Origin of the sequence: Agromyces sp. NPDC058484 (genome assembly GCF_042720415.1) — a bacterium.
In the GTDB taxonomy this organism is placed as follows: Bacteria; Actinomycetota; Actinomycetes; order Actinomycetales; family Microbacteriaceae; genus Agromyces.
Window position 1 is genome coordinate 1 of the sequence record NZ_JBHXMP010000021.1, and the last position, 55,266, is coordinate 55,266.

Sequence of the window (55,266 nt, forward strand, 5' to 3'; positions counted from 1 at the left end):
GATGCCGCGGCATCCGCTCGCCCGCGCGCACGCACGCGCAGCGGCGCGCCCTCCCCGCGCAGCGGCGCCCTACGCGCGCAACCAGGCCGTGGTATCGGCGGGCAGGCTCCGATCCGAGAGCGCCGAGCTGGCGAGCAGCACCTCGCCCGCGGGCAGCTCCACGGTCGCGAGCCCCGTGTTGGCCACCACGACCACGTCGCCGTTGCGGAACGCCACGACCGACTCGTCGAATCCGTCCAGCCACGACAGCGATCCGGCCGCCATCGCGTGCGCGCGCCGCGAGCGGAGCGCCTCCTGGTACATCGAGAGCGTCGAGCCCTCCACGCCCCGCTGCGCGTCCCGCGCGAGCGCGGCCCACTGCTCGGGCTGCGGCAGCCACGACGCGGCGGACGGGCCGAACCCGTACGATGGCTCGGAGCCCTCCCACGGCAGCGGCACGCGGCATCCATCGCGTCCGTAGCGCTCGCCATCGGTGCGGAACCAGGTGGGATCCTGCCGCGCTTCGTCGGGGAGGTGGATGACCTCGGGCAGGCCGAGCTCCTCACCCTGGTACAGGTACGACGATCCGGGCAGCCCGAGCATGAGCGCCGTCGCCGCGCGGGCGCGCCGCAGCCCCGGCTCATACGACGGGAGCCCGGCGGAGCGCGGCCCGAGACCGTGGCCCTGGGGGTTCTCCGCGGTCACCGAGAGGCGCGTCGCGTGGCGCACGACATCGTGGTTCGACAGCACCCAGGTCGAGGGCGCGCCGACGGCGGCGAACGCCTCGAGCGACGCGTCGATGACCCGGCGGAGGGCCGCGGCATCCCACGGCGTCTCGAGGTACGCGAAGTTGAACGCCTGGTGCATCTCGTCGGGGCGCACCCACTTCGCGATGCGCGGCAGTGGGTCGACCCACGCTTCGGCCGCGAGGATGCGCTCGCCGGGGTACTCCTCGAGCAGCGCGCGCCAGTCGCGGTAGATCTCGTGCACGCCGTCCTGGCCCCAGTAGGGCGCGCCGTCGCCGTTCTCGTCGCTGATGCCGGGCTCGAGCGGCACACCGGATGCCGCGGCATCCGTGGTGAGACCTCCGGCGCCGCCCATGCTGCCCGCGTCGGCGGGCGGCGTGTAGTCGGGCAGGCCCTCGGCCTTGACGAGGCCGTGCGCCACATCGACCCGGAACCCGTCGACGCCGCGGTCGAGCCAGAACCGCAGGATGCGCCGGAACTCCTCGCGCACGTCCTCGTTCGTCCAGTCGAAGTCGGGCTGCGAGCTGTCGAAGAGGTGGAGGTACCACTGGCCCGGCGTGCCGTCGGACTCGAGCACTCGGGTCCAGGCGGGTCCGCCGAACACGGACTCCCAGTTGTTCGGCGGCTCGTCGCCGTCGGGTCCGCCGCCGTCGCGGAAGAGGTAGCGGGCGCGTTCGGCGCTGCCGGCGGGTGCCGCGAGCGCCGCCTGGAACCACTCGTGCTCGTCGGACGAGTGGTTGGGCACGAGGTCGACGATGACTCGGATGCCGCGGTCGTGCGCTTCGGCGAGCATGACGTCGAAGTCGGCGAGCGTGCCGAAGCGGGGGTCGACGTCGCAGTAGTCGGCGACGTCGTAGCCGGCGTCACGCTGGGGGGAGGTGTAGAACGGGGAGAGCCAGATCGCATCGATGCCGAGCTCCTGCAGGGCGCCGAGGCGCGCGGTGATGCCGGCGAGATCGCCCATGCCGTCGCCGTTCGCATCGGCGAAGGACCGGGGATAGATCTGGTAGATCGCGGCAGTGCGCCACCACTCGGAAGTCATGACGGAAACTGTACGATAATTCGTCATCGATTGAAAGCGCTTGCATTTCATGCACGGCGACCGCCATTGTCACGAACCGGCGTCGATGCGAGCGAAGTGTTGCCATCCGGACCCGCGCAGGGTATACCTGTAATCGCTTGCACACGCGAGCATCTCCACACGGAAGAACGGCCTTTCGGGCTCGGTGCAACGTTTCCACGGGAACCGGATCGGGATCACAGCTCCCTCACCAGGCGAAGGCGCCGAACTCAAGGACACTGAGAAGGGCACACCTAATGAGGGTGAACACGAAGAGTCTCCTGGCAGCCGGAGCCGTCGCCGTTGTCGCGACACTCGGTCTTGCGAGCTGCGCTGCGGGCGACAGCGGCTCGAGCGGCGACGACGCATCGGCGGCCGGAACGCTGACCGTCTGGGTCGATTCCGAGCGGGTCGACGCGCTGAAGGGCGCGGCGGCGGACTACACCGAGAAGACCGGTGTCGAGGTCGAGCTCGTCGGCAAGAGCGTCGACGACATCAAGGACGACTTCATCCAGCAGGTGCCGACCGGCAAGGGCCCCGACATCACCATGGGCGCCCACGACTGGCTCGGCGAACTCTCGACGAACGGCGTCGTCGCGCCGATCGAGCTCGGCGACTCCGCCGGGGACTACCTCCCGGTCGCGATCGACGCGTCGACCTACGAGGGCACCGTCTACATGCTCCCGTACGCGGTCGAGAACATCGCGGTGCTCCGCAACGCCGACCTCGTTCCCGAGCCCGCAACGAGCTTCGACGACATGATCGCCAGGGGCAAGGCCGCCGGCCTGACCCAGCCGTTCGTGGTCGAGCAGGGCGCCGAGGGCAACCCGTACCACCTCTACCCGTTCCAGACCGCGTTCGGTGCACCCGTCTTCGGCACGAACGACCAGGGCTACGACCCGACCGATCTCCAGCTCGGCAGCGCCGGCGGCGAGCAGTTCGCCACGTGGCTGGGCGGCCAGGGCAAGAACGGGACCGGCGTCTTCAACACCGACATCGACGGTGAGATCGCCAAGCAGGCGTTCCTCGACGGCACGGCCGCGTTCTGGCTGACCGGCCCCTGGAACGTGGGCGCCGCGATCGACGGCGGCATCAACGTCGCGATCGACCCCGTGCCCAGCCCCACCGCCGACGTCGCTTCGCCGTTCGCCGGCGTCAAGGGATTCTTCGTCTCCTCGGAGTCGAAGAACAAGGTCGCCGCGAACGACTTCCTGGTGAACTACCTCGGCACCGAGGACGTGCAGCTCGAGCTCTTCGAAGCGGGCAACATCCTCCCGGCGCTCTCCGCCGCCGCCGAGACCGCCTCGAGCGACCCGATCATCGAGGGCTTCGCGGCCGTCGGTGAAGAAGCCGTGCCGATGCCCGCCATCCCCGCCATGGGTTCGGTGTGGACGTACTGGGGCATCGCCGAGGCCGACATCATCAACGGTGCCGACCCCGTCGCGACCTGGCAGAAGATGGTGGCCGACGTGCAGGCCGCGATCGACGCCGGATAACGATGAGCGTCTCCGGGTCGGATGCCGCCACGGCATCCGACCCGGAGCACCGATGTTCGACGAGGCGAGCGAGACGAGCGAGCGAGAAGAGTACGCAGGCATGAGCACCACCATCGACGACGAAGTCACGGCGGCAACGCCCAACAAGCCGACGAAGCGACAGCGGCAGGCCGCAGGCATCGCGGATGCGGCATCCGGCGGCATCGTCATGCTTCTCGTCAAGCTGCTCGCACTCGGCATCGTCGATGCGATCGCGCTCTACGCGCTGTTCATCCTCGCGACCGCCGGCCAGTGGGTGATCGCCGCGGTCGTCGTGACCGTCGCCGTGGCCGTCAACTGGATCTATTTCTCACGCCGCAAACTCCCGGCGAAATACCTGACGCCGGGCGTGATCTTCCTCGCGGTGTTCCAGGTGTTCATCCTCGTCTACACGGGCTACATCGCCTTCACCAACTACGGCACCGGCCACAACGGGTCGAAGGAACAGGCGGTGTCGTCGCTCATGGCGTCGTCGCTGCAGCGGGTCGAGGACTCTCCGACGTACCCGGTGACCGTCGTCGACCGCCTCGGCACGCTCGGCCTGCTCGTCACCGATCCCGACGGCGACGCGCTCGTCGGCACGAACGACGAGCCGCTCCAGGCGGTCGACGCCGAGTTCGACGGCGACAAGGCCGTCGCGGCCGACGGCTGGACGACCCTGCAGTTCGCCGATGTGCTGGCCCGCACCGACGAGATCACCGAGCTCGCGGTGCCGTTCTCCGACGACCCGAACGACGGCGCCATCCGCACGCCCGATGGGTCGAGCGGATACCTCTACGTCTCGACCCTCGAGTACGACGCGGCGGCCGGCACGATGACGGATGCCACGACGGGCACCGTGTACTCCGATATCGGCACCGGTGCATTCACCTCGGCGGATGGCGAGGAACTGCTGCCCGGGTGGCAGATCACCGTCGGCTTCGACAACTTCGTGCGCGCGGTCACCGATACGCGCCTCGCTCAGCCGCTCGTGTACGTCACGCTCTGGACGTTCGCCTTCGCGCTCATCTCGGTGGCAACGACGTTCTTCCTCGGGCTGTTCCTCGCGATCGTGTTCAACGACATGCGCATGCGTGGCCGCAGGTACTACCGGGTCGCGATGATCCTGCCGTACGCGATCCCGTCGTTCCTGTCGGCGCTCATCTGGGCGGGCATGATGAACGAGAGCTTCGGGTTCATCAACCAGGTCATCTTCGGCGGGGCATCCATACCCTGGCTCACCGACCCATGGCTGGCCAAGGTCTCGGTGCTCATCGTGAACCTGTGGCTCGGGTTCCCCTACATGTTCCTCGTGTGCATGGGGGCGCTGCAGGCGATTCCCGACGACATCCAGGAGGCGGCGACGGTCGACGGCGCCAAGCCGTGGGCCATCTTCCGGCTGATCAAGCTCCCACTGCTGCTCGTGACGGTGGCACCGTTGCTCATCGCCTCGTTCGCGTTCAACTTCAACAACTTCAACACGATCTACATGCTCACCGACGGCGGCCCGCGCGACTCGGACGCGCCGATCCCCGTCGGGTTCACCGACATCCTGATCACCATGGTCTACAAGATCGCGTTCACCGGGCAGTCGCGTGACTACGGGTTGGCGAGCGCCTACTCGATCATCATCTTCATCGTGGTCGCGGTGATCTCGATCATCGCGTTCCGCCGCACCAAGTCGCTCGAGGAGCTGAACTGATGGCTGAGAAGGAGACGAAGGCGCACCGCTCCTGGATCGAGGCGCCGGCAGTCGAGGCCGAAGTCATGGCGGCAGCCCTCGACACCGAGGCCGGGCGCGGCGGGCGTCCCCCGGCGCGCATGGCCGGAACGCGGCGGCCGTTCAGCTTCGGCCGCTGGTTCAAGGCCACCGGATGGCGCCATCTCGTCGCCGTCGTCATGCTCGTGTTCGCGCTGTTCCCGATCGTCTTCGTGATCTCGTCGTCGCTGAACCCGCACGGCACCCTCACCGGCTCGAATGCGCTGTTCTCGCAGATCGGGCTCGAGAGCTACGTGCGCATCCTCACCGATCCGCAGGTGCCGTACACGCAGTGGTTCGCCAACACGCTTCTCATCGCGGGAGTGAACGCCGTGGCGTCGGTGTTCCTGGGTGCCCTCGCGGCATATTCGTTCTCGCGGATGCGCTTCACAGGCCGGCGGTTCGGCCTGGTCACGATCGTCGTGGTGCAGATGTTCCCGCAGATGCTCGCCGTCGTCGCGATCTTCCTGCTGATGTCGTCGATCAGCGACTGGTTCCCGGCGATCGGCCTGAACACGCAGATCGGCCTGATGATCGTGTACCTCGGCGGCGCGCTCGGGGTGAACACGTTCCTGATGTACGGGTTCTTCAACACGATCCCCGCGTCGATCGACGAGGCCGCGAAGATCGACGGCGCCGGTCACGCCCGCATCTTCTTCACGATCATCCTGCGGCTCGCCGCGCCGATCCTCGCCGTGGTTGCACTGCTCTCGTTCATCTTCACGGTGAACGAGTTCGCGGTGGCATCCGTGATCCTCATCGACAGCGACAAGCAGACCCTCGCGGTCGGCCTCTACAAGCTGGTCTCGAACCCGCGGTATGCCGACTGGAGCGCGTTCTCGGCCGGTGCGGTGATGGCGGCGCTGCCGGTGGTGGCGCTGTTCCTCTGGTTGCAGAAGTACATCGTCGGCGGGCTGACGGCGGGTGCCGTCAAGTAGCGATCGCGGGGCCGGGCACACGGAACACGTGCATCTCGCGGCCTGAGAATCGCAGCGCACCCTCGGTGGCGGAAGCGTCGGTCCAGACGTTGCGTGCGCCGTCACCGAGCCGAGCAAGGCGGTTGCCCCGCGCCGTCGTGATCCATCCGTCGTGGATGAGCGCGGTGGCCGGCCGCGACCGCCGGTTCAGCACGCCGACGGCGGTGCCGTCGGCGAGTTCGCGACGCCACACGTCGTAAGTCGGGTCACGTGCCGTGCGTGCGCCTTGGCGGCCGAGTGCGTCTTGCGAGATCGCGAGGACACCGGGGTGAGTCAGCAGCCGGCGCGTCGACTCCTCCATCGTGCGCAGATCGTTGCCGGCCATGAGCGGAGCCGCGAGCATCGCCCACAGCATGAAATGGCTGCGAGACTCGATGTCGCTCAGTCCGTCGTTGCCGACCTCCAACATGTCTGGGTCGTTCCAGCTGCCAGGGCCTGCATACGCGGCGAGGCCGTGCTGCTGGTCGGCGATGCGCATGACTGAGCGCCAATCGGGGGAGATGTCGCCGGTGGTGCGCCAGAGGTGCGCGATCGGGGGCGCCCAGGTCCACGGCCGGGTTCTGCCGTACTCCGAGATGCTGTAGACGATCGGCCGGTCGATGCGCTCGATCGCCGCAGACATGCGTGCGAACGCATCGCCCTCGGCGAGCCCCGTTCCGCCTCGATTCGCGCGGCACCAGTCGTACTTGAGGTAGTCGATGCCCCAGCCCGCGAGCGTCTCGAGATCCTGTCGCTCACGGCCGAAGGAGCCGAGTTCCTCACCCGGGTACCGGTCGTAGATCATCGCGCACGTCTTGCGGCCCGGCGCCAGGTACATGCCGAACTTCAGGCCTCTGGCGTGGACCTCGTCGGCGAGCGCGGCCATGCCGCTGGGGAACCGCCCCGGGTGGGCTCGGAGACGGCCGGCCGGATCGCGCCGGAACGCCTGCCAGCAGTCGTCGACCACGACATACTCGTAGCCGGCGTCTCGCATGCCCGAGGCGACCAACGCGTCGGCCGTCCGCATCACGACCTCTTCGGTCAGTTCGTAGCATCGGAACCGATTCCAGCTGTTCCATCCCATCGGGGGCGTTGCGGCGAGCACGGCTTCGCCCGCTCGTGGGCCGTTCGCGTCATCCATCGGCCCTCCCTCATCTTGCGCGGCGCCCTCGGCCACACTGTACCTCAAGTGGGACACTTGACCCACTGCCCGCGGTTGGCCAAGATGGGTGCACCGACGTGTCCGCGCCGGACTCACGTGATGAAGCGCGAGGAGATGCCGTGTCTCGTCCGGTCGGTTCCGAAGGTGCCGGCGTGCCCGCGGCGGCGAAGCCGACGCCCGCGGCGCAGCCTCTCGCGCCGAGGCATCCGAGTCGACCCGCCGCCCGCTCGTGGATCACGAAGCTCAGCCTCGCCTACCTCGGGATCAACATCGCCTGGGCGGGCCCCGGCCAGGTGCTCATGTCGCCGCAGGTCGAGTGGCTGACGACGAATGCGCCGCTCTGGTTCTTCACGTCGGTCAAGGAATCGAACCTCTCGATCATCGGGTTCGTCGCCGGCATCTTCGCGCTCGTGAGCACCCCCCTGTGGGGTGCTCTCTCGGATCGAACCCGATCGAGATGGGGCCGGCGCACCCCGTGGATCGCGATCGGGCTCGTCGTCGTGGCGGTCACGATGGCGCTGTCGGGCTTCGCCCAGTCGCTGCCGGCGCTCCTGCTCACCTGGGTGGCCATGCAGACCGCGATCAACGCCGTGATCTCGCCGATGTCGGCGGCCATCCCCGACCACGTGCCGGCCGCCCAACGCGGGCTCGTGTCAGGGTGGTACGGCTTCGCGTACACCCTGGCCGTCGTCGCGGGCACCGCGATCGGCACGATCGCGACGGCCGTGTGGCCGTCGATGCTGGGCATCGGCATGGGCTACGTGCTGTGCGCCGCGGCCTGCGTCATGGCCGGGATCCCGTTCGTGCTGGATCGATGGGAGCGATCGACACCGCGACCCCCGCGGGCGTCGCGATTCGGGTGGCGCGACTTCATTGCCTGCTATTGGATCGACCTGCGGGTGCACCGGGACTTCGGATGGGCGTGGATCACCCGCTTCCTGGTGACCCTCAGCAGTGCGATCGCGCTGTTCTACCTCTACTACTACCTGCAAGACAGGGTCGGTCTGGTGCGTGACGGCTCGGATGCCCCGGGGCTTCGGGTCAGCGACGGCGTGCTCATCCTCACCGCCGTCTACGCCGCCTCGGTGTTCCTCACCGTTGTCGCCGCGGGGGTCGTTTCAGACCGAGTCGCTCGCCGCCGGCCCTTCGTCGCGGTGTCGGCGATCTTCCTGTCGGGCGCCACGCTGATCATGGCCTTCGTGCCGGATTTCGGCTTCACCGTCGTTGCCGCCGCCATCCTCGGGCTCGGCACGGGCGTGTTCACCGCCGTCGACTTCGCACTCGTCACCGAGGTGCTGCCCGCGGCATCCGACAATGGCAAGGACGTCGGCATCATCAACCTGGCGATCGGCCTGCCCAACGTGCTCGCACCCGTCATCGCGGCGATCGCGGTGCAGCAGCTCGGCGGGTATGTCGGGCTGTACCTGCTCTCGGGCGTGCTCGCGCTCACCGGGGGCGTGCTGGTCTACCGCATTCGCGGCGTGCGCTGAGGCGAGCGGCTGCCTCACGGCGAGTGCCGAAGCAGGCGACCGGTTGGGCGACGAGTTCGGGCTCACCGGCGTCGACGGCGAGCCATCCCGCCCAGCTCGCGGCATCCGACGGTCTCGTGCACTTCATCGCCTACGGCCCGAGCTTCGCAGCGTGGCTGCTGCCGGGTGTGGATGCGCACGCTCGTGAGAGCCCGCGCCGCGTGCGTGCGTGACACTCAGGGACCCATGCCCGGCCCGCGTTCCCCGCGTTCCCCGCGTCCCCCGCGTTCGAAGCGGACGCGGCGAGGTGATATCCTCGTACGGTTGCCGATTGCGGCACACGCCCCGATAGCTCAGTGGTAGAGCACTTCCATGGTAAGGAAGGGGTCGTCAGTTCAATCCTGACTCGGGGCTCTGGTTGGTTCGGGCGTAGGCTCGAAGAACCTTCCCGGCGGGGTAGCTCAGGTGGTTAGAGCACACGGCTCATAATCGTGGTGTCGCGGGTTCGAGTCCCGCCCTCGCTACTGGAAATCATCGGTTGACCAGGGGTTTCTTGTCCTAGACAAAGGACAGGACTCGATGAGTTCAACGTTTATTCAACGCTTATTCGTCAGCGACCGCGTTTCGCGGGCTTCTGCGGCGAAGGTGTTCGACCCGTCCCGGGTCGCTTGGAGTGACCTGGGGGCATTCCGGGAGCGGGCGTTGAATGCCTCTCCGGACTCAGCTGTCGGGTACGTACTCATGGGAGGACATATCGGGCTCCGCGGCGGTCGCCGACCATTGCGAGCAAACCCTTGTCCCGCATCCTTCGAAGCAGCAGCTTGGCTGCGTCGGAGGAGACTGCGCAGAGTTCGGCGGCGTCGCGCCGGCGAATCGAACCGTGCGAGTTCACGTAGGTCAGCACCATCTGCTCCTGCTGGACGTCGTCGAACGATCGAACCCGGACGTAGCCGGACGGTGTCGAGAGCGCGCGGTACGTAGCTGCGGTCAAGGTGTACCGTCGCCCGCGGCCGTTGCCGCGCATCTCTACGACTCCACCTTCGACGAGGCGAGTGAGGGTGTTGCGAGTGGCGAGCTCACTCGCCTGGGTCACCTGTGCGAGTTCGCCGGCGGTCAGTCGCGGGTCATCGAGAAGCGCGTGAACGATCTGCAGTTCCGCGAGTGAGAACGCCCGTCCGCTTCGATCATCGTGCTCGACGACGAACCTCACCACCGCGAGGTCGGCCCCTCCGGTGGGGAGTGAGACCACCACCTGTGCCGCGTCGGTGCGCGAGAAGTCCGGCGCTGAGCGTCCGGTCCGCAACGTCCACTCGAAGACGCGATTGATGCCGCGCCCGGTTCTCTCGACAAGGCCCGCCCGGAAGAACGCCTCTGAGAGGATCCGACTGCGGGGGCGGGATGTCGTAAGGAAGTTGCTGAGTGTGACGCCGCGGGGGAAGCCGCCGGGGTTCGACACGATCAGCTCCTCGTCATCGAGTCGAACGGCCACCGGCCCCAGCAATGTGTAGTCGCGATGCACGAGTGCGTTGGCGATGAGTTCGCGTGCGGCGACCGGTGGGATCCGTGGCACGGCGACGCGGGTGAGACCGATATCGATCTCTTCTTCATCGTTGTAGCGCTGGAGTAGCCCGAAGAGGTCCTCGGCGGACTTGAGAAGTGGGTCGTGCGCGAAGATGTTCTGTCGAACGGATGTTCCCTCGAACACTTGGAATGCCGTCTCATGTGTCGGCACGAACCGTCGAAGAGACTCCGGCCGGCCGAACAGCAGTAGCGCGCCGCGGCGCACGATCGGTGCATCCTCGCGTCCATCGAGGACGCCCAGGGCACGGCCGAGTTCGAAGTCCCCCAACGCGGTAAGGGCGCTCGACTCGCCGGAGCTCAGCGCGGCAAGCCGACGCATTCGATCGAACTCGAGCGGGTCCAGGTCATCTACTTCAGCCTGGGGCTCGATGATCCCGGCATAGTCGATCTCTGCCCGGTCGATCCGGTCGGCAAGCATCTCGTGCGAGAGCAGGGGCATGCATTCCGGCTTCCCGTCCGGTCGGAGGCCGCGGCGTACGTAGAGGCCGCGGGTCGTTCCCGTCACGGTTGCGGCCCGTGGTACGACGACCACGATGACTGAGAGACCATCGACGTCGACGACTTCGACGTCGGTCACTACCGGCGGAACGGTCTTGTTCGAGATGACCGCTTGCAGGCGAAGCGGATCCGTCGACGCACCGTGTCGTGAGCGAGCGCCTGTAATGGACCCATCATCTTCGACGCCGAGAAGAAGAGTCCCCCCTTGGCCGTTCGCAAGGCATGCGACCGCCTCGGCGAGCCTGTCGTCGCCGAACTTTTCGCGCCGATCCGACTTGAACTCGACGGTGAGCGTCTCGCCGCCAGCGGCCACCTCGCGGATCTTGTTTGGGTTCACACCCATACGTTCCCATATCTTTTGGGTCAATGTGAAATGATATTGGAGCGGTCCAAACATGTGGGCCATCCAGAAGAACCAGATCACGCCGCACTCAGGGGCCGATCTCGCCATACCGGGCCCGTGTGCCTCCTCCGTGAGCGCGGACCCTGGATCGGGCCATGGACCATCGCTGTGGTCTCCGGAGCGGGCGGCGTACTTCCACTCACCACCGCCGGCCCGAAGCGAGTCGCGGATCTCGCGCGTGGCGGACGATGTACAGCTGCGGGAGCAGAAGGCGAACCGGGCTCCGGCATGTGCCAGTCGTCGGTGTATACGTTGAGAAGCCGTCGAGGCTCGATGTGCTAGCGAGCCTGAGATTTATGTATACAATAACGGCACCGAACGAGGAAAGGGCCAGCTATGCGGGCAAGTGATCGTGCATACTTGTCGCTCCTCGAGGAGATCCAGTCGGGAGCGCTCGCACCCGGCACCGTGCTTGCCGAGGTCGAGCAGTCGACGCGCCTCGGGGTGAGTCGCACGCCGCTCCGCGAAGCGCTCGGAAGGCTCGCCGCCGACGGGCTCGTCGTGCAGCAGTCGCCGCGCGTCACGGTGGTCAGCGACATCGACGCCGGCGACATCCGCGAACTGTTCGAGGTCCGCCGCGCCCTCGAGGAGACGGCGGCGCGTCTCGCGGCCGGAAGAGCGGATGCCGCGACCTTCGCCGCGCTGGCCGACGAGTTCGACCACGCGAACCTCTCGGGCGCTGAGGGACTCGACGCGTACTACGCCCTCATCGCGCGGTTCGACGCGCAGCTCGACGCATCCGTCGCCAACGACTACCTGACCGCGGCCCTTCGTACGATTCGCACCCACCTGGTGCGGGTGCGCAGGCTTGCGCGTGACAATCCCGATCGGCTCGCGGCATCCGTCGCCGAACACCGCTTCATCGCGTCGGCGATCGCCGCACGCGACGCCGAACTCGCCGCCCACGCGACGCACGTGCACCTGCACAACGCGCTGACGAGTATCCTCGCGTCGCTCGACGCATCGACCGGCTCGGCGACCGGCCACGGCGCTTCGACAAGCTCAGCGACCGATACGAAGACCCACACCGAACAGGGAGCCGCATGACCATCACCCACGACCTCCGCGTCCACCGCAGCGAGGAAGACCTGCAACGCAGCGGCCAGCTGGCCTGGCGCATCGCCGAGGTCGCGGCCGACCCGGTCGAGGTCGAGCCCGAGGTGGTCGACATGATCATCAACCGCGTCATCGACAACGCGGCGGTGGCCGCGGCATCCCTCACGCGAGCGCCCGTGAGCGCCGCGCGCAAGCAAGCCCTCGATCACGCGGTCTCGGTCGGCGGCGCCGGAGCGACGATCCTCGGCGTCTCGCTCGAGCGGCGCAGCAGCCCCGAGTGGGCGGCGTGGGCGAACGGTGTGGCGGTGCGCGAGCTCGACTACCACGACACGTTCCTCGCGGCCGACTACTCGCACCCGGGCGACAACATCCCGCCGATCCTCGCGGTCGCCCAGCACGTCGGCGCCGACGGGAGGGCGCTCGTGCGGGGCATCGCGACCGGGTACGAGATCCAGATCGATCTCGTGCGTGCGATCTGCCTGCACAAGCACAAGATCGACCATGTCGCACACCTCGGTCCGAGCGCGGCGGCCGGCATCGGCACCCTGCTCGGACTCGACGTCGAGACGATCTACCAGGCCGTCGGCCAGGCCCTCCACACGACCACCGCCACGCGCCAGAGCCGCAAGGGCGAGATCTCGACGTGGAAGGCGCACGCCCCGGCCTTCGCGGGCAAGATGGCGGTCGAGGCCGTAGACCGTGCGATGCGCGGTGAGACGAGCCCGTCGCCGATCTACGAGGGCGAAGACGGGTTCATCGCGTGGCTGCTCGACGGGCCGGATGCCTCGTACGCGGTGCCGCTGCCGGCTCCGGGCGAGCCCAAGCGCGGCATCCTCGACTCGTACACCAAGGAGCACTCGGCCGAGTACCAGGCGCAGGCGTGGATCGATCTGGCCCGCAAGCTGCACAACGAGCGACCGGCCCTTCGACAGGCTCAGGGACCGGAGGGGGAACCGAACATCGAATCGATCGTGTTGCACACGAGCCACCACACGCACTACGTGATCGGGTCGGGCGCGAACGATCCGCAGAAGTACGACCCCGCGGCATCCCGCGAGACGCTCGACCACTCGATCCCGTACATCTTCGCGGTCGCGCTGCAGGACGGCGGGTGGCACCACGTGGCCTCGTACGCGCCCGAGCGCGCCGCGCGGCCCGACACCGTGGAGCTGTGGCAGAAGGTCACGACCGCCGAGGACGGCGAGTGGACGCGCCGCTACCACTCGGACGACCCGGCCGAGAAGGCGTTCGGCGGGCGCGTGGTGATCACGTTCACCGACGGCTCGGAGCTCGTCGACGAGATCGCCGTCGCCGACGCGCACCCGCTCGGGGCGCGGCCGTTCGCGCGCGAGGACTACGTGCGCAAGTTCCGGATCCTCGCCGAGCCGGTGCTGACGTCCGAGGAGATCGAGCGGTTCCTCGGGCTCGCCGAGCGGCTGCCCGAGCTCACCGCCGATGAGGTGCGCGAGCTCTCGATCGTCGCGCAACCCGGTGTGCTCACGAGCGCGCCCGCACGAAAGGGACTGTTCTGATGCTGTACGCCCAGACTCCGGCCGCCGAGAAGCGGCGCCTGTTCCGTGAGCGGCTCGCGACGGGGGAGCTGCTGCGGTTCCCCGGCGCGTTCAACCCGCTGTCGGCGCGGTTGATCGAACGAAAGGGCTTCGAGGGGGTGTACATCTCGGGTGCGGTGCTGAGCGCCGACCTGGGTCTGCCCGACATCGGCCTGACGACCCTCACCGAGGTCGCCGGTCGCGGTCAGCAGATCGCGCGGATGACCGAGCTGCCGGCGATCATCGACGCCGACACCGGGTTCGGTGAGCCGATGAACGTGGCCCGCACGATCCAGACGCTCGAGGACGCCGGGCTGGCCGGCACCCACATCGAGGACCAGATCAACCCGAAGCGGTGCGGTCACCTCGACGGCAAGGCCGTGGTCGACGAGAACACGGCGATCAAACGCATCCGGGCCGCGGTCGACGCCCGCCGTGACCCGAACTTCCTCGTCATGGCACGCACCGACATCGCCGCGGTCGATGGGCTGGCGGCCGCGATCGACCGGGCGAAGGCGTTGGTGGATGCCGGTGCCGACGCGATCTTCCCCGAGGCGATGCGTTCGCTCGAGGAGTTCGCCGCGATCCGGGCGGCGGTCGACGTGCCCCTGCTCGCGAACATGACCGAGTTCGGCAAGAGCGAGCTGTTCACCGCGCGCCAGCTCGCGGATGTGGGCATGAACATCGTCATCTGGCCGGTGTCGTTGCTGCGGATCGCGATGGGCGCCGCGGGCCGGGCGCTCGACACGCTGAACGACGAGGGGCACCTCACGGGCAAGCTCGACGAAATGCAGCACCGCGCCGACCTCTACGACCTCATCGACTACGAGAGCTACAACCACTTCGACACGAGCGTCTTCAACTTCGAGATCGCGCGCTGACGCGGCATCCGACCCGTTCCCTGAGCTTGGACTCCCCTGAGCTCGCCGAAGGGTCGAAGGGAACCCCACCCCAGACGCGGCATCCGAAACCGAACTGCAAAGGAGCACACGATGACCGACACGATCGAGATCAGGAAGGGCCTTGCCGGCGTCACCGTCGATGTCACGGCGGTGTCGAAGGTCAACCCCGACACCAACTCGCTGCTGTACCGCGGCTACCCGGTGCAGGAGCTCGCCGCGACGCAGTCGTTCGAGGCGGTGGCGTACCTGCTGTGGCACGGCGAGCTGCCGGATGCCTCGCAACTCGCGGAGCTTCGAGAGGCCGAACGGGCGCATCGTGCTCTCGATCCCGAAATACGGGCCGCGATCGACCTGGTGCCGCTCGACGCGCACCCGATGGACGAGATCCGCACCGCCGTGAGCCACCTCGGCGCGGCAGACCTCGCCGGCAGCGGGTCGGTGCTCGACGCGAGCGGAAGCGCCGAGGAGAACCTCGCACGAAGCATCCGACTGTTCGCCGCCCTGCCCGCGATCGTCGCGTACGGGCAGCGCCGCCGCCGCGGGCTCGAGCCGGTCGAGCCGCGCGACGACCTCGACTACTCGGCCAACTTCCTCTGGATGACCTTCGGCGACGAGGCCGACCCGGTCGTCGTCGACGCGTTCAACCGGTCGATGATCCTGTACGCCGAGCACTCGTTCAACGCCTCGACGTTCACCGCCCGGGTCATCACGTCGACGCTGAGCGACCTGTACTCCGCCGTCGTCGGCGCGATCGGTGCGCTGAAGGGGCCGCTGCACGGCGGCGCCAACGAGGCGGTGCTGCACATCTTCGACGAGATCGGCTCGGCCTCGAATGTGGTGCCGTGGCTGGATGCCGCCCTCGCCTCGAAGCGCAAGATCATGGGCTTCGGCCACCGCGTCTACAAGCGCGGCGACTCGCGCGTGCCCACCATGAAGGCGGCACTCGACACCCTGGTCGAGCACTACGACCGGCCAGACGTGCTCGCGCTCTATGATGCCCTCGAGACCGAGTTCGTGGCGCGCAAGGGCATCTACCCGAACCTCGACTACCCGTCGGGTCCGGCGTACAACCTGATCGGGTTCGACACGCCGACGTTCACGCCGCTGTTCGTGGCGTCGCGGGTCACGGGCTGGACGGCGCACATCATGGAGCAGGCCGCATCGAACGCGCTGATCCGTCCGCTGTCGGCGTATGACGGGCCCGATGAGCGGCACATCGAGGGGTATGTTCCGGATGCCGCGGAGCTGGCGGCTGCGGAACGCGCCGAGGAGTCGGCGGCATGAGCGCCGCGGCACGCGCGGTCGCTGACCGCGAGAAGGTCGTCATCGTCGCGGGAGCGCGCACGCCCGTCGGCAGCTTCGGTGGCGTGTTCCGGGACACGGCGGCGCACGAGCTCGGTGCTGCCGCGTCGCGCGCAGCGCTGGAACGGGCCGGTATCGCCGGTGCCGAGGTCGGCGAGGTCGTGATGGGCTGCATCGGTCAGGTCGCCGGTGACGCGTACAACGCGCGCCGGGTCGCGCTGGCGGCCGGGCTGCCGGTGCGCACGCCCGCGTTCACCGTGAACCGGCTCTGCGGGTCGGGGCTGCAGGCCATCTGGTCGGGCGCGCAGGAGCTGCTCTGGGGCGGCGTCGACGTCGTGCTCGCCGGCGGCGACGAGAACATGACCCGTATGCCGTTCTACGACTTCAACGCCCGCTTCAACGACCGCCTCGGTAACCGCACCCTCGTCGACGGCACGGTCGCCATGCTGACCGACCCGTTCTCGAACGCCCACATGGGCGTGACGGCCGAGAACGTCGCCGCGAAGTACGGCGTCTCCCGGGCCGAGCAGGACGAGTTCGCGCTCGAGAGCCAGCGACGGGCCGCGTCGGATGCCGCGAAGGCGGCGTTCGCCGAGGAAATCGTGCCGGTCACCACCGGCGCCCGCAAGCCCGTCGAGGTGTCGGTGGACGAGCATCCGAAGCCGGGCACGACCGCGGAAGTGCTCGCCGGACTCCGGCCCGCGTTCCAGCAGGGCGGCACCGTGACCGCGGGCAACGCGTCGGGCATCAACGACGGCGCCGGGGCAACCGTGCTGATGCGCGAGAGCGACGTGCGCGAGCGGGGGCTTACGGGGCTGGTCACGATCGAGGCCGTCGCGACGGCCGGGAACGAGCCCGAACTGATGGGCTACGCACCGGTGTACGCGCTCGAGCGTCTCTGGAAGCGGACCGGCCTGACGGCCGCCGACGTCGACGTGATCGAGTTGAACGAGGCATTCGCAGCCCAGGCGGTCGCCGTGATCCGCGATGCCGGCCTCGACCCGGAGAAGACGAACCCCTACGGCGGTGCGATCGCGTTGGGGCATCCGGTCGGTGCGACGGGCGCGATCCTCACGGTGCGTGCTGCGCTCGACCTGCACCGCCGCGACCTCGAATACGCCGTCGTCACGATGTGCATCGGCGGGGGCCAGGCGCTCGCCGCACTGCTCAAGCGCTGGGAGGGCTGACGCCATGTTCGCCGACCTCGCGTTCTTCTCGTTCATCGAGCTACAGGACCCGTCGCAGCGACAGGCCTACAACACGTGGCACCAGCTCGACCACCGCCCCGAAAACCTCGCTCTGCCGGGCGTCGCTTGGGGCGACCGTTGGGAGCTGCCCGCGGAGTACGCGCCGCTCGTCGAGAGCAACGCCGAATTCGGCGCCGTCGACTACGTCGCGATGTACTGGTTCCGGCCTCCGGTCGCCGAGTCGGTCGCGGCATGGGACGCGCTCGGCGAGGCGTCGTTCCAGTGGGGTCGTGGACCGATCATTCCCGGCATCCGTCGACCGATGCTCGCCTTCTTCCGGCCGGTCAAGGGCTACGCGGCCCAATCGGCGCTGGTCTCGCCCGAGGTGCTGCCGTACCGGCCGAACCGCGGCATCCACCTCAGCGTCACCCGCTTCGCGGAACCGCACGCCGGGGTCGTGCACGACGCGCATCAGCAGGCCGACCGTGAGACGATGCCCGCACTGCTCGGTCTCGACGGGGTCAGTGGCGGGTGGACGTTCTCGTACAGCCACCCGCAACAGCACCGCACGCTGCCGCTGGATGGCTCAGTAGCAGATGCACCGGGAAGCATCCGGATCCGGCTGCTCTACCTCGAGGACGATCCGGCCGAAGTCGCGAAGCGCGTCCGTGACATCGACGAGGCGCACGAAACGGATGTCGCGGGGGAGACGCTGCTGCGTGCGCCGTTGAAGACGATCATCCCCTGGCAGGATTGGTGACCGAGTCATCCCTCGAGGCTCGGCTCGCGGCCGTCGAGGCACGGGTCGCGGAGCTCGAAGCGCTGGAGGCGATCCGTGACCTGATCTCGCGGTACGGCCCGGCAGCCGATGCGTGCGACGCGTCCGCGATCGCGGCACTCTGGACGAGCGACGGCGCGTACGCGTTCGACGACACGGTGCTCACCGGCGAACAACTCGCCGGTCTCGTCGAACTCGACACGCACCGCGAACTCGTCGATGCGGGTTGCGCGCACGTGCTCACCGCGCCGCGCATCGACCTCGACGGCGACCGTGCCGTGGCGGTGTGCCACTCGATCGTGTTCAAGCGGTCCGATGACGCGTGGCTGCCCGCTCGCGTGAGTGCGAACCGCTGGGAGCTCGTGCACACCCGATCGGGATGGCTCGTCGAACGACGGGTCAACCGTCTGTTGAACGGCGCCGAAGCGGCGCGGGCCCTGCTCGCGTCGTCGGTCAGGTGAACCGGCTGAGCGGCGTCTCACCCGAGTCCGCGAGTCGCGCGAGCGTCTTCGCGCGCGGTTGAAGGGCACTGCCGTATCTCACGTTCCAGTGCGCGAACTCGTCGGCGTCGAGTGCGCGACGGGCGTGCAGCGCCCAGTTCGGATCGTCGAGCATCTCCCGACCGAGGAGCACGAGGTCAGCATCGCCGTGTTGGATGAGGAGTCGGGCCTGGGCGGGGTCGACGACGAAGCCCACGGTGGCCACCGGGATGTCGACGACCTCGCGCAGCCGGTGAGAGAAGTCGGCGTGGAACGCGAAACCCCGTCGTACGCGTGTGTCGACCGAGCGGTCGGTGGTGATGCCGCCCGATGACGTGTCGATGAGATCGACACCCGCGGCGGCGAGGTGGGTTGCGAACGCCGCGGTGTCGTCGATCGTGAGCCCGTCCGCGATCCCGTCGACCGCCGACATCCGATAGGCGAGTGCGACGTTCGCCGGGATCGAGTTGCGAATCGCCTGAACGACCGCAAGGGGGTACCGCATGCGGCGGTCGGCATCCCCGCCGAACGCGTCGTCGCGCCGATTGGATACGGGGGAGAGGAACGAGTGCAGGAGATAGCCGTGCGCGCCGTGCAGCTCGATCCACCGGAATCCGGCCGCGACCGCCCGGGCCGCGGCATCCCGCCACTGCTCGATCGAGCGATCGATCTCATCGAGGGTGAGTGCATGCGACACCGGCCAGCCGGGGCCGGCAGGCACGGCGGATGGTGCGACGGTCTGCCACGGCGGCGTTCCCGCCGCAGCATCCTGATCGGTGAGCGGCACACCGCCCGCCCACGGTTCGTTCACCGATGCCCTGCGGCCCGCGTGTCCCAGCTGGATACCCGGCACGGCACCGTGCGCGGCGAGAAAGGATGCGACGCGCTCGAGACCCGGCACGTGCTCGTCGCTCCAGGCTCCGGTGTCGTGGTGGGAGATGCGCCCGCGGGGATCGATCGCCGTGGCCTCCATGATCACGAGGCCGGCACCGCCCAGGGCGAAACGGCCCAGGTGCACGAGGTGGAAGTCGGTGGCGAAGCCGTCTGCCGAGGCGTACATGCACATGGGCGACACGCCGACCCGGTTCGGCAGTTCGAGCCCGCCGACCCTGAGCGACGAGAACACACCCTGCACGGATGCCGAGGCTCGTGTGGTGGCGGCGGTGCTCGACATGCCTCTGAGCATACCAAGCATTAGTTTGGTTGACATGAGTTCTGAAGTTCTTCGCACAGGGATAGCGGTCATCACCGGCGCCGGCTCGGGTATCGGGGAGGGGCTGGCGCGTGAGGCAGCGCAGAGAGGCATGACCGTCGTCGTCGCTGATATCGACGACGCGGCTGCGGAACGGGTCGCCGCTGGGCTGCGAGACGGCGGAGCCAGGGCATGGGCCGAGCGGGTGGATGTGCGCGATCCCGAGCAGGTTGAAGCGCTCGCGCAACGCGTCGCCGAGGTGGGGTCGGCCGCGCTCCTGGTGAACAACGCCGGAATCGAGCAGTTCGGCTACCTGTGGGATACGCCTGTAGGTCACTGGCGTCGCGTTGTAGACGTCAATATCAGCGGCGTCTTCCACGGTATCCGCTCCTTCCTGCCTCGCATGATCGCGGCGGGCACCCCCGCCCACGTCTGGAACCTCTCGTCGGTCGGCGCGATGACATCGATCGCGCGGCAGGCGCCATACCTCGCGAGCAAGCACGCCGTGCTCGGCCTCACCGAGGCGCTCAAGCTCGACATCGATGAGGTCGGTGCGCCGATCCACGTCGCGGCGGTACTGCCCGCCGCAGTGGCATCCCGAATCTTCGAGTCGGCGGGCGCCGTGGACGACGACGCGGAGACGGCCGCCGTCGACGCCGCTGAAGCCGCGCGGCGTCAGATGCTCGAACTCGTGCCGACCGCGCAGCAACCCGCGCAAGCTGCGCGGGAGATCTTCGCCCAGGCGGAGCGAGGGGAGTTCTACCTGCTGCCCGAGCCGGCCTACGTCGAAACGATCATGCAGCGCCGCGGTGCGCAGCTCGCTCGGCGTGAAGCGCCGGTGGCGCGGCAGGTCGGTCCCGATCGAGAACCTCGCCTTCGGGCTGTCGAAACCAAGCATTAGGTTGGTAGGGTTGGCGATGGCGGCAAGAGAGCGGAAGCAGATGACAGAGTCCGGCATCATCACGATGGAGCGCAGCGGCGCTGCCGTCGTCCTCCGGATCGAGCGCGCGGAGCGGATGAACGCGCTCGCGACCGAGCACATGGAGGAACTGGCTCGCCGCGTCCGCGATGCGGATCACGAGGGCGCCACCGTGATCGTGATTACGGGCGCCGGCCGCGCGTTCTGCACGGGCGCCGACCTCTCGGGCACGGTCGATGGAAGCACCGCGGACGCCGCAGCAGACGTCGTGCGAGCGATCACCGAGGCCCGCGCAGCGGTCATCGCGGCCGTGAACGGCCCCACCGCGGGCGCCGGCGTATCGATCGCCGTCGCGTGCGACCTCGTCATCGCCGCCGAATCGGCGTTCTTCCTCTTGCCGTTCCTCTCGCTCGGCCTCGTGCCCGACGGTGGCGCGACGCAACTGATCGCCGCTCGCATCGGCGCGCCGCGCGCGGCCCGGATGGCCTTCGGCGGTGAGCGGATCCCGGCAGCGACCGCCGAGGCGTGGGGGCTCGTGAGCGAGGTCGTCCCCGACGACCGTCTCGATGCCCGAATCGGCGAACTGCTCGATCGGATCCTCGACGTGCCGGACGCCGCGGTCGCTGAGACCGCCCGGCTGTTGCGAGCGGGAGCGAACGACTCGCTCGCCACGGCGCTCGAGGCTGAGGTAGAGGTGCAGCGGCGCCTGCTCGACTCCGACGAGTTCCGCCTCGCGCGCGAGGGCTTCCTCGAGAAGCGACCGGTGTCGTTCCGCCGGGACTGACGCCCATCGAAGGCCAGTCACGCGTGAGGTGAAAGCCATGAAGAGTATCGCAACGGTGACGACGACGAGCCCGGCCCAGGCGGATGCCTGGTCGGCCGGCCGCAACCCTGCGCCCGAACAGATCGCCGACGGCGTCTGGGCGATCGCTTCGCCCATCCCCGAAGGCACGTTGCCGCACACCCTGACGTACGTGCTTCGCGGGCGCGACGGTTCGGTACACCTCGTCGATCCCGGGTGGGATTCCGACGAGAATCTCGCCACGCTGACGGCGTCACTTGAACGACTCGGATGCCGCCTCGGCGACGTCTCCACGGTGATCGCGACGCACTTCCACCCCGACCACCTCGGCCTCGCCGGCCGGCTCCGCGAACTCAGCGGGGCATCGGTGCTCTTCTCAGGCGTCGAACGGCGTGTGCTCGCGCAGGACACGTCGGCGCTCGCGCGAGACCGCCGGCGGTATGCGGGCGTGCTCGACGAGTGGGGCGTGCCGGCGGTGCGGCGTTCCGAGCTGATCGACTCCTTCGACCGGCCCTCGCTCGTCGATGATCTGGAACCCGACCGTGCACTGGCCGACGGCGAGACCATCGACCTTCCCGGACACACGCTCCGGGTCATCGCCACGCCGGGCCACACCGACGGCCACATCTGCCTCGCCGACGACGAACGGCGACTCCTCTATTCCGGCGACCACGTGTTGCCGACGATCTACTCCGGGATCGGGATCGGTTCGCTGCCCGAGAGCGACGCGCTGGGCGACTACTTCGACTCGATCGCGAAGCTCGAGCCCGTCGATGAATACGAGACGCTTCCGGGTCACGAGTACCGGTTCGAGGGCCTCGCCGCGCGGCGGGCCGAGATCGCCGCGCACCACCGACGCCGCGTCCGGGAGGTCGCGGCGCTCGCCGACGAGCTCGGCGACGAGTCCACGTGGGAGTATGCGCGACGCTTGACGTGGACCTCGGGCTGGGATGGACTGACCGGCTTCTGGCTCCACTCCGCGTTGCGGCAGACGCAGATGCACCTTCGGCTCGTGCGGAGCGGCCGCGCGGAGTCGCTGCTCGTTCGCGCCGACGGCGAGGAACGCGACTCATGACCGGCGACGAGGTGGTCGAGGAGTGGGTCGCGCGCCTCGAGATCCGCCGCTGCGCTGAGCAGTATGCTCGCGCGGCCGACACGGGCGACGCCGACCTCTTCATCGCGCAGTTCGCCACTCCTGGGGTGATCGAGGCACCCGACGCGACGTACACCGGGCCCGAGGAACTGCGCGGGGTCGTCGTCGGCCTGTGCTCGCGGTTCGACGCGACCTTCCACGGTGTGCTGAACCAGACGGCGGAGATCGCCGGTGAGACTGCCGATGCCCAGACCTACTGCCTCGCGCGCCACTTCTTCCGTGACCGAAAAGGCGCTGCGTCGTGCTTCGAGATGACGATCCGCTATCACGACGAGCTCGTACGGAACGACGGTGCCTGGCGCTTCTCCCGTCGACGGCTCGAGGTCATCGCGACGCAGCGATTCCCGGTGCACGCGGGCCCGACGGTGAAGTTTGGCTAAGTGCTAAGCAGCGTCGGGAGCCGCCTCGAACGGCCGCTCCGGCAAGGTCAGCGCGAGCACCGTACCGACCGCGCCGAATGCGGCCGTCAGGCCGAAGGCGATCATGAAGCCCTGCTCTGAGAGGAAATCACCTCCCGGTTGGACGGGCAACGCCGCGATGAGGAAGGCGAACACCGCGCTCGCCATGGCGCCAGACAGTGACCGGGTGAGCGAGTTCACACCGTTGGCCGAGGCGGCCTCGTGCTCGGGCACGGCATCCATGATGAGCGAGGGCATCGCCGCGAACGCGAAAGCGGTGCCCACGCCCACGATGAGCGCACCGATCACGACCGCCACGATGCCGTCGTGCACGAGCAGCCGGAACACGAAAGCGGCGGTGATCGTCGCGGTACCGAGCGCCAGCGTGACGCGCCCACCGAGACGGTTGAGCAACGCGCCGGCCACAGGAGCCAGCGCGACCATCGCGACGGCGGAGGGCACGAGAATGAGCCCGGCGCCGAGCACGGGCAGTGCGAGACCGGCGCCTTCGGACGCACGGGCCTCCTGCATCGTGAGCAGATGATTCGCGAACATCCCGAAGGCGGCGAAGAAGGATGCCACGTTCGTCTGCAGCACGGGTCGTCGCAGCGAGGTGCGGACGTCGATGACGGGGTTGGGATGCCGCAGCTCGAACGGGAACCACACCGCGAAGGCGAGCAGCGCGGTGACCACGAGGACGATGATGCCGGGGCTCCAAGCCCCCCAGACGACGATCTTCGAGACGACGAGCAGCACGCACGTCAGCGCGACCCCCAGCAGTACGGAGCCGACGAGGTCGAACCGGCCGCCCTTGCGCGACGGCACCTCGGAGACCACCATCGCGACGAGTGCGACGAAGATGGCACCGGCTGCCGCAGAGAACCAGAAGAGGGCGGCAAGCCCGCCCCACGTCACGAGCACGCCCGAGAGCGGCAGGCCGAGCGCCGAGCCGATGCCGAGCGTGCCGCTCATGAGCGCGATGCCGACGTTCGAGCGTTCGCGACTCGTGAGGCCGCGCAGCAGGCTCACCCCGATCGGCACGATGGCGGTCGCGAAGCCCTGGAGCGCGCGTCCGATCAGCACGGTGGTGAAGGTCATCCCCATCGCCGCGATCACCGATCCGGCGGCGAGCAGGCCGAGGGAGACGAGGAGCATCCGTCGCCGGCCGTACATGTCCGCGAGCCGGGTCACGACCGGGGTCCCGACGGTGCCGGTGAGCAGTGTCACCGTCACCATCCACGACGCGTCGTTGGCGCTCACGCCCAGCATGCTGGGGATCTCGGGCAGCGCCGGCACGATGAGCGTGAACTGCAGCGACGTCAGCATGCCGCTCGCCGCGAGCACGAGCACGGTCAGCCGCTCTCGCCGCTCGTTCCTCGATGTCACCACGTTCGGTCGCTCCTCGCCTCGTCGTCTGCGCGGAAGCTCAGGCGTGCCCAGATGCGACCGGCCTCACCGGAGCAACGGAAGGATGTCCCGCCGCCGCCGCCACGTCGTCGCCGTCGGTCATGCTGTCGCCGTCTCGAGTGCCGGTGCGCGCAACTGCCACGATTGGAGGTGCTCGCGCAGTCCGTCGGGTATGCGAACGGGGCGCTGATCGGGCGAGACCGTCACCACCGTGTTGGAGGACCGGGCGACGAGCAACTCGTCGTCGATGCGCCACATCTCGAAGTCGAAGCGGAACGATGAGGTGCCGATCTCGCCCAGCCGGAGCTCGATGCGGATCCGGTCGAACAGACGCGCCGCCTCGAGGTAGTCGCACTGCGTCGCGCGAGACACCGTCCACCAGCCGAATCGTTCGACGAGCGTGTCCTGTCGCAGGCCGCACAGGTAGAGGAACTCGGTCTGCAGCGCCTCCATCTTCGGGAACCAGGCGGCGTAGTAGAGGATGCCGGCCGGGTCGGTGTCGGCATAGCTCAACCGCAGCTGATGCTGGTGCAGGATCGGGCCGGCGACCTTGCTCACTGCGTGACCGTCCAGCCGCCGTCGACGGGGAGGAACACGCCGTTGATGTACGAGGCGAGCGGCGACAGCAGGAACAGCGTCGCGTAGGCGATGTCATCAGGTGCGCCCATGCGACCCATCGGGATGCGGGTGATGACGCGCTTGCCGATCTCGCTGTCCTTGAAGCTTGTGAGCCGCGGCGTGTCGGTCATGCCCGGTGCGACCCCGTTGCTGCGGAACTCGCTCGCCCGGTGGGCTGCGAGGTGACGCACATACCCCATGAGGCCCGCCTTCGCCACCGAGTACCAGTCGCTCTCAGTGCCGACGAGGTTTCCGGCGACCGAGGTGGTCACGACCATCGCAGCGCCCTCGCCTGGGTTCCGCGCGGCCCACGCCTCGGTCATGCTCTGCACGCTGCCGAGGCACAACTCGATCGCGTGCCGGTACTCGAGCGGTGCGCTCGAGGCCGGGCCCGCGTTGTTGTGCAGGTAGCGAACGGGGCCGAGAGCGGATGCCGCGTCTGCAAGGCCCGCGTCGACGGCCGCGGCATCCGACACATCCGCAACCCATTCGTGCACCGTGCCGCCCGCCGAAGTGATCGCGTCGGCCGTCTCTCGCAGGCCTTCAGCGCGCAAGTCCCAGGCGCTCACCGAGAGTCCCTGCTCCGCCGCGCGGAGCGCCGTCGCCCGCCCGATGCCGCTGCCGGCCCCGGTCACCAGAATCGTGTCGCCGGCCGTGAAGCCGAAGTTCGCATCACCCATGACGCCTCCAACCAAGCATTTGCTTGACTCGCACTCTAGCGCGCTCCGGCGCGCCCGGCCAACCCGATCACCGCTCGCTCAGCACGAACCCGCGGTAACCATCGGCCGCGATCGCCTCCGACTTCTCGATGTACGGGCGGAATCCGCCGATGTACGGCAGGAATCCCCGCGCCTTCCCCTCGATGTTGGCGCCCGTGTACCAGGAGCGTGCCGCGCCGAAGAGGGTGGCGTTCGCGAGCTCGGCGCTATGATCGGTCCACGCCTGCGCGGCATCCGCCCGGGCCTCGGCGGAGGTGAACCCGTGTTCGTCGCAGTAGGCGATCAGACGAAGCGCGTAGTCGCCCTGCTGCTCGGCGCCGAGTGCCATGTTCGAGAGCACGCTCGGGCATCCGGGCCCGTTCAGCGACAGCAGGTTCGGGAACCCGGGCAGGCCGAGCCCCAGGAGCGTGACGGGACCGTCCTTCCACTCGTCGCGCACCAGGCGCCCGTCACGGCCACGGACGTCGATCGAGGTCAGGGCACCCGTCATCGCGTCGAATCCCGTGGCGAACACGATGACGTCGTGCTCGCGGTGCCCTGATTCCGTGGTGATCCCCGTCGGCGTGACGGCGACGATCGGGTCGCGACGCAGGTTCACGAGATGCACGTGAGGGAGGTTGAACGTCTCGTAGTAGCCCGAGTCGGTGCAGATGCGCTTCGTGCCGATCGGATGGTCGTCGGGAGTGAGATCGGCGATGGTCTGCGGGTCGGCCACCATCTCGGCGAGTCTCCGCTCGAAGAAGACCCGAGCGGCGTCGTTGATGACGGGGTCTGCGGTCTGGCGTTGGAAGGCCTTCGCGAACAGCACGCCGCCGCGCTGCCACGCCTCCCCGAAGACGGCGTCGCGATCGGCTTCATCCACATCCTCGAACGGCACCGGATGACTCGTCCACGGCGAACCCGCGAGTCCGTTCCACGACAGGTCGCGTCGCTGCGCGAGTTGCTCGAGCTCTTGGGCCCACTCGTCGTCGTCGATCGCGCGGTTGAACGCGGGCACGCTGTAGTTCGCGGTGCGCTGGTACACGACGACTTCTGCCGCGGACTGCGCGATGATCGGAATCGACTGCACGCCGGAAGAGCCCGTGCCGATGACGGCAACCCGCTTTCCTGCGAGATCGGGCTCGGTCTTCGGCCAAGCCGCGGTCATGAGCACCTCTCCGGCGAACGTGTCCCGCCCCGGGAGGTCAGGCAGGTGCGGAGCGGAGAGGCTGCCGGTCGCCATCACGAGCCATCGGGTGGTCGCGACGAGCCCGCGGTCGGTGCGCACGGTCCAGTGCTGCGCAGCGTCGTCCCAGTCGGCCGCGACGACGCGCTCCTCGAACCGGTAGTGCCGACGAACGTCGAATCGGTCGGCGACGTGCTGCAGGTACCGGAGAATCTCGGGCTGAGTCGCGTAGCGCTCGCTCCACCGCCACTCACGCTGGAGCTCGGGGTCGAACGAGAACGAGTAATCGATGCTCTCGACGTCGCACCGGGCGCCCGGGTACCGATTCCAGTACCAGGTGCCGCCGACGTCACTGCCTGCCTCGAGGCCGAGGACGGCGAGTCCCATGCGCTCGGCGTGAATGGCGGTGTAGATGCCGGCGAAGCCGGCGCCGACGACGACGAGATCGTGGTGGGAAGTGTTCTGGGTCATGCTCGTCCTTCCTTGACGAATGCGGCGCGGAAGTCCGACCAGAGCAGCTCGCGGGCCGCCTCGGCGGGTCCGTAGCCGGGTATGGTGAGGAATCCGTGGAACTGTTCGGGGTGGTGGCGGTGAAGCGCGGGCACGCCGGCCCGGCGGAGGAGTCGCGCGTAGTCGCGTCCCTCATCGCACAGCGGGTCGAGCCCCGCCGTCACGACGATCGCGGGCGGCAACGCGTTGTGGTTGGCAGCGTTCGCGGGTGAGATGCGCCAATCGGCCGGGGCTGTTTCCAGGCGCTCGCCGAGGTAGGTCTTCCAGTAGTAGCCGAGCGATCGTGCTGTCACGAAGTAGCCTTGGGCGCGCGTGCGATACGACTGGGAGGCCATCGTGGGATCGAGGAACGGGTAGATGAGCACTTGCCCGACGAGTGGTGAATCGCCGCGGTCGCGCAGCGCGATGGCGGCGACCGCTGCGAGGTTCGCGCCCGAGCTGTCACCCGCCGCGACGATGCCGGCACCCGCTGCGTCGCTCGACCGGAGCCAGTCGACGGCCGAGATCACGTCGTCGACGGCCTCAGGAGCAGGATGCTCCGGCGCGAGCCGATACTCGACCGACACGACGACGGCGCCCGTGCCGCGCGCCCATCGACGGCAGAACCCGTCGTGGCTCGCAATCGAGCCGTGCAGGAACCCGCCGCCGTGCGCGAAGACCACAGCCGGGGCATCCCGGGCCGGATCATGCGGATGGTATACCCGCACCGGCACGTCGCCGGCGGTGCCGACGATCAGGTGGTCTTCAGCACGTGCCACGTCGTCGAGATTGTCGACGGGGCGCACGCGCGCATCGACCGCGGCACGAGCGTCCAGCGGCGCCATCGCCGCAATGTCTGGGAACGATGCGTTCAGGAGTTCCAGCATCCGTTCGGATTCGTCCATCCGATCTCCTTCGATCGATATGTCGATTAGACATAGTACTATTAGACATAGTACCCGCGGTGACAAGGAGGTCAAGTGAGCGAGCAGCCCACAGGCGGTGAACCGCCGATCGCCGACATGCCGGCCACGAGCTGGGCGGTCCTCGGCATCCTCTCGTTCGAAGACGAGCTGTCGGGCTACGACGTGAAGCGGTGGGCCGACCAGAGCCTCGCGTTCTTCTACTGGGCTCCCTCGCACAGCCAGATCTACGCGGAACTTCGGCGGCTCGAGTCACTCGGGCTCGCGAGCTCTCGGGTGGAACAGACGCACGCGGCCAAGAGCCGGCGCCTCTATGCGATCACGGATGCCGGCCGCGATCGCATGCGCGAGTGGGCCGACGAGCTCGCGCCCGAGTCGGTCATGCTCAAGCACGCCGTTCTGTTGCGCGTGTGGGGGGCGCATAACGGAAGACTCGGTCGATTGCGCGACGTGCTCGAGGGGTACCGCGACGATGCGCTCGGTCGCGCTGAGCGCGCCGCTGAGCACGCAGAGAACGCCGAGGAGGTGCCAGCCTGGCACTACTCCTCGCTCGCGCTCGAGTGGGCGTCGCGGTATCACCGTGACGAGGCCGCGCGCATCGACTGGCTCCTCGAGCGGCTGGGGCCGGACTTCGACCGGGAGGACGAGGAATGACGGGATCGCCGCGGGTCGCGGTCGTGACCGGAGCCAGCCGCGGTGCGGGTCGCGGGATCGCCCTCGCGCTCGGCGAAGCGGGCATGACGGTGTACGTCACCGGACGGACGACCGTCGAGCAGGTCGAAGGCCTGCCCGGCACCATCCATGCGACCGCCGAGGAGGTCAGCGCGCGAGGTGGATGCGGCATCGCCGTGCCGTGCGATCACGGCGACGACAGCCAGGTCGCCGCCGTCTTCGATCGCGTGCGTGACGAGCACGGACGGCTCGACATCCTCGTGAACAACGTCTTCGCCGTGCCCGCGGCGCTCACGGTCGACGCCCCGTTCTGGGAACAACCCGCCGACTTCGACGAGATGTTCCGCATCGGGTTGCGGTCGAGTTACGTCACGAGTCGGCTCGCTGCATCGCTGCTGATCGCGGACCCATCCCGGAACGCCCTGCTCGTGAACACCTCGGGTTTCGGTGGCGGATGCTACATGCACGGGCCCGCCTACGGCGCCGTGAAGGCCGGGGTCGACAAGATGGCCCACGACATGGCGGTGGACCTGCGCCCATACAACGTCACGGCCGTCTCGATCTGGATGGGCCTGCTCCGCACCGAGCGGACCATGCGGGTGCTCGACGCCGATCCGGCGTGGTATCGCGGCGTCGACCTCATCACGGAGTCGCCCGAGTTCACCGGCCGGGCCATCGCGGCGCTCGATGCCGATCCCGACAAGCTCCGGTACACGGGTCGCGTTGTCGTGGCGGCCGAGCTCGGAGCCGTGCTCGGCGTCGTCGACGTCGACGGCCGCGTGCCCGCGAGCCGGCGACCCATCCTCGGTGACCCGCCGCGATTCTCAGACGCGGTCGTGCGGTGACCGGCCGTCAGATCGACGGGGAGGCCGAGCCGATGCGTGCCACGGACCCGCGACTGCTGATTCTCGCCGACAAGGCAGAGATCAGCGATCTCGTGCTGCGCTATTGCCGTGCTATCGACCGACGCGACTTCGCCGCCGTGCGGGCGGTGTACACCGACGACGGCTTCGATCACCACACCGGATTCTCCGGTTCAGCCGATGATTTCGTCGCATGGGTTCGGGAACGCCTCATGTCGTTCGAAGGCACGATGCACCTGGTGGGCAATCACCTGTCGTGGGTGGCCGGCGACGCCGCAGTCGCAGAGACGTACGGGACCGCCGTGCACTGGGGCGTCCCCCGGGAGGAGCCTCGTTCGAACTTCACGAGCGGGTTCCGCTACATCGACCGGCTTCGGCGCACGAGGGCCGGGTGGCGCATCGTCGAACGGTTCGCGGTACGTGAGTGGACGCGCTCCGATGCCGGGAGGCTGCTCGATGCTGAGGCATCCGGTCCGCAAGAAAAGGCCGGCGAGGACCTGGTGGCACGCCTCGTCGACCGGCTCGAGGAGCCTCGTTGAGGGGCTCAGACCCCGAATCCGCCGTCGACGTCGAGCTTCTGACCCGAGATGAAGTCGGCCCGCGGCGAGGCGAGGAACGCCACCGCCTCGGCGACGTCGGCCGAGGTGCCGAACCGGCGCAGCGGGATGTTCGACGTCGCGACAGCGAGCGCGCGATCGTCGAGGTCGCCCGAGGCCATCAGTCGCGCGGACATCCCGTCGGTGAGCATCCCGGGGCCGACGCAGTTCACACGCACACCGTATCGGCCCTCTTCGGCGGCGAGCGCCATCGCGAGCGCCTCCACGCCGCCCTTCGGTGCAGCCGACAGGCCGTCGCGCACGGGGTAGCGCCTGGTCGCGGCTGTCGTCACCGCGACGATGGAGCCGCGCGACTGACGCAGCGCCGGGAGCGCGGAGTGCACGACCGTGAAGAAGCCCACGAGGTCGGCCTCCACCTGGTTCGCGAATTGCTCGGGCGACACTCTGGAGAGGTGCACCATCGGCACGTGTGGGCCCGCGGCATGCACGAGCGTGTGGATGCCACCGTGGCGCGCGACGAGATCGTCGACGAGCGTGGATGCCGCTGCGGCATCCGTGACGTCGAGCCGATGTGCCTCTGCCGTCGGCCCGAGTTCCTCGAGGAGGGGTCGGGGTTCGGTGGTGCGGTATGTGAGCGCGATCTGTGCGCCTCCCGTGGCCAGTCTTCTCGCAATGGCCGAGCCGATACCGCCCGTGCCACCGGTGATCAGCGCGATGCCCGGAAGTGTCGCGAAGTCCTGCTCGCGCGTTGTTGGGGCGATGGTCATGTCAGGCACCGTAACATCGACTCCAAACCGTTACCAAGCAAACGCATGGTTGGGATTGTGAGATAGTCTTGGTATGTGCTTGACTAAGCAAGCATTTGGTAGCTCTCAACGACGAGAAAGGTCGACTATGCACCGCACCAAGATCACAGCAGCATTGGGGGCGGCGGCCGCTACCGCGCTCCTCCTCGCCGGCTGCGCAGGCGGCAGCAATGCTGCCTCGGAGTCGAGTGAAGGCGGCGACCCCATCAAGGCGGTCGTCTTCGGTGCCCTCGGCGCCGAAGGCATTCTCGCCAATAACGCGCAGACGTCGGTGACGGCGGCCGAGGCCTCGGTCGCTGCCGTCAACGAACTGGGCGGCATCCTTGACCGCGAGGTGGAGATCGAGGTCGTCGACGACACCGGCGACCCGACGGTTGCGGTCACGAAGCTGCGCGAACTCATGGCCGGCGACGACAAGCCCGACGTCGTGATGAACTCCGGTCCCTCCACGGTCGCCGAGGCGATGCTGCCGATCCTCACGCAGAACAAGGTCCTCTCGTTCAACATCGGCCCGACCGCGACATCGGGCGACCCGTCGGCAAACCCCTACAACTTCGACCTCTCCGCATCGGTTCCCGACTACATCAACTCGTTCGTGGCCGAACTCGAAGCCCGCGACACCGAGAAGGTCGCGATCCTGCACGGCTCGAGCGCGTACGGTGAACTGTTCGGCGAGCTGACGAGCAAGGCGTTCGCCGACGCCGACATGGAGGTCACAGGGATGGAGGGCTTCGACAACGCGGCCCTCGACATGACGCCGCAGCTTGCCGCGCTGAAGGAGGCCGACCCCGACGTTCTCGTGCTCGACGCCTACGGTGCTCCGCTCGGCTACGTGCTGCAGGGCATCGAGAAGCTCGGCTGGGACGTGCCGATCATGGGCAACACCTCGGTCGCGGCGACAGGCCTGATCTCGACGGAGCCTCCAACCGGCGTGCTCGGTACCGACCAGGTCAAGAACCTGACGATGCAGGTCTACACGAGCACCAAGTACGACCCGGCCGACGACAAGGTCAACGCGGCGGTCGAGCTGATGGCCGCGACGGGTCCGATCGAGTCGTCGCTCATCCTCGCCTACAACTACGATGCGATGCTGCTCGTGCGTGCGGCAGCAGAGAAAGCGGGTTCACTCGACGTCGAGGCGTTGGCTGAAGCTCTGGTCGACCCCGAGGTGCAGGAGGCGGCAGACACCTCGATCCTCTCCGTCTACAGGTTCACAGAGGACTCGCACACGCCGCACGTGGCACCTGAGGACTTCCTCTTCATCTCGCCCGGCCCGCTGGTCAACGGACAGTATCAGTAGTTCCCCCACGTGGGGTGGCTCCGGAGCGCCGGTCGCGGCATCCGGGGCCACCTCGGCACATGACCTGAAAGAAAGACACAGGACCCATGACGATCATCTGGTCCGGTCTGGCCCTCGGCGCAGTGTACGCGCTGGTGGCGATCGGCTACAACATCGTCTTCCTCTCGCAGAAGACATTCAACTTCGCCCAGGCAGCGCTGATGATGCTGGGCGCATTCATCGCGTACGTCGGCATCGCAGTATGGTCACTGACGTGGTGGATCGTCGCGATCATCGCGGCCGTCGTGGTCGGCGGCGTCGCCGCGCTCGAGGAGCGTGTGGCCATCCGTCCGGTCAAGGACATGCACAACCTGCTGGTGACCACCCTCGGGGCCTCGATCATCATGGAGGGCGTCGCCCAGCTCATCTGGGGCGGAGAGCCGCACCGTGTTCCCTTCTTTCTGGGAGACGAAGTGCTCGATGTGCTCGGCGGCCGGGTGTACCCGGTGGAGATCGCGCTCATCGTCCTGGTCGTCCTGCTCGTGCTGGCTCTGACCCAGTACGCGAAGCGCAGCCTCACCGGTATCGCCCTGATGGGCATGAGCGAGGACAGAGAGGCCGCCCAGCTGCGCGGCGTCAACGTACGCCGGCTCGCATTCTGGGCGTTCGTCTTCACCGGGGTGCTTGCAGGCTTCCTCGGCGTGTTCGTAGGGCCGAAGACATACGCGGTCGCAACACTCGGCGCCGCGCTCGCGATCAAGGGATTCGTCGTGCTCGCCATCGGTGGGTTCGGATCGCTGTGGGGTGTGCTTGCGGGCGGGCTCATCGTCGGACTCACCGAGGCGCTCGCGAGCCGCTACATCGGGGCGGACGTGGCGAACCTCAGCGTGTTCGTCATCCTCATCGTGATCCTGATGGTCAAGCCGACGGGATTGTTCACTCGTCGCAAAGAACGGGTGGTGTGACAATGGCTGCGTTCTGGCTGAAGCTCCGGGCGGTGCCCGGATGGATCTGGCCGCTGTTGTTCGGTGTCGTGGTTCTGTTCCTGCCGATGCTCGGCATGAGCTTCAGCGTCACACGGCAGATAGAGCTGACGCTCCTGCTGGCGCTCATCGTGGCGGGCTTGAATCTCTCTCTCGGCTACGCCGGCGAGCTCGCCATGGGCCAGGTCGCGATGTACGCCGCCGGTGCGTATGCCGCGGGCCTTATGAGCAAGGCCGGCTATACCGAGCTGTGGCTCCAACTGCTGGTCGGAGCGGGGGCAGCCCTGCTCATCGGCCTCATCTCCGGCATCCCCGGACTCCGCTTGGGCGGCTGGTCGCTGGCGATGACCTCGTTCTTCCTCATCCTCCTGGTTCCCGATGTGCTGTCGATCTTCAAGGATGCGACCGGCGGCCGCAATGGCCTGGCCGGCATCATGCCGGCCACGGTGTTCGGCCAGCCGATCGATGGCACGATGTACTACACGATCCTGGTGGTCATCGCGATCCTGTGGTTCGCTGTCATGCGAAACCTCATCGCCTCGCGGCACGGCACAGCGCTGCGTGTGCTGAAGCAGAGTCCGGTGCTGGCTTCGTCGATGGGCATCTCGGTGTTCCGCACGAAGCTGACCGCCTACGCGTTGGGTGCCCTGCCAGCGGGCCTTGCGGGCGTGCTCTTCGCGAACCTCGACCTGTTCATCTCTCCCGAGGCCTTCGCGTTCTCGTTCGCCATGACCGTGCTGGCGGCGTCGATCTTCGGCGGCTCGGCCAGCGTCTATGGCGCGCTCATCGGTGCGGCGGTGCTGCAGTTCGGCATGAACCAGGCCACGAACTTCCAGGAGTACGGCCTCATCATCACGGGTGCGTTCCTGCTCTTCGGCGGTGTGGTCTTCACGGGCGGTCTGTCCGGGCTCGGCCGGTCGCTCGTACGTCGGCTGGATGCTGCCGCCCGCGCCAAGACGGGATACACCGAACCGCCCGCGAGCGAAGCCACTGTCGACGCCTTGGACGGCGCCCTGCTGAAGACGGAGGGTGTCTCGAAGGCGTTCGGCGGCAACCAGGCGCTCAGCGACGTCAGCGTGGAAGCGAAGCCCGGTGCAGTGACCGCGATCATCGGGCCGAACGGGTCGGGCAAGACGACTCTGCTCAACCTGATCTCGGGCTTCTACCGCGCGGATACGGGCACGATCACGATCGGTGGCGAGCCGATGCACGGGCTCAGCGCATATCGTGTCGCCCGTGCGGGTGTCTCCCGCACGTTCCAGACGCCGAACGTGCCCGAGAAGCTCACGGTGCTCGAAGCCGTCGAGGCCGGGCGGTATGCCCGCGCGAAGACGACGGTGTTCGAGTCGGTGCTGAGGCTGCCGAGTCACTGGCGCACGAGTCGCGCGGACCGCGCCGAAGCCGAACGTGCCCTTGCCCTGGTCGGGTTGAGCGAGCAGCGACACGTATTCGCGGACTCGCTGCCGCTCGGCAACCGGCGCCTGCTCGAGGTGGCTCGGAGCCTGGTCGGCTCACCGAAGGTGCTGCTGCTCGACGAGGTCGCATCGGGTCTCGACGAGGACGAGCTCGAGGTGCTGGCGAGCCTGATCCTGCGTTTGCGAGACGCCGGACTCACCGTCATCTTGGTGGAGCACAACTTCCAGCTCGTCCTCCGGCTCGCCGACGACATCTTCGTGCTCGCGCAGGGCAAGGTCATGGCGCATGGCACCCCCGATGAGATCGAACGCAATCCTCGCGTCATGGAGGAGTATCTGGGTGTCACGCCCGAGCATGACGCGACGCACAACGGAGGCGGCAATGAGTGAGGACGTCCTTCTCGAGGTTCGGGGTCTGCAGACGGGCTACGGCGACTTGAAGGTCGTCCGCGATGTGTCGCTCACCGTGCGGCGCGGCGAGATCACCGTGCTGCTCGGCCGCAACGGCGCAGGAAAGACCACGACGCTGCGGGCGATCACCGGACTGAACCGCACGACCGGCGGGGACGTGGTGTATCGTGGCGCGGCACTCACGGATGCCCCGCCGCACCGCCGTGTCGCGGAGGGCATGTCGTATGTGCAGGAAGGCAAGCGGGTCTTCCATGAGCTGACGATCGAGCAGAACCTGTTGCTCGGCGGCTACTCGACGAAGAAGAGCAAGCGCGCTCTGGCCGACCCGGTGCAGGAGATCTACGAACTGTTCCCGATCCTCGGCGAGAAGCGTGCGCTCCCGGCCGCCAGCATGTCGGGCGGGCAGCAGCAGATGCTCGCGATCGGCCAGGCGCTGATGGCGAAGCCGCAGCTGTTGATCCTCGACGAACCGAGCCAAGGTCTCGCCCCGGTCATCGTGAAGGAGGTCATGGAACGCGTTCACGCCCTGAGGGACACCGGCATCGGCATCCTGCTCGTCGAACAGGCAGTGCAGGACTCGGTCGCGATCGCCGACCAGGTGACGGTGATCGAGATGGGACGCACCGTGCTGTCGGGCCTGGCATCGACGATCACGGTCGACGACCTTCAGGCGGCCTACTTCGGGTCGGCAGCCTGACGGCGACGGTACGCGGTGCGCGGTGGATCAGCCGCGTGCCGCGTCGCCGTTTCCGGTTCATGCCATGTCGAGGGTCACGCGCCGTCGGGCCTGTTCGTCCAGCCGCGCTGCGTGGTGCGGCCGTACCAGCCGGATGCCGCGAGCGTGCCGCCGTCGACGGGGATCGTGTGGCCGGTGATGAATCGCGCGTCGTCGGAGGCGAGGAACGCGATGACGTCGGCGTTGTCCTCCGCTCGGCCGAAGCGGCCGAGAGGCACCCACGAGCGCACGAGCGACGCGTCGCGTCCTTCGAGCATCGCCGCGGCCGGGGTCTGGTCGGTGTCGGCGAGGTCGGGGGCGATGGCGTTCACCCGGATGCCGCTCGGTCCGAGTTCCACGGCGAGGCTCTTCGTGAACGCCGAAACGCCCGCCTTGTATGCCGAGTAGACGGCGTTGCCGGGAATGCCGCGGTACGCCTCCACCGTGGAGACGTTCACGATCGCCCCGCTGCCCTGACCGATCATGCCCGGCAGCACGAGGTGTGTCACGGTGAAGACGTGCCACAGGTTCAGCTGATGCAGGCGTGCCCACTGCTCAGGGCCGCTCTTGTGGAACACGGCCTTTGCCGGACGGAAGTCGCCGACATTGTTGACGAGCACGTCGACGCGGCCGCCGGCGACCTCGTCGATCGTCGCACCGAGCGAAGCGACGGTGGCGTCCTCCGTGATGTCGCCGACGACGATCGTGCACCGTCCTCCCGCCGCCGTGATCTCGGTCCCGGTGCGCTCTGCCGCCGCTCGGTCCCGGTCGAGGAGAAGCACGTGGTCGCCCAGTTCCGCGAACCGACGACTTGCGGCGCCGCCGATCCCGAGGGCGCCTCCCGTCACCACGACAGTTCGCCCGGAATCCGTTGTCTCGTCTTCGTTGACCATGTAACAAAGCTAGCATTTGTTTGGTACGCTGAGGGCGTCCGCGTGACCCGAGGAGGGGGCCGATGAGTCTGAACATCGATCTGTCGGGCAAGGTGGTGCTGGTCACCGGGGGAACCCGTGGTGTCGGTCGGGGCACCGTCACAAGATTCCTCGAGGCCGGAGCGCACGTCGAGATCTGCGGCCGCACCGAGCCCGCTGGTGAAGACCTTCCCGTCGTCGACGGTCGGCGCCCGGAGTTCCGGTCCCTCGACGTGCGGAACCCCGACGAGATCCAGACCTGGGTCGACGATGTGGTGGCGCGGCGTGGCCGCATCGACGTGGTCGTGAATAACGCCGGCGGATCGCCGTTCTCCCGCTTCGAGGATGGCTCGCCCCGATACCAGCGCGCGATCGTAGAGCTCAACTTCCTGTCGGCCGCCTTCCTCTGCCGTGCCGCCTACCCGCACCTTCGCGCCGCGCGAGGCAGCGTCGTGAACATCACATCGATCAGCGCGCGCCGTCCGAGCCCCGGCACGGCCGTGTACGGCGCAGCGAAGGCCGCGCTCGAGAGCCTCACCCAGACGCTCGGCGCCGAGTGGGCACCCGACGTCCGGGTCAACGCGGTCAGTTCGGGGCTCGTCGAGACCGAGTCCGCGCTCGAGCACTACGGCGACGCCGAGCAGCTCGCTCGCGTCGCGGCCACCATTCCACGCGGCCGCCTCGCGGACCCGCTCGAGATCGGCGGCGCATGCGTGTTGCTCGCCTCGTCGCTCGCCGCACACATCACCGGCGCCGTCGTACCCGTCGACGGCGGCGGCGAATGGCCCGCATTCCTCGCGCACACGCCGAATGCCGACATCTTCCGCCACGAAGGAGCAGAGTAAATGACCGAAGCCGTCATCGTTTCCGCAGTTCGATCGCCGATCGGGCGGGCGAACAAGGGGTCGCTGAAAGACCTGCGCGCCGACGACCTCGCCACGCAGATCGTGCAGGCGGCGATCGACGCGCTCCCGGGCTTCGACCCCACCACCATCGACGACATCATGGTCGGCTGTGGCCAACCCGCCGGTGAGCAGGGCTACAACCTCGGTCGCATGATCGCGGTGCAGCTGGGGCTCGACACCGTTCCGGGCACCACGGTTCACCGGTACTGCTCCTCCTCGCTGCAGACCACGCGCATGGCGCTCCACGCCATCAAGGCGGGCGAAGGCGACGTGTTCGTCTCCGCCGGCGTCGAAACCGTGTCGCGGTTCGGCCTCGGCAAGTCCGACGGCATGCCCGACACCAAGAACCCTCGGTACATCGACGCGATGGCGCGCACCAAGGCGCTCGCAGCCGACCCGGATGCCACGTGGTCCGACCCGCGCGAGGCGGGTCTGCTTCCCGACGCCTACATCGCCATGGGCGACACCGCCGAGCATGTCGCCCAGTTGCGCGGGGTTTCCAGGCGGGTGCAGGACGAATGGGCGGTCCGCAGCCAGAACCGCGCCGAACAGGCGGCCGCCCGCGGCTTCTGGGAGCGCGACATCACCCCGGTGAGCCTCAACGACGGCACCGTGGTCGCCAAGGATGACGGGCCCCGATCCGGGGTGACGCTCGAGGGTGTCTCCGGGCTTCAGCCCGTGTTCCGCCCGCACGGCACGGTCACGGCCGCCAACTGCTGCCCCCTCAACGACGGCGCCGCCGCGCTCGTGATCATGAGCGACACGAAGGCTCGCGAGCTCGGGTTCACGCCGCTCGCCCGCGTCGTCTCGACCGGCGTGTCCGCCCTGACCCCGGAGCTCATGGGTCTCGGGCCGGTCGAGGCCGTGGCGAAGGCGCTCCGGAACGCGAGCATGTCCATCTCGGACATCGACATCCTCGAGATCAACGAGGCGTTCGCGGCGCAAGTGCTGCCCTCGATCGACGACATCGGCATCGACCCCGACAAGGTCAACGTGAACGGCGGGGCGATCGCCCTGGGGCATCCGTTCGGCATGACGGGGGCGCGCATCACGACGACCGCGATCCACGCGCTCCAGGAACGCGACGAACAGTTCGCCGTCGAGACGATGTGCGTCGCCGGTGGTCAGGGTATGGCCATGGTGCTCGAGCGCTTGAGCTGAGCGGATGACCCGGATGCCACAGCCGCTGGCCGGTCGAGCAGTCGTGGTGACCGGTGCGGGTGCAGGCCTCGGGCGTGCCTACGCCGTCGCTGTGGCAGCCGCCGGCGCGGCGGTCGTGATCGACGACATCGACGAGGCAGGGCTCGACGAGACGGCCTCGTTGATACGCGCTGCCGGCGGGAAGGTCGTCGCCGTCGTCGCCGACGTGTCGGCACCCGAGTCCGCCATACTCCTCGTCGATGAGAGCCTCCGCGCCTTCGGCCGCATCGACGGCCTCGTGAACAACGCGGGGCTGCTCAGTCCCGGGCCCTCCGTCGATCAGCCCGCCGCCACCATCGCACAGACCCTCGCCGTGAACGTCGCAGGCGCCGTGCACTGCGGAGCGGCGGCCATCCGCGCGATGCGGGCGGCGGGGGAGGGGGGCAGCATCGTCAACGTGGCGTCAGGGGCGCTGCAGGGGTCCGAGGGCCTCACGCTCTACGGCACGACCAAGGCGGCGATCCTCGGCCTCACGTACGGGTGGGCACTCGAGCTCGAAGGCACCGGCATCCGTTGCAACGCCATCGCACCACTGGCTCACACGGCCATGTCGGACCTCACGGGCGGCGACGACACACGGAAGGGGCCCGACCCAAGCCTCGTGGCGCCTGCGGTCGTCTACCTGCTGAGTCCGCGGTCCCGCGCGGTGTCCGGGCAGATCCTGCGGTTCGACGGACGCCGTCTCGGGCTCATGGCTCCTCCGCAGCTCACCCACGTGACCGAGCGGGACGGGTGGGATGCCGCGCAGATCGCTGCGGCGATCGACGCCGAACTCGCACCGGGCATCGCGCCGGTCGGGCTCGCCCGGTCGCCACGACCGCAATGGGTCTGACCGCTTCAGGGGACGACTCGGAGCGAGGCGAAGAAGGAATGGACGTCGGCGGAAAGCTCGCCGGGGATCTCATAGGCGGCGAAATGGCCACCGCGCGGCAGATACGACCATCGCTCGAGATTGGTGCTCGCCGCCGCCTCTGCGTGAGGCATGAAGAGTACGTCCTTCGGCGTGATGCCGAAGGCCATCGGCGTGATGCGCGACGTCGAGGGATCGTTTCGTGGTGGGATGGCGCTGCCGAAGTTGTCGCGATAGAACCGCATCGAGGTGCCGATCGTCTGCGTGAACCAGTAGATCGAGGCGGTCGTGCACAGGAAGTCCCGATCGGCGATCTCGTCGATCATCGTGTCGGGATCGCGCCAGTTGAGCCTGCGCTCCCAGATCCACGCCGCGAGGCCGGCGGGTGAGTCGTTGAGCGCGTAGGCGAGCGTCTGCGGATCGCGGCGGTGCACTTCGAGATGGCTGGAGACGAGTGGGCGCGCCTCGGCCATCCGCACCTCCATCCACTCCTCATCGGCCGCGAATCGGCCGCTTCCGTCCAGCGATGGGGTGAATCCGGCCACCGCCTGAAGGGTCGAGTACGCACCGATGACCCGTTCAGGGAACAGCTGTGCGAGCTCACCGGTGATCTTCCCTCCCCAGTCACCGCCGACCGCGCCGTAGCGCGGATACTCGAGCACCTCGTGCATGAGCGTGTCCCACACTCGGGCGACGTCGCGACATCCCACCGGTCGCCGCAGCGGGCTCGAGAAGCCGAACCCGGGCAGCGAAGGGATGACGAGATCGAACGAGAGGCTTGGATCGAGCCCGTGCGAACCGGGATCGGTCAACGGGCCGATCACGCCATGCCAGTCCCAGAACGTCCACGGCCAACCGTGGCTGAGAATCAGGGGTATCGATCGCGGGCTGGTGCCCTTCACATACTGGAAATGAATCGGAAGGCCGTGGATCGTGACCGAGAACTGCGGAACGGCGTTCATCAGCGCTTCCTGCGCACGCCAGTCGAATTCATCCGCCCAGTAGTCGATCATTCCCGAAAGCCAGGACTGCTCGACGCCGTAGCCCCAGTCATCGTTCGCGAAGTCGGGGGACAAGCGCGTGTGCCGCAACCGGGCGTGCAGCGACTCGAGCTGCTCGTCGGCCACGTTCAGTCGGAATTCGATCATCGTGCTGCTCCTTCGTGTCGGCGCCGGCGCTCGCCGGGTTCGGATCCGCCCGATGTTTGACGACCGGTCAGCTACTGCTTAGGGTAATCAACCAAGCGCTCGCTTGCCTACTCAATGAGGAGAGATCGTGACATCGACGTCGCCCGAAGTGAATGTGTCGCCCGAAGTGAATGTTCAGACCCAGGCGTTCCTTGAATCCCCGAACAGTGCGCTCGGCTGCCCGCATGCGCGGCTCGCCCACACCGACGGCATCTCAGGTACCGAGTTCTTCGGATACGACACCGTCAGGGCCCTGTTCCGTGACGACAGGATCCGCCCCAAGACCGCGCAGGTCTACCTCGACATGGGCGTCACGAAGGGCAGCCCCATCTACGAGTTCCTACAGCGCGGCAACTTCAACATGATGCCTCAGGAGGATCACGACCGGCTTCGCCCGCTCATCCTTCGTGGTTTCCGCCCCGCGCGCATTCGCACTGCGGAGCCCGCCATCCAGCAGATCGCCGACGGCCTCGTCGACCAGATCATCACAAGCGGTGGCACGGCGAACCTGGTGGCCGATTTCTCGCATCACCTCTCGATTCGCACGATCTCGCACTTCATCGGCGTACCGGCAGAAGATGTGCACCGTTTCGAGGACGCGACGGTGGAGCTCATCCTCCTCGGGGCCGTACCGTTCGCGCCGGCGATTCCGCGGCTGGAGGAGGCGCTGGTCGAGATCTCGACCTATGTCGACTCCCTCGTGACCGCGCGCCGAGTCCAGCCGGGAGACGACTTCATCAGCGATCTCATCGCCTTGGAATCAGAGGGTGACAAGATTACCCAGGAGGAACTCGTCTGGAGTATCGTGTTCCTCCTCCTGGCCGGCCACGACACGACGCGCGCGCAGATCGCATCGACCGCTCGGCTGCTCATCTCCACAGGTCAGCGGGATGCTGCGGCCGAGGACGACACGCTCGTGAAGCAGCTCCTCAAGGAGTCGCTGCGCATCTACCCGGCTGCGCACCGTTTCCCGCGCGTCGTGCGTGAACCCCTCGAGGTGGAAGGTCTGTCCTTCGAGCCCGGCGACAGGCTCGCCCTCAACCTCGCTGCCGCCGGACGCGACCCCTCGGTCTTCGAGAATCCCGACGATGTGGTCCTCGACCGTCCCGCGCCGGGGTATGAGATCGGATTCGGCTACGGCGGACACCACTGCATCGGGTGGGGGCTCGCGACCGCGGAGATCACCATCGGTGTGCAGACGCTGGTCGACCGGCTCACGAACGTCGACATCGTCGGCGACGTCGTCTACAAGACCGGCGGCACGATCGCCGGTCCCGAGGTCCTCGACATCACCTTCTCGCCACGGACGGCCGCGCGCTGATGCTCAACCTGGACACGGCGACGAAGGTCGGGATCGGGTTCCCGGATGCTGCACTCGAGGATCTGGCGGCGCGACTGAGGATGACGCGGTGGCCCGACCTCCCCGGTCGGGATTCCGACCGGTATGGAATCGAACAGGCGTATCTCCGCGAACTTGTCGACTACTGGCTGGACGGATTCGACTGGCGAGCTGTCGAGCGGCGGATGAACGAGTTCGATCACTACACCGCCGACGTCGGCGGTGAAGTGATCCACTTCATGCACCGCCCGGGGGCAGGTAGCGATCCCGTGCCGGTCATCCTCACGCACGGCTGGCCATGGACCTTCTGGCACTGGAGCAAGGTCGTCGACCCGCTCGCCGACCCCGTTGCGCACGGGGCGCCCTCGGAACGCGCGTTCGACGTGATCGTGCCGTCATACCCTGGCTTCGGTTTGTCCTCTCCGACCCGACGTGACGACCTCAACTTCTGGAAGATCGCCGATCTTTGGCATGAGCTCATGACCGAGGTGCTCGGCTGCCGGACCTACACGGCGGGAGGCGGCGACTTCGGTGCGCTGGTGACCGCGCAGCTCGGACACAAGTACGCAGACTCGGTGCTCGGCATCCATGTCAGCACGCCGACGCCACTCGACATCTTCCAGGGCGAGCGCTGGTGGGACATCACCGAGGGCCGCGTGTCACCACCCGATGCGACGCAGCTGGAGCGGGACGGTCTGCAGAACTACATGCGGAAGTTCGTCGCACACATCACGGTGCACATGCTGGATTCGCAGACTCTCACGTATGGCCTCGCCGACTCGCCGGTCGGACTGCTCGCCTGGCTCGTCCGTCGGTATCAGCTCTGGACGGACCACGGGGGCGACCTCGAGTCGGTGTTCTCCAAAGACGATCTGCTCACGGTCGCGACCCTCTATTGGCTTACCAACACGATCGGGAGCAGCATACGCACCTACGCGAACTCGGCGTTCTACCCGTGGAAGCCCGAACACGATCGGACACCGACGATCGAGGTGCCCGCGGGCATCACGTTCCTCGGCTTCGAGAACCCGCCCGGAGTCTCCGCGCAAGAGCGCGCCGATACCTATCGGAATGCCGCGTCGCGTCGTAGCCCCAGCGACCGCAGCGCCCGCTGGTACAACCTCGTCAACGTCAAGGCGCATGAGCACGGGGGACACTTCGCGCCGTGGGAGAACCCCGACGCATGGGTGGGAGACATGCGCGAGACATTCCGCATCGCCATGGAAGGGAACTGAGCTATGGGATCGATTCGTTATCTCGATGCTCGAGGCGAGATCCTCCTCGACGCGACCCTGAGCGCGAGCGATACCGTCATGGAGGTCGCGGTGCGCGAGGGGGTCCCGGGCATCATCGCCGAGTGCGGTGGCAGCATGTCGTGCGCGACCTGCCATGTGTACGTCCTGCCCGAGTCCTGCGATGGATTCGAAGCCAAGGAGGACATGGAGGAGGAGCTCCTCGACGGACTCGAGAACAGGACGGAGTGCAGTCGCCTGTCGTGTCAGCTCATCCCTGTGGCAGGGAACGAGGAACTCGTCGTCACCGTGCCGGACCCGGTATGAGTGCGACGTCCTCCCTGGCGGCCGTGACCCGCATGCGCTCGGGAGTGCTCATCGTCGGCGCCGGCCAAGCTGGGTCGCAGGTGGCGATCAGCCTGAGAGAGGCCGGTTACCGTGGGCGCGTGACGGTCGTCGGGGACGAGCCCTACCTCCCATACCATCGTCCGCCGCTCTCCAAGGCGTTCCTGAAGGGCGACGCTTCGCCGGATTCCCTGGCCCTCCGCGGCGATGCCGCATACCGACGCCACGATGTCGACGTCTTGCTCGGGGCGCGAGTCGTCGACGTGGACGCGATGACGCAGACGGCGCACCTGGACGGCGGCCAGCAGATCGGGTACGAGTGGCTGGTGCTCGCGCAAGGGGGCGTGCCCCGCGGGCTTTCGGTGCCCTTCCTCGATGCCGACACGGGCGCCGAAGTGAATGGCGCCGAGACCGCAGGGGTCCATTACCTGAGACAAGCCGAAGACGCGATCCGACTGCGTGAGAAGCTCGCGCAGGCGAACAGCGTCGTCGTCGTCGGCGGCGGATTCATCGGGCTCGAAGTCGCGGCCGCCGCAACGGAACTCGGAGCAGGCGTGACCGTCCTCGAGATGGCCGATCGCCTCATGGCGCGGGTGGTGCACCCCGCGGTCGCCGAGTTCTACCGTGGCGCCCATTCACTGCGGAAGGTCGATATTCTCACCGATACGAGGCTGGATGTCGTCCTGGTCTCCGATGGGCATGTCTGCGGAGTGCGCGTGGGATCGGGCCGTGCCATCTTTACCGATCTCGTCGTCGTCGGCGTGGGGCTCATCGCCGATACCGACCTCGCCGCCCGCATCGGGCTCGAGGTCGATCGAGGCGTCGTCATCGATGAGAACGGTCGCACCAGCGATCCTCGCGTGTTCGCGGCAGGGGACTGTGCCACCCGGCGCCTTCCATCGGGTGCCACAGAGCGCATCGAATCCATCCACAACGCGATCGAGCAGGCGAAGGTCGTGGCGGCGGCGATCGCGAATGCGCCGGCACCGCGGCCAAGGGCCCCGTGGTTCTGGTCGGATCAGTTCGATCTGAAGCTGCAGATCGCCGGTTGGACCGGCGACGACACCGACATCGAGATCGACGGCAGTCTCGATGAGGAGAAGTTCGTGATCACCCATCGTCGTCATGGGCGCCTCGTCGGGATCACCGCCGTCAGCAGCCCTCGCGAATTCCTGCGTGGGCGTACTGAGCTCGACCGACTCGCGCATTCAGCCGCAGAACCAGTGGTGGAGGACGGCGGCGAGTCCGCGTCGGGTGTGGCGGTTTCCGTGGTCTGACGCGGCACCGCACCGATTGCCGGCCGAGACGAGGCGCAGCCATGGCTGCGCCTCCTCTCGTTCGCCTACGCCGGCTGTACCTCGGTCGCGCCGCTCGACATCGAGCGCAACTGGGTCTTCAGGATCTTGCCGGTGGCATTTCGCGGGAACTCGTCGACGATGACCACGTCCCGCGGAACCTTGAAGTTCGCAAGCCGTTCGCGACAAAAGGCAATGAGGTCGGCGGCATCGGGGCGGGGCGAAGCGTCGTGCAGCAGCGCGACATACGCGACTCCGACGGCGCCGAGCCGAGCGTCGTCGACACCGATGACAGCGGATTCGTTGACGGCCGGATGCTGCCGCAGCACGTTCTCCACCTCGGCCGGGTAGACGTTGAACCCGCCGACGATGAACATGTCCTTCAGGCGATCGGTGATCTTGAGGCAGCCGTGCTCGTCGAGCCGGCCGATGTCGCCCGTGTGGAACCAGCCCTCGTCGTCGACGACAGCGCGAGTGGCCTCTTCGTCCTCGAAGTAGCCGAGCATGACGTTGTCGCCGCGCAGCAGGATCTCCCCGTCCTCGCCGACCGGCACCTCGTTCCCCGACGGATCGACGATGCGGATCTCGGTGCTCGCCGTGGCCGGTCCGGTCGTCTGCGAGGCATGGTCGAGGTCCTCCCCCGGACGCGACAGCGTGGCGACCACGCACTCGGTGAGTCCGTACGCCTGGGCGACGCGCTCGAAGCCGAGGACGTGCACCATATCGTGGAAGAGCGTCTCGGGGGCGGCCGTGGCTCCGGCGATGGCGAAACGAAGGGACGACAGGTCGAACTCGCGCCGACGAGGGTGGTCGAGCAGTGTCGTGAAGATGGTGGGTACCCCGGGCAGCACCGTGATCCGCTCGGCCTGGATGAGCTCGAGCAGCTGCTCGGGATCGAACGTCGCGAGCGGGTAGATCGTGGTGCCGGCCACGAGTGACGAGATCATGCCGGCCTTGTAGCCGAAGCCGTGGAAGAAGGGATTGACCACGGCGTACCGGTCGTCGGCGGTGAGGTCGGCGCCATCGGCCCAGTCGCGGGCCACGCCGATCGTCTGGCGGTGCGCGCTCATGACGCCTTTCGGCACACCGGTCGTGCCCGATGTGAAGAGGACGTCGACCACATCGTCGCGGGTCACCGCATCGAGCGCGGCCCGGAGTTCGTCGTCGGGAACGGCGGCGCCCGAGGCGAGGAAGTCCGTCCAGCCGGAAGACACCGGTCCGGTGGGCGCGTCGTCCATGGCGACGACGAGGCGGAGTGCGGGAAGGCCGGGCATCGCGGAGCCCTCGACGCCGAGTTCCGCCGCGGCATCCCGCAGCATCGTCGAGAACGAGCGACCGAGGAAGCCATCGGCGAGGACCAGGGCGGTCGCACGCGAGCGGGACATGATGACGGCCGCCTCGTGGCCCGTGTACCGAGTGTTGAGCGGCACGACGGCCGCGCCGATCGACTGGGCACCCAGCATCGCGAGAATGAACTCGGCACGGTTCGGAGCCCAGACCGCGACTCGGTCGCCGCGACGCACGTCGTGCGCCAGGTAGGCCCGGGCGACCTCGTGCACGCGTTGCTCGAGATCGCGATACGAGATGACGGTGCCGCCGTCGACGATTGCGGCATGCGCACCGAGCTTCGCACGGTCGGCGAGCAGACTCGGTATCGTTTCGGCGTGTGAGAGCGAGGTCATCATCGTCCTTTCGCGGTCAGGAAAAATTGGTACTTCCGGCGTGCCGAGCACCTCGGTATAGGGCAGACTTGAACAAACGCTTGTGTGGGTACGGATGAAGGAGTCCCCGATGGTAATCAACACCAAGTCGCCCCGTGCGGAGCAGAACTCCGAGCGGCGTGACCAGATCCTCGCCATCGCGGCCCGACTGATCGCGTCTCGAGGCTACTCGGCGACGACGGTGCGCGACATCGCCGACGAGGCCGGCATCCTGTCGGGCAGCCTCTACCATCACTTCTCCTCCAAGGAGGCGATTCTCGAGGAAATTCTCCACGGCTTCATGGATCAGCTGCTCACGCGATTCGAGGCCATCGTCGCCGAAGACGGCAGCCCGCGGGAGATCCTCGACAAGCTCATCGAGCATGCCTTCATCACGATCGAGAGACATCACGACGCGGTCGGCCTGTACCAGAACGAATCGTCGTTTCTCGCCACTCAGCCCGGCTTCGAGTTCCTCAACAAGGACTCCGGCCGGATCGAGGCCATCTGGCTCGGGCAGATCCGCGAGGGCCAGCGGGTGGGTGTCTTCCGCGACAGCATCGACCCGGCGACCGCGTACCGCTTCATCCGCGACGCCGTGTGGTCGACCGTGCGCTGGTACCACCCCGGCGGACGGCATACCGCCGCGAGCCTCAGCGCGAACTTCCTCGACCTGCTGCACAGCGGCCTCCTGTCGGACTGAGCCGGCCGCTCAGTCCGCGACCTCACCCGTTCTGGCGCCGCGGGGGTCGAGCACCTCGCGGATGAGCCGCAGCTCCTCGGCGTCGGGGACGCGCGTGGTGGCGGCATCCGTCACGTCGATGGCGAAGCCGGTGTTGTCGACGACGGCCTGCGGGTCGACGCCGGGATGGATGGAGCGAACGGTCACGCGGCCCTCGTCGTCGTAGCCGAGCACCGCGAGGTTCGTGACGATGACGCCCAGGTGATGGAAGCGCATGGCCCGACCGCCGGCCCGAGCGCGGTCATTGCCCACGCCCGACACCATGTCGACGGACTCGACGAAGATGCGTGCCGAGTGCCGGGAGACCCAATAGTCGACGCGGTGGTTGACCGTGTTGCCGGGGGCACCGCGCACACCGATGAGCTGACGCTTGGGCTTCGCCCAGTCGCCGATGAGCGAGATGTTCTGGTTGCCGTGCCGGTCGATCTGACTCGCACCCATCATGCTCTGCCTGCGGCCGCTGGCGAGGATGTCGAAGATGCGGCGGAAGGGCGCCCAACCCTCGATGGTGCCGCCGGCCGCGGCCGAACGGCCGAGCGGCGGCGGGGTGCTCATGAGGAACGCCTCGCCGTCGGTGAGCACGATGTCGGGCGCGGTGGTGAGCTTGGCCAGTCGTGCGCCGATGGTCGGCACGACGCCGACCGCGTGGGCGAGGACCTCACCCGAGTCACGGTAGGTGTCGGCGCAGGCCGCGATGCAGATCTCGGCGATCGTCGCGTCGCCCGTGGTCGCACCGGCGGCCGCCGTGGTCTCGGAAGTGGTCGCAGTGTCTGTGGTCATCATGCTCCTTGGGCGTGGAAGCGGGCCACGGCGTCGTGGTACCCGGCCTCATCGGTCTCGAGATAGTCGGCGGCGAAGCGCGACCAGGCCTCGGGGTCCTTGGCGCTCGTGGCATACAGGCGCTGGAACGCCTCGTCGCGGTCGTAGTCGGGCTCGCACGTCGTGAAGTGGGCGCCGCGGGGCGTCTCGATCACGCCGGAGACGTACATGCGGCTGAAGAGCAGCGTGTGAAACGACGCCTCGTCGAGCAGGTGCTCGGTCGGCACGACCTGCTCGGCCGACACGAACGTACGCGTGGCCGCCATCGCGAACAGGTCGTCGAAGTACGGGTCGGGCCCGAGGAACTGGGCGTTGCCACGCGAGTCGGCACGGTTCACGTGCACGAGGGCGACGTCGAGGGGGAGTGCGGGCATCGCCACGTACTCCTCGTCGGAGTACGGCGAGGCGACCGTCTTCAGGCGGGGGTTCGCGGGGAGCACGTCGGATCCGAGTCCGGCGCGGATCGGAAGGAAATCCAGGCGCGAGGCCGCCGCCCGCAGGCCCGCGACGAACATCCCCTCGTCGTACTCCTCGATCGCGAGGCCGCCGCGCTCGCGTACCGCCGTGAAGAGCGGGTCGAGCGGGATGCTGTCGAGCGATACGAACCCGTAGATGAGTTTGCTGATCTTCCCTGCTTGCGCGAGCAGGCCGACGTCGGGACCGCCGAAGGCCACGACGGTGAGATCGGTCACGTCGGACCGCAGCAGCGCGCGCACGAGTGCCATCGGCTTGCGGCGGGAACCCCACCCTCCGATGCCGACGGTCATCCCGCTCTCAATGGATGCCGCGGCCTCCTCGATGCTCATCAGTTTGTCGGGCATACCGCTCCTTCTCGCTGCGCTGCGAGCGCTTGTGACCTAGCGCTTGTGACCTAGCGCTTGTTTGGTACCTACGTTAGCATGACCGATGAGCCGGATCACCCGCCCGTCGAGGAGGACGCATGCATGAGGACCTGAACGCGCAGCACACGATCGTCACGGGCGGGGCGAGCGGAATCGGCGCCGCGGTGGTGGCCGACCTGAAGGCGCGCGGCCATGTCGTCACGGTCTTCGACCTGCAGCCGTCACCGGATGCCTCGGTGACCTCACTCGCCGTAGACGTCACCGACGAGCAGGCCGTGGCCGAGGCCGTCGCGGCGGCAGAGGCGCGCTCGGGCGTCGTCACCGGCGTCGTCGCCTGCCACGGCATCCGCGGGAGCTACGTGCCCGCACTCGACCTCGACCTCACCGCCGTGCGGCGGGTCTACGACATCCACGTCGTGGGCACGCTCGCCGTATGCCGCGAGGTCGTGCGCCGCCTCGGCGGGCGCGCGGCATCCATGGTGCTCATCTCGTCGACCACGGCGTACGGCGGATGGGTGAACCAGTCCGACTACGGCCCCGCGAAAGCCGCCGTACGCCAGCTCGCACAGAACCTCGCGATCGAATGGGCACCGCTCGGCGTGCGGGTGAACGCGGTCGCTCCGGGCCACACGCGCACCCCGATGGTGCAGTCCCTCATCGACGGCGGCTACGACGTGGTCCAGGTGGAGGCGCGGATGCCGCTCGGTCGGCTCGCCGAGCCCGACGAGATGGCGCGATCCATCACCGCACTGCTGTGCGACGCGACCTTCGTGACAGGCCAGTGCCTGCCCGTCGACGGCGGATGGACGGCGGTCGGCAAGTGAGCGAGATGCCGATGCGCAGACTCGGCGACCTCGAGATCTCGGCGCTCGGGATGGGATCGATGACGATCACGCAGGTGCCCGACTTCGATGTCGAGCGCGGCATCCGCACCGTGCAGACCGCGCTCGACGCGGGGATCACGCTCTTCGACACCGCCGACAGCTATGGCCCGACGAGCGAGCTCGGCGTCAACGAACGCGCCCTCGTCCGCGCGCTGGGCAGCCGTCCGGGGGCGCTCGAGCGCGTGGTGATCGCCACCAAGGGCGGACACACGCGCGGGCCGAACGCCAGCTGGTGGATCGACGGCAGCCCCGAGTACCTCGCCCGCGCAGCTCGCGCATCGCTCGGCCGGCTCGGGCTCGACAGCATCCCGCTGTACCAGCACCATCGGCCCGACGTGCGGGTGCCGTTCGCCGAGTCGATGGGTGCGCTGCGTGGGCTCGTCGACGACGGGATCGTGCAGCGGGTGGGGGTGTCGAACGTCGATACGGCGCAGCTCGGGGTCGCAATCGCCGTGCTCGGCGACGCCCTCGTCAGCGTGCAGAACGAGTACTCCCCGGTGGAGCGGTCGAGCCTGCCCGTGCTTCGCATGTGCGAGGCACACGGCATCGCATTCCTCGCGTGGGGGCCGCTCGGTGGCATGCGCGCCGCAAAGGGCCTGGGCGAGGCGGCCGGCGCGTTCGCCGACGTGGCCCGTGCGCGCGGTGTGAGTCCGCAACGCGTCGCCCTCGCCTGGATGCTGCAGTCGTCGCCGAACGTCATTCCGATCCCGGGCGCGAGCCGGCCCGAGAGCGTGCTGGACTCGGTCGCGGCGACGACGCTCGAACTCGACGCCGACGAACTGGCGAGGCTCGAGGGGTCCGCTCAGTGAGGCGGCTGCAGAAGCTCCACGCGCACGTCGTCGGGTCCGAGCACGTACACGTAGCGGTAGCCCTCGAGCGGCCCGGCCGTGGCGACCATCGGCGCGGAGAGCGCCTTCGTGCCGCGCTCGGCCAGGCGGGCGAGGGTCGTGTCGAGATCATCGACCAGGATCGCCGGATGCGCGGCTCCGATGCGGCCGTTGTCGGGGTCGATGCGCTCGCCGGAACCGTTGCGGTATTCGGCGAGCTCGATCACGGTGTCGCCGTCGGGGAACGTCAGGAACGTGAGCAGGACCACGATGCCGGGGTAGCCGGTCGCGGCCTCGACGGCGGGCCCGCTCTTCTCGAGCGGCCCGATGACCTCGCCGCCCGTGAGCCCCCGGTAGAACTCGACCGCGCCCTTCATGTCACTCACGGTGATGCCCATGTGGTGCATCCGTCTCATCGTCAGCCCTCCCTGCCAAACGCTTGCTCAACAACCTACCGCGGAAGGAAACACCCAGATGAACCCCGACCCGATCATCCAGCTCGAGGGCAAGGTCGCCCTCATCACCGGGGCGGCGGGCGGGCAGGGCCGGGCGCACGCCCGCCTGCTGCACGGCCTGGGAGCGCGACTCGTGCTCACCGACCTCGATGAGGTCGCCGTGCGGGAGCTCGCCGACGAGTTCGGCGACGATGCGATCGGCCTTGTGCACGACGTCACGTCGCCGTCGGCCTGGGCCACGGTGACGGATGCCGCCGCCGCCGCGTTCGGCCGCATCGATGTGCTCGTCAACAACGCGGGCTACTGCCCCGTGGCGCCGCTCGCCGAGACGAGCGAGCAGACCATCCGGCTCACGCTCGATGTGAACCTCGTCGGGCCGATCCTCGGCATGCAGGCGGTGCTGCCGCTCATGCGCGAGCACGGCGGCTCGATCGTGAACATCTCCTCGACGGCGGGGCTGGCCGGCTACGCCGACCGCGTTCCATACGCCGCATCAAAGTGGGGGCTGCGCGGTGCGACGCGCTCGGTCGCCCATGAGTACGGGCCGTACGGCATCCGCGTGAACACGATCTGCCCCGGCGCCGTCGACACCCCCATGATCAGCGACGATACGCGCGAGGGCCGCGGGTTCATCACGACCATCCCGATCCCGCGAGCGGGCCGGCCTGAGGAGGTCTCGCGCCTCGTCGCGTTCCTTGCGAGCGACGCGAGCAGCTACTGCACCGGGCACGAGTTCGTGATCGATGGAGGGCAGGTCGCCTGATCATGCCGGCCTACGAGATCGACGGGGTGGTGCCGGTCGTCGACCCGACGGCCTTCGTGCACGAGAGCGCGAGCCTGATCGGCGACGTGATCATCGGACCCGGATGCTACATCGGACCGTTCGCGAGCCTGCGCGGCGACTTCGGCCGCATCATCGTGGGCGAGGGCTCGAACGTGCAGGACTCGTGCGTCATCCACGCGTTCCCCGGCGCCGACGCCGTGCTCGAGCCGAACAGCCACGTCGGGCACGGCGCCGTGCTGCACGGCTGCGTGGTGCACTCGTTCGCGCTGATCGGTATCGGCGCGACCGTGCTCGACGGCGCCGAGATCGGAGAGAACGCCCTCGTCGGCGCCGGCGCCGTCGTTCCCGCCGGAACGGTCGTGCCCGCGGCATCCCTCGCCGTCGGAAACCCCGCCAAGGTCGTGAAGCAGCTCGACGACGTCGCCCTCGAATGGAAGCGGAACGGCGTGCGGATCTACCAGGAGCTCGCGCAGCGCAGCCGCGAGACGCTGCGGCCGGTGCTGGCGCTGACCGCGGTCGAGCCCGACCGGCCGCGGGTGAGCACGGGCGCCGACGTGTCGCGCCCGTTGCACGAGCACCGCAGGTCAGCCGCCGACGATTCCGAGTGAGTGCGCCAGGCGGGTGCGCTGCTCGCTCGCCGTGCCGAAGAGCTGTCCCGTCGCGTGCGCGCGCTTGAACACGAGCTGTGCGTCGTGCTCCCAGGTGATGCCGATACCGCCGTGCAGCTGAACGGTCTCGGATGCCACGAGGTCGAGCCCTTCGGAGCACCACGACTTCGCGAGCGCGGCGAGCTCGGGGACCTCCGGCGCGTCGTTCGCGACGGCCCACGCCGCTGCGCGGGAGGCGGTGCGAGCCGTGTCGACTCGCACGTGCAGGTCGGCCATGCGGTGCTTGAGCGCCTGGAACGAACCGATCTGCCTGCCGAACTGCACCCGCTGCTTCGCGTAGTCCACCGTCATGTCGAGTCCGCGCGCCGCCGCGCCGACCTGCAGCGCCGAGATGGCGGTGAGCGCCCGGTCGCGTACCGCATCGAAGTGCGCGGCATCACCGATCGCGATGGGCACGGCCGGTGTGCCGTCGAACCGCAGGGTCGCGAACTGCAGCGTCGGATCCACCGCCGGCGTGCGATCGCGCTCGATCGCCTCGGGCGCGATGACCTCGAAGAGGCCGGGCCCGTCGGGCGTCTGCGCGATCACGAGGACGACGTCGGCGGCCGTGCCGTCGAGCACGAGCGGCACCGTGCCGCTCAGGCGCCACGGTTCGCCCGGGGTCGCCACCACGTCGGTCGTGTCGGGAGACCAGCGACCAACCGCATCCCCCCATGCGAGTGTTGCGATCGATGTTCCCGCGGCGATCCCAGGAAGCAGTCGGGCGCAGGCCTCGTCGTTGCCGCTCGCGAGCAGCGCCTGCGCGGCGATCGCGACCGAGCCGAGGTAGGGCGAGGGCGTGAGCGCGTACCCGAGCTCCTCGAGCACGAGGTGCGTCTCGTACGCCGTGAAACCCGCGCCGCCGTACTCCTCGGGGATCGCGAGCGAGGCCGCGCCGATCTCCTCGCAGAGCACCCGCCACACCTCGGGGTCGAAGCCCGCGTCGGACGCGATCGCGCGTCGCACGGCGGTGCTGTCGGAGCGCTGTTGGAGCAGGCTCCGGATGAACGTGACGAGCTCGTGCTGCTCTTCGCTGAGATCGAACTGCATGGCGTCTCCCGGTTCAGGCCGACAGGATGGAGCGGGCGACCCGCGCTCGATGGTACGCCGCGGTTCCCCACACCGAGGCGAGGGCCGGCACGAGCGTGACCCACAGCCCGAGCTGGTGCTCTGCGGTGTATCCGATCGCGCCGTGCACCTGCAACGACGTGCGAGCCGCGAGCCGGGCCGCATCGCCCGCTGCGATCTTCGCCGCGGAGACGTCGCGTGCACGGGTCGACGAGTCGAACGTCGTCGCGGCCGACCAGATGAGCGGCCGCGCGAAGCTCAGTGCGACCCGCACGTCCGCGAGCTGGTGCTTCAGGCTCTGGTACTCGCCGATCGGCTTGCCGAACTGCTCGCGGATCTTCGCGTACCCCACCGCCTCGGCGAGGAGCCGCTCGCCGGCGCCGAGCAGCATCGCGGCCGAGGCGAGCGCCGCCTCGTCGAGCGCTGCGGCGAGCTGATCGACGTCGAGGTCGGTTCGAGCGCCCGGAACGAGGCGGCCGAGGCGCCGCACGGGAGCGAGCGACTCGATGCGCTCGAACTCGACTGCCGGGGCGATCCAGCCGTCGCCGATCGCGAAACGGTGCGTCGCGATGTCGGGATCGAGTGCCGCGGGCGCGAGACCTTCGACGCTCGCCGTCGCGATCGCCCCATCTCCGATCAACGCGGAGCGCGCCTCGTCGTCGACGAGCCGGGGCAGCAGCGCGACGCTCTCGAGGTACGGGCCGGGTGCCGCGTGGTAGCCGAGCCGCTCGAAGACGATCGCGAGGTCGGCGGCGCTGCCGCCGAGACCGCCCTCGGCCTCGGCCACGCGCAGGCCCGCGAGGCCCAGCTCGCCGAAGCTGTGCCACAGCGCGAGTCCCGCGGTGTGGTCGCCGGATGCCCACTGCTGCGCGACGGCCGCGCCGCCGTGATCCTGCACGAGTTCGTCGACGGCCTCGGCGAAGGCCTCCTGCTCGTCGGTGGCGAGGAATCGCATCACGCCCTCCTTCGGTCGCCGCGGGGGAGTCCGAGGATCCGCTCGGCGATGATGTTGCGCTGGATCTCGTTCGTGCCCGCGTAGATGGGTCCCGCGAGGGCGAACAGGTAGTCGTCGGCCCATCGCCCGTCATCGATGCCCGCTCGGCCGCGGAACTCCGCCTCGGGGCCGAGCAGGCGCAGGCCGGTCTCCTGGATGTGGATGTCGAGTTCCGACCAGAAGACCTTGTTCACGCTGCCCTCGGCGCCCACGTCGCCGCCCTCGAGGAGACGGCTGACGGTCTGCCAGGTGAAGAGTCGGTACGCCTCGGCGCCGATCCAGGCGTCGACCACCGCGTCCTGCGCGGTGCGGTCCTCGTCGGCGTTCCGGTTCCACAACTCGACGAGCCGGTCGGATGCCGCGAGGAAGCGGC

Annotated in this window: 54 protein-coding genes and 2 tRNA genes (1 of these 56 only partly in view); 37 read left to right on the forward strand and 19 right to left on the reverse strand. The window is 68.3% G+C overall.

All coding sequences use genetic code 11. From position 1 onward, the window contains the following. Positions 1-69 precede the first annotated feature (69 nt). Entirely contained in the window at positions 70-1,767 is a 1,698-nt protein-coding gene (locus ACFWN7_RS15465) for a glycoside hydrolase family 13 protein (protein ID WP_376939738.1), read from the reverse strand. Positions 1,768-2,042: 275 nt separating this feature from the next. On the opposite strand from ACFWN7_RS15465, the gene ACFWN7_RS15470 reads away from it, so the two are divergent. The 3 genes from ACFWN7_RS15470 to ACFWN7_RS15480 all read left to right on the forward strand — a co-directional run bounded on the left by ACFWN7_RS15470 (position 2,043) and on the right by ACFWN7_RS15480 (position 5,996). Continuing rightward, positions 2,043-3,281, forward strand: a complete 1,239-nt coding sequence (locus ACFWN7_RS15470) for an extracellular solute-binding protein (protein ID WP_376939739.1) — start codon at positions 2,043-2,045, stop codon at positions 3,279-3,281. Positions 3,282-3,381: 100 nt separating this feature from the next. After that, positions 3,382-5,001 (forward strand): ABC transporter permease subunit, encoded by a 1,620-nt coding sequence (locus ACFWN7_RS15475; RefSeq protein WP_376939740.1) that lies wholly within the window; start codon positions 3,382-3,384, stop codon positions 4,999-5,001. A gap of 65 nt (positions 5,002-5,066) precedes the next feature. After that, a complete protein-coding gene (locus ACFWN7_RS15480; protein ID WP_376939813.1) occupies positions 5,067-5,996 on the forward strand; it encodes a sugar ABC transporter permease in 930 nt (309 codons plus the stop codon). On the opposite strand, the gene ACFWN7_RS15485 is transcribed toward ACFWN7_RS15480, so the two are convergent. Further along, positions 5,989-7,155 (reverse strand): alpha-galactosidase, encoded by a 1,167-nt coding sequence (locus ACFWN7_RS15485; RefSeq protein ID WP_376939741.1) that lies wholly within the window; start codon positions 7,153-7,155, stop codon positions 5,989-5,991. The two genes, ACFWN7_RS15480 and ACFWN7_RS15485, sit on opposite strands and share 8 nt — an antisense overlap. Before the next feature lie 140 nt (positions 7,156-7,295). Here ACFWN7_RS15485 and ACFWN7_RS15490 point away from each other — a divergent pair, with 140 nt between their 5' ends. The 4 genes from ACFWN7_RS15490 to ACFWN7_RS15505 all read left to right on the forward strand — a co-directional run bounded on the left by ACFWN7_RS15490 (position 7,296) and on the right by ACFWN7_RS15505 (position 9,169). Then, positions 7,296-8,666, forward strand: a complete 1,371-nt coding sequence (locus ACFWN7_RS15490; RefSeq protein ID WP_376939742.1) for an MFS transporter — start codon at positions 7,296-7,298, stop codon at positions 8,664-8,666. 23 nt (positions 8,667-8,689) lie between these two features. Continuing rightward, complete coding sequence (locus ACFWN7_RS15495; protein ID WP_376939743.1) at positions 8,690-8,878, forward strand: hypothetical protein; 189 nt, start codon at positions 8,690-8,692, stop codon at positions 8,876-8,878. 109 nt (positions 8,879-8,987) lie between these two features. Next, a tRNA-Thr gene (locus ACFWN7_RS15500) sits at positions 8,988-9,059 on the forward strand. A 36-nt stretch (positions 9,060-9,095) separates the two neighbouring features. Continuing rightward, positions 9,096-9,169, forward strand: a tRNA-Met gene (locus ACFWN7_RS15505). A 215-nt stretch (positions 9,170-9,384) separates the two neighbouring features. Here the strand turns inward: ACFWN7_RS15505 and ACFWN7_RS15510 are convergent. Continuing rightward, positions 9,385-11,067 (reverse strand): RNA-binding domain-containing protein, encoded by a 1,683-nt coding sequence (locus tag ACFWN7_RS15510; protein ID WP_376939744.1) that lies wholly within the window; start codon positions 11,065-11,067, stop codon positions 9,385-9,387. A gap of 396 nt (positions 11,068-11,463) precedes the next feature. Here ACFWN7_RS15510 and ACFWN7_RS15515 point away from each other — a divergent pair, with 396 nt between their 5' ends. The 7 genes from ACFWN7_RS15515 to ACFWN7_RS15545 all read left to right on the forward strand — a co-directional run bounded on the left by ACFWN7_RS15515 (position 11,464) and on the right by ACFWN7_RS15545 (position 18,363). Next, a complete protein-coding gene (locus tag ACFWN7_RS15515; RefSeq protein ID WP_376939746.1) occupies positions 11,464-12,174 on the forward strand; it encodes a GntR family transcriptional regulator in 711 nt (236 codons plus the stop codon). Then, positions 12,171-13,715 (forward strand): MmgE/PrpD family protein, encoded by a 1,545-nt coding sequence (locus ACFWN7_RS15520; RefSeq protein WP_376939747.1) that lies wholly within the window; start codon positions 12,171-12,173, stop codon positions 13,713-13,715. The genes ACFWN7_RS15515 and ACFWN7_RS15520 overlap by 4 nt, the downstream gene beginning before the upstream one ends. Then, positions 13,715-14,614, forward strand: coding sequence for a methylisocitrate lyase (gene prpB / locus ACFWN7_RS15525; protein WP_376939748.1), 900 nt, complete (start codon positions 13,715-13,717; stop codon positions 14,612-14,614). Before ACFWN7_RS15520 ends, prpB begins: the two co-directional genes overlap by 1 nt. 111 nt (positions 14,615-14,725) lie before the next feature. Beyond that, positions 14,726-15,919 (forward strand): bifunctional 2-methylcitrate synthase/citrate synthase, encoded by a 1,194-nt coding sequence (locus ACFWN7_RS15530; RefSeq protein WP_376939749.1) that lies wholly within the window; start codon positions 14,726-14,728, stop codon positions 15,917-15,919. Then, on the forward strand, positions 15,916-17,124 hold the full coding sequence (locus tag ACFWN7_RS15535; protein WP_376939750.1) for a thiolase family protein: 1,209 nt from the start codon (positions 15,916-15,918) through the stop codon (positions 17,122-17,124). The genes ACFWN7_RS15530 and ACFWN7_RS15535 overlap by 4 nt, the downstream gene beginning before the upstream one ends. Positions 17,125-17,128: 4 nt before the next feature. Continuing rightward, positions 17,129-17,884 carry a hypothetical protein gene (locus ACFWN7_RS15540; RefSeq protein ID WP_376939751.1) on the forward strand — a complete coding sequence of 252 codons (756 nt, stop codon included), beginning with the start codon at positions 17,129-17,131 and terminating at the stop codon, positions 17,882-17,884. Next, positions 17,881-18,363: a nuclear transport factor 2 family protein gene (locus ACFWN7_RS15545; protein WP_376939752.1), complete on the forward strand. Its 483-nt coding sequence runs from the start codon at positions 17,881-17,883 to the stop codon at positions 18,361-18,363. The genes ACFWN7_RS15540 and ACFWN7_RS15545 overlap by 4 nt, the downstream gene beginning before the upstream one ends. On the opposite strand, the gene ACFWN7_RS15550 is transcribed toward ACFWN7_RS15545, so the two are convergent. Beyond that, positions 18,356-19,555 (reverse strand): NADH:flavin oxidoreductase/NADH oxidase, encoded by a 1,200-nt coding sequence (locus ACFWN7_RS15550; protein WP_376939753.1) that lies wholly within the window; start codon positions 19,553-19,555, stop codon positions 18,356-18,358. The two genes, ACFWN7_RS15545 and ACFWN7_RS15550, sit on opposite strands and share 8 nt — an antisense overlap. On the opposite strand from ACFWN7_RS15550, the gene ACFWN7_RS15555 reads away from it, so the two are divergent. From ACFWN7_RS15555 to ACFWN7_RS15570, 4 genes are read left to right on the forward strand one after another with little or no spacing between them, the layout of a single operon-like run. Next, positions 19,536-20,474, forward strand: a complete 939-nt coding sequence (locus ACFWN7_RS15555; protein WP_376939754.1) for an SDR family NAD(P)-dependent oxidoreductase — start codon at positions 19,536-19,538, stop codon at positions 20,472-20,474. The genes ACFWN7_RS15550 and ACFWN7_RS15555 overlap by 20 nt on opposite strands. A 40-nt stretch (positions 20,475-20,514) precedes the next feature. Continuing rightward, positions 20,515-21,276: an enoyl-CoA hydratase/isomerase family protein gene (locus ACFWN7_RS15560; RefSeq protein ID WP_376939755.1), complete on the forward strand. Its 762-nt coding sequence runs from the start codon at positions 20,515-20,517 to the stop codon at positions 21,274-21,276. Positions 21,277-21,313: 37 nt separating this feature from the next. Then, positions 21,314-22,369 (forward strand): MBL fold metallo-hydrolase, encoded by a 1,056-nt coding sequence (locus tag ACFWN7_RS15565; RefSeq protein ID WP_376939756.1) that lies wholly within the window; start codon positions 21,314-21,316, stop codon positions 22,367-22,369. Next, a complete protein-coding gene (locus ACFWN7_RS15570; protein WP_376939757.1) occupies positions 22,366-22,827 on the forward strand; it encodes a nuclear transport factor 2 family protein in 462 nt (153 codons plus the stop codon). The genes ACFWN7_RS15565 and ACFWN7_RS15570 overlap by 4 nt, the downstream gene beginning before the upstream one ends. A gap of 3 nt (positions 22,828-22,830) precedes the next feature. On the opposite strand, the gene ACFWN7_RS15575 is transcribed toward ACFWN7_RS15570, so the two are convergent. The 5 genes from ACFWN7_RS15575 to ACFWN7_RS15595 all read right to left on the reverse strand — a co-directional run bounded on the left by ACFWN7_RS15575 (position 22,831) and on the right by ACFWN7_RS15595 (position 28,148). Beyond that, the gene (locus ACFWN7_RS15575) at positions 22,831-24,234 is read right to left on the reverse strand and encodes an MFS transporter (protein ID WP_376939758.1); all 1,404 of its coding nucleotides are present in this window, start codon (positions 24,232-24,234) and stop codon (positions 22,831-22,833) included. 117 nt (positions 24,235-24,351) lie between these two features. Continuing rightward, positions 24,352-24,810 (reverse strand): acyl-CoA thioesterase, encoded by a 459-nt coding sequence (locus tag ACFWN7_RS15580; RefSeq protein ID WP_376939759.1) that lies wholly within the window; start codon positions 24,808-24,810, stop codon positions 24,352-24,354. After that, positions 24,807-25,550, reverse strand: coding sequence for an SDR family NAD(P)-dependent oxidoreductase (locus ACFWN7_RS15585; protein WP_376939760.1), 744 nt, complete (start codon positions 25,548-25,550; stop codon positions 24,807-24,809). The genes ACFWN7_RS15580 and ACFWN7_RS15585 overlap by 4 nt, the downstream gene beginning before the upstream one ends. Positions 25,551-25,617: 67 nt before the next feature. Beyond that, positions 25,618-27,225, reverse strand: a complete 1,608-nt coding sequence (locus tag ACFWN7_RS15590; RefSeq protein ID WP_376939761.1) for a flavin-containing monooxygenase — start codon at positions 27,223-27,225, stop codon at positions 25,618-25,620. Then, positions 27,222-28,148: an alpha/beta hydrolase gene (locus tag ACFWN7_RS15595; RefSeq protein WP_376939762.1), complete on the reverse strand. Its 927-nt coding sequence runs from the start codon at positions 28,146-28,148 to the stop codon at positions 27,222-27,224. Before ACFWN7_RS15595 ends, ACFWN7_RS15590 begins: the two co-directional genes overlap by 4 nt. 75 nt (positions 28,149-28,223) lie before the next feature. Here ACFWN7_RS15595 and ACFWN7_RS15600 point away from each other — a divergent pair, with 75 nt between their 5' ends. Genes ACFWN7_RS15600 through ACFWN7_RS15610 form a run of 3 tightly spaced genes read left to right on the forward strand, consistent with a single transcriptional unit; the run spans position 28,224 to position 30,240 of the window. Continuing rightward, positions 28,224-28,820: a PadR family transcriptional regulator gene (locus ACFWN7_RS15600; protein WP_376939763.1), complete on the forward strand. Its 597-nt coding sequence runs from the start codon at positions 28,224-28,226 to the stop codon at positions 28,818-28,820. Next, on the forward strand, positions 28,817-29,683 hold the full coding sequence (locus tag ACFWN7_RS15605) for an SDR family NAD(P)-dependent oxidoreductase (protein ID WP_376939764.1): 867 nt from the start codon (positions 28,817-28,819) through the stop codon (positions 29,681-29,683). The genes ACFWN7_RS15600 and ACFWN7_RS15605 overlap by 4 nt, the downstream gene beginning before the upstream one ends. A 32-nt stretch (positions 29,684-29,715) precedes the next feature. Continuing rightward, positions 29,716-30,240 (forward strand): nuclear transport factor 2 family protein, encoded by a 525-nt coding sequence (locus ACFWN7_RS15610; protein ID WP_376939765.1) that lies wholly within the window; start codon positions 29,716-29,718, stop codon positions 30,238-30,240. A gap of 5 nt (positions 30,241-30,245) precedes the next feature. Here the strand turns inward: ACFWN7_RS15610 and ACFWN7_RS15615 are convergent, their stop codons facing one another. Next, positions 30,246-31,025 carry an SDR family NAD(P)-dependent oxidoreductase gene (locus ACFWN7_RS15615; protein ID WP_376939766.1) on the reverse strand — a complete coding sequence of 260 codons (780 nt, stop codon included), beginning with the start codon at positions 31,023-31,025 and terminating at the stop codon, positions 30,246-30,248. 127 nt (positions 31,026-31,152) lie between these two features. Here ACFWN7_RS15615 and ACFWN7_RS15620 point away from each other — a divergent pair, with 127 nt between their 5' ends. The 4 genes from ACFWN7_RS15620 to ACFWN7_RS15635 all read left to right on the forward strand — a co-directional run bounded on the left by ACFWN7_RS15620 (position 31,153) and on the right by ACFWN7_RS15635 (position 35,849). Then, positions 31,153-32,364, forward strand: coding sequence for an ABC transporter substrate-binding protein (locus tag ACFWN7_RS15620; protein ID WP_376939767.1), 1,212 nt, complete (start codon positions 31,153-31,155; stop codon positions 32,362-32,364). 86 nt (positions 32,365-32,450) lie between these two features. Next, complete coding sequence (locus ACFWN7_RS15625; protein ID WP_376939769.1) at positions 32,451-33,308, forward strand: branched-chain amino acid ABC transporter permease; 858 nt, start codon at positions 32,451-32,453, stop codon at positions 33,306-33,308. Positions 33,309-33,310: 2 nt separating this feature from the next. Beyond that, positions 33,311-35,131 (forward strand): ATP-binding cassette domain-containing protein, encoded by a 1,821-nt coding sequence (locus ACFWN7_RS15630; protein ID WP_376939770.1) that lies wholly within the window; start codon positions 33,311-33,313, stop codon positions 35,129-35,131. After that, positions 35,124-35,849: an ABC transporter ATP-binding protein gene (locus ACFWN7_RS15635; RefSeq protein ID WP_376939771.1), complete on the forward strand. Its 726-nt coding sequence runs from the start codon at positions 35,124-35,126 to the stop codon at positions 35,847-35,849. Before ACFWN7_RS15630 ends, ACFWN7_RS15635 begins: the two co-directional genes overlap by 8 nt. Positions 35,850-35,923: 74 nt before the next feature. Here the strand turns inward: ACFWN7_RS15635 and ACFWN7_RS15640 are convergent, their stop codons facing one another. Further along, positions 35,924-36,760 (reverse strand): SDR family NAD(P)-dependent oxidoreductase, encoded by an 837-nt coding sequence (locus ACFWN7_RS15640; protein WP_376939772.1) that lies wholly within the window; start codon positions 36,758-36,760, stop codon positions 35,924-35,926. Positions 36,761-36,822: 62 nt separating this feature from the next. Between ACFWN7_RS15640 and ACFWN7_RS15645 the strand changes: the two genes are divergently transcribed. The 3 genes from ACFWN7_RS15645 to ACFWN7_RS15655 are packed head-to-tail and all read left to right on the forward strand — an operon-like array spanning position 36,823 to position 39,715. Next, positions 36,823-37,623, forward strand: a complete 801-nt coding sequence (locus ACFWN7_RS15645) for an SDR family oxidoreductase (protein WP_376939773.1) — start codon at positions 36,823-36,825, stop codon at positions 37,621-37,623. Beyond that, positions 37,624-38,844 (forward strand): acetyl-CoA C-acetyltransferase, encoded by a 1,221-nt coding sequence (locus tag ACFWN7_RS15650; RefSeq protein WP_376939774.1) that lies wholly within the window; start codon positions 37,624-37,626, stop codon positions 38,842-38,844. Positions 38,845-38,857: 13 nt separating this feature from the next. Then, the gene (locus tag ACFWN7_RS15655) at positions 38,858-39,715 is read left to right on the forward strand and encodes an SDR family NAD(P)-dependent oxidoreductase (protein ID WP_376939775.1); all 858 of its coding nucleotides are present in this window, start codon (positions 38,858-38,860) and stop codon (positions 39,713-39,715) included. Between the two features lie 5 nt (positions 39,716-39,720). Here ACFWN7_RS15655 and ACFWN7_RS15660 read toward each other — a convergent pair whose 3' ends face one another. After that, positions 39,721-40,881: an epoxide hydrolase family protein gene (locus ACFWN7_RS15660; protein WP_376939776.1), complete on the reverse strand. Its 1,161-nt coding sequence runs from the start codon at positions 40,879-40,881 to the stop codon at positions 39,721-39,723. A 166-nt stretch (positions 40,882-41,047) separates the two neighbouring features. Here ACFWN7_RS15660 and ACFWN7_RS15665 point away from each other — a divergent pair, with 166 nt between their 5' ends. The 4 genes from ACFWN7_RS15665 to ACFWN7_RS15680 are packed head-to-tail and all read left to right on the forward strand — an operon-like array spanning position 41,048 to position 45,113. Further along, entirely contained in the window at positions 41,048-42,241 is a 1,194-nt protein-coding gene (locus ACFWN7_RS15665; RefSeq protein ID WP_376939777.1) for a cytochrome P450, read from the forward strand. Then, positions 42,241-43,494: an epoxide hydrolase family protein gene (locus tag ACFWN7_RS15670; protein ID WP_376939778.1), complete on the forward strand. Its 1,254-nt coding sequence runs from the start codon at positions 42,241-42,243 to the stop codon at positions 43,492-43,494. The genes ACFWN7_RS15665 and ACFWN7_RS15670 overlap by 1 nt, the downstream gene beginning before the upstream one ends. Positions 43,495-43,497: 3 nt before the next feature. Then, on the forward strand, positions 43,498-43,818 hold the full coding sequence (locus ACFWN7_RS15675; RefSeq protein WP_376939779.1) for a 2Fe-2S iron-sulfur cluster-binding protein: 321 nt from the start codon (positions 43,498-43,500) through the stop codon (positions 43,816-43,818). Between the two features lie 32 nt (positions 43,819-43,850). Next, on the forward strand, positions 43,851-45,113 hold the full coding sequence (locus ACFWN7_RS15680; RefSeq protein WP_376939814.1) for an NAD(P)/FAD-dependent oxidoreductase: 1,263 nt from the start codon (positions 43,851-43,853) through the stop codon (positions 45,111-45,113). Between the two features lie 65 nt (positions 45,114-45,178). Here ACFWN7_RS15680 and ACFWN7_RS15685 read toward each other — a convergent pair whose 3' ends face one another. Next, positions 45,179-46,813: an AMP-binding protein gene (locus tag ACFWN7_RS15685; protein WP_376939780.1), complete on the reverse strand. Its 1,635-nt coding sequence runs from the start codon at positions 46,811-46,813 to the stop codon at positions 45,179-45,181. A gap of 109 nt (positions 46,814-46,922) precedes the next feature. On the opposite strand from ACFWN7_RS15685, the gene ACFWN7_RS15690 reads away from it, so the two are divergent. After that, positions 46,923-47,534 (forward strand): TetR/AcrR family transcriptional regulator, encoded by a 612-nt coding sequence (locus ACFWN7_RS15690; protein WP_376939781.1) that lies wholly within the window; start codon positions 46,923-46,925, stop codon positions 47,532-47,534. A gap of 9 nt (positions 47,535-47,543) precedes the next feature. On the opposite strand, the gene ACFWN7_RS15695 is transcribed toward ACFWN7_RS15690, so the two are convergent. Further along, positions 47,544-48,353 carry a CoA-transferase subunit beta gene (locus tag ACFWN7_RS15695; RefSeq protein ID WP_376939782.1) on the reverse strand — a complete coding sequence of 270 codons (810 nt, stop codon included), beginning with the start codon at positions 48,351-48,353 and terminating at the stop codon, positions 47,544-47,546. Next, entirely contained in the window at positions 48,353-49,213 is an 861-nt protein-coding gene (locus ACFWN7_RS15700) for a CoA transferase subunit A (protein WP_376939783.1), read from the reverse strand. Before ACFWN7_RS15700 ends, ACFWN7_RS15695 begins: the two co-directional genes overlap by 1 nt. Before the next feature lie 119 nt (positions 49,214-49,332). Between ACFWN7_RS15700 and ACFWN7_RS15705 the strand changes: the two genes are divergently transcribed. Both ACFWN7_RS15705 and ACFWN7_RS15710 read left to right on the forward strand, forming a co-directional pair. After that, positions 49,333-50,058: an SDR family NAD(P)-dependent oxidoreductase gene (locus ACFWN7_RS15705; protein WP_376939784.1), complete on the forward strand. Its 726-nt coding sequence runs from the start codon at positions 49,333-49,335 to the stop codon at positions 50,056-50,058. Between the two features lie 11 nt (positions 50,059-50,069). After that, on the forward strand, positions 50,070-50,927 hold the full coding sequence (locus ACFWN7_RS15710; protein ID WP_376939785.1) for an aldo/keto reductase: 858 nt from the start codon (positions 50,070-50,072) through the stop codon (positions 50,925-50,927). On the opposite strand, the gene ACFWN7_RS15715 is transcribed toward ACFWN7_RS15710, so the two are convergent. Continuing rightward, entirely contained in the window at positions 50,921-51,343 is a 423-nt protein-coding gene (locus tag ACFWN7_RS15715; RefSeq protein WP_376939786.1) for a VOC family protein, read from the reverse strand. The two genes, ACFWN7_RS15710 and ACFWN7_RS15715, sit on opposite strands and share 7 nt — an antisense overlap. A gap of 76 nt (positions 51,344-51,419) precedes the next feature. Between ACFWN7_RS15715 and ACFWN7_RS15720 the strand changes: the two genes are divergently transcribed. Continuing rightward, on the forward strand, positions 51,420-52,163 hold the full coding sequence (locus ACFWN7_RS15720) for an SDR family NAD(P)-dependent oxidoreductase (protein WP_376939787.1): 744 nt from the start codon (positions 51,420-51,422) through the stop codon (positions 52,161-52,163). Between the two features lie 2 nt (positions 52,164-52,165). After that, positions 52,166-52,792 (forward strand): gamma carbonic anhydrase family protein, encoded by a 627-nt coding sequence (locus ACFWN7_RS15725; RefSeq protein ID WP_376939788.1) that lies wholly within the window; start codon positions 52,166-52,168, stop codon positions 52,790-52,792. Here the strand turns inward: ACFWN7_RS15725 and ACFWN7_RS15730 are convergent. The 3 genes in view from ACFWN7_RS15730 to ACFWN7_RS15740 are tightly spaced (at most 13 nt apart) and all read right to left on the reverse strand, a layout consistent with a single transcriptional unit that may run on beyond the window. Beyond that, positions 52,769-53,881, reverse strand: a complete 1,113-nt coding sequence (locus ACFWN7_RS15730) for an acyl-CoA dehydrogenase family protein (protein ID WP_376939789.1) — start codon at positions 53,879-53,881, stop codon at positions 52,769-52,771. The genes ACFWN7_RS15725 and ACFWN7_RS15730 overlap by 24 nt on opposite strands. Positions 53,882-53,894: 13 nt before the next feature. Beyond that, positions 53,895-54,854: an acyl-CoA dehydrogenase family protein gene (locus ACFWN7_RS15735; protein ID WP_376939790.1), complete on the reverse strand. Its 960-nt coding sequence runs from the start codon at positions 54,852-54,854 to the stop codon at positions 53,895-53,897. Beyond that, positions 54,854-55,266 carry the end of an acyl-CoA dehydrogenase family protein gene (locus ACFWN7_RS15740; protein ID WP_376939791.1) on the reverse strand. 760 nt of this gene lie beyond the right edge of the window, so the window shows 413 of its 1,173 coding nt (coding positions 761-1,173); its start codon lies beyond the right edge, outside the window; its stop codon occupies positions 54,854-54,856. The genes ACFWN7_RS15735 and ACFWN7_RS15740 overlap by 1 nt, the downstream gene beginning before the upstream one ends.

Bases quoted from the DNA above. Each gene is read 5' to 3' on its own strand.
- ACFWN7_RS15650 (WP_376939774.1), top strand. From the start codon at position 37,624: ATGACCGAAGCCGTCATCGTTTCCGCAGTTCGATCGCCGATCGGGCGG.
- ACFWN7_RS15670 (WP_376939778.1), top strand. From the start codon at position 42,241: ATGCTCAACCTGGACACGGCGACGAAGGTCGGGATCGGGTTCCCGGAT.
- ACFWN7_RS15560 (WP_376939755.1), top strand. From the start codon at position 20,515: ATGACAGAGTCCGGCATCATCACGATGGAGCGCAGCGGCGCTGCCGTC.
- ACFWN7_RS15655 (WP_376939775.1), top strand. From the start codon at position 38,858: ATGCCACAGCCGCTGGCCGGTCGAGCAGTCGTGGTGACCGGTGCGGGT.
- ACFWN7_RS15540 (WP_376939751.1), top strand. From the start codon at position 17,129: ATGTTCGCCGACCTCGCGTTCTTCTCGTTCATCGAGCTACAGGACCCG.
- ACFWN7_RS15710 (WP_376939785.1), top strand. From the start codon at position 50,070: ATGCGCAGACTCGGCGACCTCGAGATCTCGGCGCTCGGGATGGGATCG.
- ACFWN7_RS15695 (WP_376939782.1), bottom strand. From the start codon at position 48,353: ATGACCACAGACACTGCGACCACTTCCGAGACCACGGCGGCCGCCGGT.
- ACFWN7_RS15610 (WP_376939765.1), top strand. From the start codon at position 29,716: ATGCGTGCCACGGACCCGCGACTGCTGATTCTCGCCGACAAGGCAGAG.
- ACFWN7_RS15585 (WP_376939760.1), bottom strand. From the start codon at position 25,550: ATGGGTGATGCGAACTTCGGCTTCACGGCCGGCGACACGATTCTGGTG.
- ACFWN7_RS15640 (WP_376939772.1), bottom strand. From the start codon at position 36,760: ATGGTCAACGAAGACGAGACAACGGATTCCGGGCGAACTGTCGTGGTG.
- ACFWN7_RS15680 (WP_376939814.1), top strand. From the start codon at position 43,851: ATGCGCTCGGGAGTGCTCATCGTCGGCGCCGGCCAAGCTGGGTCGCAG.
- ACFWN7_RS15535 (WP_376939750.1), top strand. From the start codon at position 15,916: ATGAGCGCCGCGGCACGCGCGGTCGCTGACCGCGAGAAGGTCGTCATC.
- prpB (WP_376939748.1), top strand. From the start codon at position 13,715: ATGCTGTACGCCCAGACTCCGGCCGCCGAGAAGCGGCGCCTGTTCCGT.
- ACFWN7_RS15720 (WP_376939787.1), top strand. From the start codon at position 51,420: ATGAACCCCGACCCGATCATCCAGCTCGAGGGCAAGGTCGCCCTCATC.
- ACFWN7_RS15550 (WP_376939753.1), bottom strand. From the start codon at position 19,555: ATGTCGAGCACCGCCGCCACCACACGAGCCTCGGCATCCGTGCAGGGT.
- ACFWN7_RS15620 (WP_376939767.1), top strand. From the start codon at position 31,153: ATGCACCGCACCAAGATCACAGCAGCATTGGGGGCGGCGGCCGCTACC.
- ACFWN7_RS15530 (WP_376939749.1), top strand. From the start codon at position 14,726: ATGACCGACACGATCGAGATCAGGAAGGGCCTTGCCGGCGTCACCGTC.
- ACFWN7_RS15660 (WP_376939776.1), bottom strand. From the start codon at position 40,881: ATGATCGAATTCCGACTGAACGTGGCCGACGAGCAGCTCGAGTCGCTG.
- ACFWN7_RS15735 (WP_376939790.1), bottom strand. From the start codon at position 54,854: ATGCGATTCCTCGCCACCGACGAGCAGGAGGCCTTCGCCGAGGCCGTC.
- ACFWN7_RS15690 (WP_376939781.1), top strand. From the start codon at position 46,923: ATGGTAATCAACACCAAGTCGCCCCGTGCGGAGCAGAACTCCGAGCGG.
- ACFWN7_RS15675 (WP_376939779.1), top strand. From the start codon at position 43,498: ATGGGATCGATTCGTTATCTCGATGCTCGAGGCGAGATCCTCCTCGAC.
- ACFWN7_RS15465 (WP_376939738.1), bottom strand. From the start codon at position 1,767: ATGACTTCCGAGTGGTGGCGCACTGCCGCGATCTACCAGATCTATCCC.
- ACFWN7_RS15480 (WP_376939813.1), top strand. From the start codon at position 5,067: ATGGCGGCAGCCCTCGACACCGAGGCCGGGCGCGGCGGGCGTCCCCCG.
- ACFWN7_RS15635 (WP_376939771.1), top strand. From the start codon at position 35,124: ATGAGTGAGGACGTCCTTCTCGAGGTTCGGGGTCTGCAGACGGGCTAC.
- ACFWN7_RS15570 (WP_376939757.1), top strand. From the start codon at position 22,366: ATGACCGGCGACGAGGTGGTCGAGGAGTGGGTCGCGCGCCTCGAGATC.
- ACFWN7_RS15520 (WP_376939747.1), top strand. From the start codon at position 12,171: ATGACCATCACCCACGACCTCCGCGTCCACCGCAGCGAGGAAGACCTG.
- ACFWN7_RS15485 (WP_376939741.1), bottom strand. From the start codon at position 7,155: ATGGATGACGCGAACGGCCCACGAGCGGGCGAAGCCGTGCTCGCCGCA.
- ACFWN7_RS15685 (WP_376939780.1), bottom strand. From the start codon at position 46,813: ATGACCTCGCTCTCACACGCCGAAACGATACCGAGTCTGCTCGCCGAC.
- ACFWN7_RS15510 (WP_376939744.1), bottom strand. From the start codon at position 11,067: ATGGGTGTGAACCCAAACAAGATCCGCGAGGTGGCCGCTGGCGGCGAG.
- ACFWN7_RS15630 (WP_376939770.1), top strand. From the start codon at position 33,311: ATGGCTGCGTTCTGGCTGAAGCTCCGGGCGGTGCCCGGATGGATCTGG.
- ACFWN7_RS15475 (WP_376939740.1), top strand. From the start codon at position 3,382: ATGAGCACCACCATCGACGACGAAGTCACGGCGGCAACGCCCAACAAG.
- ACFWN7_RS15515 (WP_376939746.1), top strand. From the start codon at position 11,464: ATGCGGGCAAGTGATCGTGCATACTTGTCGCTCCTCGAGGAGATCCAG.
- ACFWN7_RS15625 (WP_376939769.1), top strand. From the start codon at position 32,451: ATGACGATCATCTGGTCCGGTCTGGCCCTCGGCGCAGTGTACGCGCTG.
- ACFWN7_RS15725 (WP_376939788.1), top strand. From the start codon at position 52,166: ATGCCGGCCTACGAGATCGACGGGGTGGTGCCGGTCGTCGACCCGACG.
- ACFWN7_RS15730 (WP_376939789.1), bottom strand. From the start codon at position 53,881: ATGCAGTTCGATCTCAGCGAAGAGCAGCACGAGCTCGTCACGTTCATC.
- ACFWN7_RS15565 (WP_376939756.1), top strand. From the start codon at position 21,314: ATGAAGAGTATCGCAACGGTGACGACGACGAGCCCGGCCCAGGCGGAT.
- ACFWN7_RS15470 (WP_376939739.1), top strand. From the start codon at position 2,043: ATGAGGGTGAACACGAAGAGTCTCCTGGCAGCCGGAGCCGTCGCCGTT.
- ACFWN7_RS15590 (WP_376939761.1), bottom strand. From the start codon at position 27,225: ATGACCCAGAACACTTCCCACCACGATCTCGTCGTCGTCGGCGCCGGC.
- ACFWN7_RS15615 (WP_376939766.1), bottom strand. From the start codon at position 31,025: ATGACCATCGCCCCAACAACGCGCGAGCAGGACTTCGCGACACTTCCG.
- ACFWN7_RS15700 (WP_376939783.1), bottom strand. From the start codon at position 49,213: ATGCCCGACAAACTGATGAGCATCGAGGAGGCCGCGGCATCCATTGAG.
- ACFWN7_RS15605 (WP_376939764.1), top strand. From the start codon at position 28,817: ATGACGGGATCGCCGCGGGTCGCGGTCGTGACCGGAGCCAGCCGCGGT.
- ACFWN7_RS15595 (WP_376939762.1), bottom strand. From the start codon at position 28,148: ATGGACGAATCCGAACGGATGCTGGAACTCCTGAACGCATCGTTCCCA.
- ACFWN7_RS15715 (WP_376939786.1), bottom strand. From the start codon at position 51,343: ATGGGCATCACCGTGAGTGACATGAAGGGCGCGGTCGAGTTCTACCGG.
- ACFWN7_RS15645 (WP_376939773.1), top strand. From the start codon at position 36,823: ATGAGTCTGAACATCGATCTGTCGGGCAAGGTGGTGCTGGTCACCGGG.
- ACFWN7_RS15705 (WP_376939784.1), top strand. From the start codon at position 49,333: ATGCATGAGGACCTGAACGCGCAGCACACGATCGTCACGGGCGGGGCG.